This window comes from Luxibacter massiliensis, assembly GCF_900604355.1.
GTDB classification, from domain to species: Bacteria; Bacillota; Clostridia; order Lachnospirales; family Lachnospiraceae; genus Luxibacter; species Luxibacter massiliensis.
The window spans coordinates 1,841,546-1,899,216 of record NZ_UWOE01000001.1 but is presented as its reverse complement, the minus strand read 5'-3'; the positions used below and the strand labels follow the sequence as shown (position 1 = coordinate 1,899,216).

Below are 57,671 nucleotides of genomic sequence, written 5' to 3'. Positions count from 1 at the left end.
TATGATGTGGGAAAGCTTCGGCTTTCCCACATCATAAACTCTCCGCAGGATGCGCACGATGTGCCGAGGCAAGCTGCCAAAGCAGCTGTGCATCGGCGTGCAGACCGGAGCAGGTCCCTCATTTTTGAGGGACTTAGGGAGTCTGGTGGGCGGATAATTCCGCTTTACCCTATCCAGGCTGGAGAACCCTAAAATAAGTTTTTGCGGGTGGGTCTTTACAGAATAATGGGGATGGGGCGAAAGGAGCGAACATGGTAAGAAGAGAACTTCGGGAGCATATTTTTAAAATGCTTTTCCAGATTGAATTCAATGAGACCAGTGATATGCCAGAGCACTTGCTGTTATATTTAGATAACCTGCAGAGTGCATCTGAGGATGATAGAGACTACATAAAGAGAAAATTTGAGGCGGCCAGCCAAAAAATACCAGAGATTGACTGCATTTTGAATGAGAAAACGTCTGGGTGGAAGACTACTAGAATGAACAAGGTAGACCTGACCATCCTGCGCCTTGCTGTCTACGAGATGAAATGGGATGATGAAGTACCAAAAAGAGTAGCGATTAATGAGGCTGTGGAGCTGGCCAAAAGATTCAGCGGCAAGGAAGGGCCTTCCTTTGTAAATGGAGTGCTGGCAAAGCTGGCGGGTGATAAGGAGGACTGACCCTGGCCCGGCGGGAGATAAGGGATGCGCAATGTATATACAGTAAAGCAGGTAAATGCCTATATCAAGAATATGTTTACACAGGATTTTATGCTGAACCGGATTTATGTGAAAGGTGAAGTGTCTAACTGTAAATACCATACTTCAGGGCATATATATTTTTCATTAAAGGATGAGTCCGGCACCATAGCCTGCGTTATGTTCGCAGGCTCCAGGTCAGGACTTTCTTTTCGTATGCAGGAGGGCCAGCAGGTGGTTGTGTTGGGAGCTGTCAGTGTGTATGAGAGGGATGGGAAATATCAGCTCTATGCCCGTGAGATTATACTGGACGGGGCAGGGCTGCTATATGAGAGATTTGAGGCATTAAAGTCTGAGCTTGCCCAGATGGGGATGTTTGCACAGGAATATAAGCAGCCTATCCCGAAGTATGTGAAGACAGTGGGGATTGTGACAGCGCCCACGGGAGCGGCTGTGAGGGATATTATCAATATTGCTGCCAGGAGGAACCCTTATGTCAGGCTTATCCTCTATCCGGCCCAGGTACAGGGTGACGGAGCTGCTGACAGTATTGTCCGGGGAATTCAAATGCTGGAGAAAAAAAAGGTAGATGTTATAATCGTGGGCCGGGGAGGCGGATCTATAGAGGATTTATGGGCCTTTAATGAAGAAGTGGTTGCCAGGGCAATCTTTGACTGCCTGGTGCCGGTCATCTCAGCCGTGGGGCATGAGACAGACACCACCATAGCAGATTATGTGGCGGATATGCGCGCCCCTACGCCCTCGGCGGCGGCGGAGCTTGCCGTGTATGAATACCTGGGGACAGCCAGCGCAGTCAGGGAATATGAACTGGCTCTCAGGAAACTGATGGGGCAGCGGATTTCAAGAGAAAGAGAGCGGGCCAAACAGGCGGCGCTAAAGTTAAAGCTAAAGCATCCCAGGCAGAAACTTTTGGAGAAGCAGCAGCGGCTTGCCGATTTACGCCAGAGGACGGCGTTTCTGATGGAGGCGGCCCTGCAGGACAGGAGGCGCAGGCTGGAATTATATATAGAACAGATGAAAGGGTGTTCTCCCCTTGCTAAATTAAATCAGGGGTATTCCTATGTGGAAAATGCCGGGGGTAAGAATGTTAAAACAGTTTCGCAGGTGCAGGCGGGAGATGTACTGAAAATATATATGACAGATGGATATGTGCGGGCAGCTGTCAGGGAGATAACGGAGGTGAAGCCAGATGGCGGTAAATACAAATAAACAGGGCCAGCAGGAGGAAGAAAGGCCTTCCCTGGAAGAACTGTTTTCTGGGCTGGACAAGGTCATTGCCAGGATGGAGGGGGAGGATATCACCCTTGAGGAGTCATTTTCTCTGTACCAGAATGGGATGGATATGCTCAGGCAGTGCAGTGAGACTATAGATGCAGTGGAAAAGAAGGTGCAGATTCTGGATGAGGATGGTGAGGAGCATGACTTTTAAAGAGGAGTATCAAAAAAGGACGGAGAATATAGAGCGTATTCTTTCCCAGTACCTGCCTCCATCAGAGGGATACCAGTCTGTAATTATGGAGGCAATGGAATATAGCCTAATGGCCGGAGGGAAGAGGCTACGCCCCATGCTCATGCAGGAGGCTTTCTCTCTGTTTGGCGGCCAGGGTGAGGTGATAGAGCCGTTTATGGCTGCCATTGAAATGATCCATACTTACTCCCTGGTACATGATGACCTGCCGGCCATGGATAATGACGATTACCGGAGAGGAAGAAAGACTACCCATGTAGTGTATGGCGAGGATTTGGGGATCCTGGCCGGGGACGCTCTGTTAAATTATGCCTTTGAGACAGCAGCCAGGGCCTTTGATATGGATCCTGGCCGCAGCTTATGTATTGGGCGGGCCCTCCAAATCCTGGCGGGGAAAGCCGGTATTTATGGCATGATAGGGGGCCAGGTGGTGGACGTAAAGTCAAGCGGGACAGTGATTTCAGGGGAAAAGCTGGACTTCATCTATAGACTGAAAACAGGGGCTCTTATCGAGGCCTCCATGATGGTGGGGGCTGTATTGGCAGATGCCGGATCAAAACAGGTGGGGCAGATGGAAGCAATCGCCAGGAAAGTAGGACTGGCATTCCAGATTCAGGACGATATTCTGGATGTCACCAGCACAGAAGCGGTCCTTGGCAAACCCGTACACAGTGATGAGAGGAATGCAAAGACGACTTATGTGACATTAAAAGGCATTGAGGAGGCAGGCAGGCTTGTGGGACAGATATCCAGGGAGGCCATGGCTTCCCTCCATGAATTACAGCCCCAGGACAGTTATTTGGGGCAATTACTGGAGTCATTGATCTACCGTGACAAATAGAGAGGGAGATTCCTTATGGTATTAGAACGGATGCAGGAAGAGAATGATATCAAGCAGCTAAATCAGGAGGAGCTGGATATACTGGCAGAAGAAATCAGGGAGTTCCTGGTTGCAAAAATCAGCCGGACAGGGGGGCACCTGGCCTCAAACCTGGGGGTCGTGGAACTTACGATGGCTCTTCATATGGCTTTTTACCTCCCTGAGGACAAGCTGATCTGGGATGTGGGCCATCAGGCTTATACCCATAAGCTGCTCACAGGCCGCAGGGCAGGCTTTGACGATTTGAGGAAATATGGGGGGATGAGCGGATTCCCCAAAAGGAAAGAGAGCGACTGTGACGCCTTTGATACCGGACACAGCTCCACCTCCATCTCGGCAGGGTTAGGATATGTGGCTGCACGGGACATCCAGGGGCAGGGCCATCATGTTGTCTCAATTATAGGGGATGGCGCTATGACCGGGGGAATGGCCTATGAGGCGTTGAATAATGCCTCCAGGTTAAAGAGTAATTTTATTATTGTGCTTAATGATAACAATATGTCCATCTCTGAGAACGTAGGCGGCATTTCAAAGTACCTGAACGGACTGCGCACGGCTGAGGCTTATACTGGCCTTAAGAAAGGGGTGGAGGATACACTTTTGAAGATCCCCGTGCAGGGTGAGAAGATTGTTCACCAGATGAGAAAGACAAAGAGCGGCATCAAACAGCTGATTGTCCCGGGTATGTTTTTTGAAGATATGGGCATCACCTATTTGGGCCCCGTAGACGGGCATGATATTAAAAAGCTGTATAAGATATTAAATGAGGCGAAGCGGGTGGACCATGCGGTTCTTGTACATGTACTGACACAGAAGGGGAAGGGGTACGGACCGGCAGAAGATAATCCTGCACGATTCCACGGGACAGGGCCTTTTGATGTGTCAACGGGGGAGGCTGTCCCCGCAGAGGGCAAAGACAGCTATACAGATGTCTTTTCAAAGGTGCTGTGTGATATTGCCAGGAATGACGACAAGGTAGCTGCAATCACGGCAGCCATGGCCGACGGCACTGGCCTTGGGCGTTTCCGCAGGTACTTCCCGGAACGTTTTTTTGATGTGGGGATTGCAGAAGAACATGCGCTGACATTTGCAGCAGGACTGGCGGCAGGGGGGATGAAGCCAGTCGTGGCAATCTATTCTTCCTTCTTACAGCGGGCATATGACCAGGCTATACACGATATATGCCTGCAGAACCTGCCTGTGGTGCTGGCAGTGGACAGGGCAGGCTTAGTAGGCAGTGATGGGGAGACACATCAGGGCCTCTTTGACCTGTCCTTCCTCACCACAATTCCCAATATGACGGTGATGTCCCCGAAAAACAGGTGGGAGATGGCGGACATGGTCAGGTTTGCCGTGGATTTTGGCTTTCCCTGTGCACTGCGCTACCCCCGGGGGGAGGCCTATGAAGGGATGAGAGATTTCCGCAGTCCGGTTGCGTATGGGAAAAGTGAGGTTTTGTTTGAAGAGGAAGATATTGCTCTTATCTTTGTAGGGCACATGGCAGGATTGGCCGGAAAAGTGCGCGCCAGGATCAAGGATATAGGCTACAGCTGTACCCTCATCAATGCCCGCTTTATGAAACCATTGGACACAGAAATGCTTGAACTCATATCAAAAGAACACAGCCTGATTGTGACAGTAGAAGAAAATATATTGACAGGCGGGTATGGGGAGCAGGTGCTCTCCTACATAGCAAAGGCCCGCCTGGATGTCCATGTCCTAAATATTGGGATACCGGACGAGTACGTGGAGCACGGCAATGTGGATGTCCTCAGGCGGGAAGTCGGATTGGATGAGGATACAGTGGTGAAGCGGATTATTACAGAGTATGTGACGATAAGGGATGGGCGGCCATGAAAGAACGATTAGATATATTGCTGGTAAAAAGAAACCTGGCAGAGTCAAGGGAGAAGGCGAAGGCTGTTATCATGTCAGGCAGTGTATTTGTAAACGGGGAGAGGGAAGATAAGGCCGGTTCGGCTTTCCCGGAGGATGTGCAGATTGAGGTCAGGGGGCATACCCTTCCCTATGTCAGCAGAGGGGGCCTGAAGCTGGAAAAGGCCCTGCAGGTTTTTGACGTTACTGTGAAAGGGAAAGTATGTACAGATGTGGGTTCTTCCACTGGCGGGTTTACAGACTGTATGCTCCAAAACGGGGCGGTGAAGGTCTTTGCCATTGATGTGGGGAGAGGGCAGCTGGATTGGAAGTTAAGGCAGGATGCCAGGGTCGTATGCATGGAGAAAACCAATATCCGCTATGTGACTTTGGAGGATATCGGGGAGATGGTTGGCTTTTCTTCAATTGACGTATCCTTTATATCTCTGACAAAAGTGCTGGAGCCAGTGAAAAAGTATTTAACTGAAGACGGGGAGATCGTGGCGCTTATCAAACCACAGTTTGAGGCGGGCAGGGAAAAAGTCGGAAAAAAGGGAGTTGTTCGGGAACAGAGCACGCACTGTGAGGTCGTGGGAAGAATAATCTCATATGCAGCCTCCATCGGACTGGAGGTAAAAAATCTCGATTTTTCTCCTATAAAAGGGCCGGAGGGGAATATTGAGTACCTGATCCATCTTAAAAAGTGCCGGGGGGAAGTTTTGCTTCCAGAGATAGAACCGGCGGACGTGGTTGCAAAGGCATTTAGTACACTCAATAAATGAGAGGGAAACAATGGATAATTTTTATGTGATAACGAACCAACTGAAGGATACCGATTATTCCATTACTGGTGAGATACTGAGGTATATAGAGGAAAACGGCAGAAAAGGTATTTTGGCAGAAAAGGATGTTGAAGGCCATATCATAGAGGGGACGGTGCCAAAAGGCGTGCAGTGTGGGATTGTGCTGGGCGGCGACGGCACTTTGATCCGGGCAGCCAGAGAGCTGGAAGGGTATAATATCCCCCTGCTGGGCATTAATCTGGGCACTTTGGGATATTTAGCCGAGGTAGAGCTTCGGGATTATAAAAGGGCCCTGGACAGACTGTTTGCGGGACGCCTGGATATTGAAGAGCGGATGATGGCCCACGGCGCAGTGGAGGGCGTTGTCTCAGATGTGGCGCTCAATGACATTGTCGTCACCCGGGAGGGAAGCCTGAGAGTTGTTCATTTTAATATTTATGTAAATGGTGTGCTTTTAAATAGTTATCTGGCAGACGGGGTGATTATATCCACACCTACTGGGACCACAGGGTATAATCTTTCAGCGGGGGGGCCTGTTGTGGAACCTACGGCCAGCATGTTTGTCATTACCCCCATCTGCTCCCATGCATTAAACACAAGCAGTGTGGTACTCTCTGCGGAAGATGTGGTGGAAGTAGAGATTGCAGAGGGGCGCTATGGCAAGACAGAGCACGCCTCGGTTACATTTGACGGCGCGAATACGATCCCTCTTGTAACCGGGAATAAAATTAAAATCAAAAAAGCTGAGGTGACAACCAGGCTTGTAAAACTCAGCAAGGAGAGCTTTATGAAGACCATGCGCAAGAAAATGAAAGGAAACTAGAAAGATGAAGGTCAGCCGTCATGCAAAAATAATTGAACTAATCAGCCAGTATACCATTGAGACTCAGGAGGAACTGGCAGAGCGCCTGAACAATGCAGGCTTTAAAGTCACCCAGGCGACGGTATCAAGGGACATCCGGGACATGAAGCTTACGAAGGTATCTGTGGATGGCGGTAAGCAGAAGTATGTGGTCCTTAAGCCGGAAGAGGATGGGATGGGTGAGAAATATATCCGTGTCTTGAAAGATGGGTATGTTTCTATGGATATGGCACAGAATATCCTTGTGATAAAAACGGTATCAGGAATGGCGATGGCGGTGGCCGCGGCCATAGACGCCATGAAGTGGAAGGAAGTGGTGGGCTGCATAGCGGGGGATGACACCATTATGTGCGCAGTCCGCAGCGTGGAGGAAACGGTAACTGTGATGGATAAAATCCGGAAGATTGTGTCAAAAGGGAATTAGGAAAAGCGTATGTTACAATACTTGCATGTAAAAAATTTAGCATTGATTGATGAAATTGAAGTGGAATTCCGGCCGGGACTTAATATTCTGACCGGTGAAACCGGGGCAGGGAAGTCTATCATCCTGGGTTCTGTCAATCTTGCACTGGGGGGGAAATACAGTGCGGACATGCTCAGGAAGGGTGCCCAGTTTGGCCTGGTGGAACTAGCCTTTACTGTGGAGGAAGATCATATAGTAAAGCAGCTTGAAGGGTTGGATATTTTCCCGGAAGACGGGGTGATATTACTTTCCCGGAAACTGATGGAGGGCCGCAGCACAAGCAAGATTAACGGTGAGACCGTGAATATGGGGACGCTGCGTGATGTGGCTGGCATTCTGATCGATATCCATGGCCAGCATGAGCATCAGACGTTGCTGCACAAGAAGAACCATCTGTCACTTCTTGACTTATATGCGAAGGATGAGACGCTGCCTTTAAAGCACCAGGCTGCGACTGCTTTCAGGGAATATCAGAAATGCAGAAGGTCCCTGGAGGAGTCCGGCCTGGATGAGGAGGGCAGGAAAAAGGAAATCGCTCTCGCAGAATTTGAAATTCAAGAAATCGAGGAGGCCGCCCTTTTGGACAATGAGGATGAAGACCTGGAGAGGCTGTACCGGAAGATGGCAGACAGCCGTAAATTTGCCCAGAGCACTGGGGAAGCATACCAGTATACCAGCGGGGGGGCACAGGGCAATGCCAGTGATTATTTAAGCCGGGCCATCCGTGCCCTTCAGGATGTAGAAGAATGTGACGAGCAAGGGAGCGCCCTGTATGGACAGCTTAACCAGATTGACAGCCTGTTAAATGATTTTAACAGAGAATTGTCTGAGTATGCCAAAAGTTTTGAGTTTTCTGAAGAAGAGTATTATGAGACCGAGAACAGGCTGAACCTAATGAACCATTTAAAGGCAAAATATGGAAATAGTGTCAGCGAAATCCGGGAATATTGCGCCTCAAAACAGCAAAGGCTAAATGAACTGGAAGATTACGAAAATTATATAAAAGGCCTGGAAAAGGCGCTCAGTAAAAAAGAAGCAGAATTAAAGAAATACTCTCTGGCGCTTAGCAAAGTAAGAGCCAAAGCCGCAGTATCCTTTGTGGAAGAAATCAGACAGGGTTTAAAAGATTTAAACTTTCTGGATGTCCGTTTTGAGATGCATCTGGAGAAATTAAAATCCTACTCAGCCGGGGGAATAGACGACGGAGAATTTTATATCTCCACGAACCCGGGGGAGGCATTGAAGCCTCTTGGGAGTGTGGCGTCAGGCGGTGAACTTTCCAGGATCATGCTGGCCGTCAAGGCTGTCCTTGCAGATAAAGAAGATACGCCTACGTTGATCTTTGATGAGATTGATACTGGCATCAGTGGAATCACTGCCGGGAAAGTGGCTGAGAAGATGCAGGTAATCGGCCATGTAAGGCAAGTGATCTGTATCACCCACTTGCCCCAGATTGCGGCAATGGCAGATGCCCATTACCGGATTGCCAAAGAGGCGGATTCTAAATCTACAAAAACAGAAATTTACTGCCTGGATAAGAAGCAGTCCATAGAGGAGTTAGCCAGGCTGTTAGGCGGAGCCAAGGTGACAGATAAGATAATGGAAAGCGCCGCCGAGATGAAAGAAATGGCAAAGCGAGAAAGATAATACCAGTGTGAAAAAGCCCATGATGGTACATACTAAAACAGATACCTGACAGGTATCTGTTTTTGGGTTTGTGGAAAGTTTTTTCCTCAAAGCAAAAGATGTTCTGACTAAAAAGAGGAAAGGATGTGGGCATATGGGTAAACACTGGCTGCGCAGATTGACACTGTTTGTCTGTGCCGTTTTTCTGTCCGGCACGGCAGGGTATTTTGGGTGGATTGCCGCTGATGCAGTGGAACAGACAGAAGTAAGTACAGAGACAATCAATGAAGATACAGTACTGGTTGGAGGAATGCCGGTAGGGATTTATATGGAGACTGACGGGGTGATGATCCTGGATACAGAGCATATCAAGGGATTGGATGGGGTGGAATATGAGCCTGCCAGCCATCTGGTTAAAGGCGGCGATTATATAACAGGGCTGAACGGACAGACAATAGAAAACAAATCAGAGCTCATGGAGGCCTTGAAACATTTAACAGGGGACGAGGTGGTGCTAAAGCTGAGGAGGGACGAAGAAACGCTGGATGTAAAGCTCAAACCGGTAGAGTGCAGTCCGGGGGATTATAAACTGGGACTATGGGTCAGGGACAATGTGCAGGGCCTGGGAACCATTACATTTTTGACAGGCGACAGTAAATTCGGCGCCCTGGGCCACGGCATACATGACACAGACACAAATGCGCTGCTCTCGATTGCCGACGGGACATTATACAAGACAAGCGTCCATTCCATTAAAAAAGGAGAGAATGGAATTCCAGGGAGCATGGAGGGGATTATTGTCTATAACGGCTATAATAAATTAGGCACTATAGAGAAAAATACAGATGCAGGGATATATGGAAGCGTGGATAAAATTGACGAACTTTTTGCAGAACAAATACCAGTGGAGATTGCCCCAAAGGAAGAAATAGAAATCGGGGATGCTACTATACGTTGCTTTGTCGAAAATGAGGTGCAAGAATATGATATAAAAGTGACAGATATCGACTATTCTGGACATGAAATTAACAAGGGACTTGTGATACAAGTGACAGATCCTGAGCTCCTTGACAAAACAGGGGGAATTATACAGGGGATGAGCGGAAGTCCGATTCTCCAAAACGGCAGGCTCATAGGCGCAGTAACACACGTTTTTGTACAGGATTCTACAAAGGGTTATGGTATCTTTATAGAGAATATGTTGGAAAATACGGAAGGTCACAGTTTGTCGAATTAGAGCAACAAAATAGCCTTGATTCTGCTATCACGGCCAGATATAATAAGCGAGTGGCGTTTCTCAATAAGGGGCTTTAGAGGAGAGAGGGATTATGGAACATTTAAACGTGGCCATCGCTGATGATAATGAGCGAATTTTAGATTTGCTTGAAGAAATCATCAATATGGACAAAGAGCTGAATGTGGTGGGGAAGGCTAAAAATGGTGAGGAGATGTGTCAAATTATTAAAAACCAACAGCCGGATGTGGTTCTTCTTGATCTGATTATGCCGAAAATGGACGGTTTAACCGTTATGGAGCAGATTAACGGAGATAAAACCATGACAAAACGCCCCGATTTTATTGTCGTAACAGCGGTCGGCCAGGAGAAAATTACAGAAGATGCTTTCAACAAAGGCGCGAATTACTATATCATGAAACCTTTCAATAATGAGATGCTGTTGAATCGTATAAAAACTGTAAGAAAAGTGTTCCGTAGCCACGAAAAGAAAAATGAAGAAATAACTGGAAATACAAATATAAGGGAAGAAGACTTGGAAAACCGTGTCACAAATATGCTTCATGAAATAGGGATACCTGCACATATTAAAGGGTACCATTATCTCAGAGACGCGATCATTATGGCAGTTGAGGATATGGATGTGCTCAATGCAATCACGAAGGTACTCTACCCCACAGTGGCAAAAAAGTATCAGACAACATCCAGCCGTGTTGAGCGGGCGATCCGCCATGCAATAGAAGTGGCATGGAACAGGGGGAAGCTGGATACGCTGGATGAATTGTTTGGCTATACTGTAAGCACAGGGAAGGGAAAACCTACAAATTCTGAGTTTATTGCACTGATAGCTGACACAATACAATTGGAGTATAAGCATAGATAATCCTTTTCATTACTGGCAATATGCGGTATAATAATCAGTAATATGAGGTTTGGAAGAGAATCTGAGGAAAGTGGAGGGTTATTTATGAAAAATATTTTATTTGCATCTTCAGAGTGTGTACCGTTTATAAAAACAGGCGGACTGGCTGATGTTGTAGGATCCCTGCCGAAGTATTTTGACAAAAAGAAATACGATGTCAGAGTCGTGCTGCCAAAATATTGCTGTATGCATCAAAAATGGAAAGATATGATGGAATATGTAGGCCATTTTTATATGGATATTGCCGGACAAGAAAAGTATGTCGGAATTATGAAATGTGTCTATGACAAAATAACATTTTATTTTATCGACAATGAATTTTACTTTGGCGGCGCTGCGCCTTATGACGGCGACCCGAAATGGAATATAGAAAAGTTTGCGTTTTTCTCAAAGGCAGTGCTGAGTATCCTCCCTGTGATTGGATTTAGGCCTGAGCTGATCCACTGCCATGACTGGCAGACCGGATTAATCCCCGTGTATCTGGATAATTTCCGCTACCTTGGGGAGTATTACCGGGGAATTAGGACAGTGATGACTATACATAACCTGAAATTCCAGGGAGTATGGGATACAAAGACGGTGCGCCAGATAACAGGGCTGCCAGAGTACTATTTTGTCCCTGACAAGATGGAGGCATATAAAGATGCAAATCTGCTCAAGGGCGGAATTGTATATGCAGACAAGGTGACCACTGTCAGCCAGACATATGCCAGTGAGATCCAAACTCCATTTTACGGGGAGGCATTGGACGGACTTATGAGGGCCAGGAGCAATGACTTGTGCGGGATTGTGAACGGGTTGGATTATGAGGAGTATTGTCCCTTCTCAGACGCGAAGATTGCAAAGAAGTTTACAGTGGAAACTTTCAGGAAGAACAAGCCGGCCAATAAAACAGCCCTTCAGGAGGAACTGGGACTCAATGTGGACCCTAAGGTCATGATGATCGGCATGGTGTCCAGGCTGACTGACCAGAAAGGGTTCGACTTGGTAGAATGCGTGATGGATGAGCTGTGCCAGGATGCTGTGCAGATTGTAGTCTTAGGCACGGGGGATGTAAAGTATGAAAATATGTTCCGCCATTTTGCCTGGAAATATGGCGGGAAGGTGTCAGCCAATATTTTTTATTCTGACGAGCTTTCCCATAAAATATATGCATCCTGTGATGCGTTCCTCATGCCGTCCCTGTTTGAGCCTTGCGGACTCAGCCAGCTGATGAGCCTCAGGTATGGGACGCTGCCGATTGTGCGGGAGACAGGGGGCCTGAAAGATACAGTGGAGCCATACAATGAATTTGAGAAAACTGGTACTGGCTTTAGTTTTGCCAATTATAACGCACATGAGATGCTTGCCTCAGTCCGATATGCCGAGAGTATTTACTACGATAAAAAGCGGGATTGGAACAAGATTGTGGAAAGAGCCATGAACGCTGATTTTTCATGGAAAAATTCTGCAAGACATTATGAGGAAATGTACAGAGGGCTGATAGGCGGTTGATTTTGGTAAAAATACACAGGAGAAGGACATGAAGATAATAGACAGACTGAGAGAAGATAAGATACATATATCATTTGAGATATTTCCTCCAAAGACAGAGGCAGGAATTGAGAAAGTGATGACTGCGGCTGATGAGATTGCCGGACTGGGGCCGGATTTTATTAGTGTCACCTATGGCGCCGGAGGCGGAACAAGCAGGAACACTGCCAGGATAGCGGAGCATATTAAGAAAGAACTGGGGGTAGAGAGCCTGGCCCATCTGACCTGTGCCTCTTCTACAAAGGCGGAAGTCAGGGAAGTCATCCGGAACCTAAAAGAGCTGGGAATTGAAAATATTCTTGCGCTTAGGGGGGATATCCCCCAGGATATACAGTTTCCTTCAGAGGACCGGTTCCGGTATGCATATGAGCTTGTGGAGGAGATACGAAACAGCGGGGATTTCTGTATAGGCGCCGCGTGCTACCCGGAGGGGCATGTGGAGAATGAGCACAAGGAGGACGATATTAAATATCTCAGGCAGAAGGTAGAGAGCGGCGTAGATTTTCTGACCACCCAGATGTTTTTTGACAATGATATCCACTATAATTTTCTGTACCGTATAAGGGAGGCCGGGATCACAGTGCCAGTGCTGCCCGGGATTATGCCCATCACCAGCGCCCGTCAGATGAAGAGGAGCTGTGAGCTTTCAGGAACTGTATTCCCAAGGCGCTTTCAGGCAATATTGGACCGGTTTGGGGATTATCCAGATGCCATGCTGCAGGCAGGGATTGCCTATGCCACAGATCAGATTATCGACCTGCTGGCAAACGGCGTCAAGAATATCCACATTTATTCCATGAATAACCCTGGGGTTGCAGGGGCCATTATGGGCAATATTGCTGAAATTATTAAGTGTTAGGAGATATGACAGATGGACAGGATGACAAAAGAGGCTGTCCGCTATCTGGGATATGGAAAACATGCGGTAGATGAACATACTCTTGCGCTGATCTCAGATTCCTTTCGGGATCTGGAAGCTGCTGCAGGAAGGAAATCCATCTATCGCATATTTGATTTCACCCAGACGGGGGACGATAGGTTTTATCTCGGGACACTGGAAGTACAAAGTAAGAGTCTCGGGCGGAATTTAAAGGGCTGCTCTAAAATTGTCCTATTTGGAGCTACACTGGGGACGGAGGTGGACAGGCTGTTAAAACGGGTATCCCTTACAGACATGGCCCGGGCAGTGGTTCTGCAGGCATGCGGGGCGGCTATGCTGGAAGAGTACTGCGATGAATGCCAGCTGGCCATAGAGAATGAACTGGCCAAAGAGGGATTGAGCCTAAGGCCGCGTTTCAGTCCCGGGTACGGGGACTTTTCCATTAGCTGCCAGGCGCAGATTATGCAGATGCTGGATTGTGCAAAGCGCATAGGCCTGACAATGACCGACGGATATATGATGACTCCGGTTAAGTCGGTGACAGCGGTGATGGGAGTGAGTGCAACTAAAGAAAAATGCCACATAAAAGGCTGTGAAGCCTGCGGCAAAAAGGACTGCATATATAGAAGGGATGTATTATGATTTTAGACAGACTGGGCAAGGAATTGTTATTTTTTGACGGTGGGATGGGGACACTTCTGCAGGAGGGCGGCTTAAAGCCAGGGGAGCTCCCAGAGACGTGGAATCTGTCACATCCAGAAATAATCAGGGAGATCCACAAAAGGTATATGGAGGCAGGCAGTGATATTATACTTACAAATACTTTTGGGGCAAATGCACTGAAGTTTCATGACACTTCCTGTACTCTCGAGGAGATTGTCCAAGCGGCTGTGGGCCATGTAAGAGAAGCAAGGAAGCAGGCCGGCATTGCAGGGCGGACTATCTATACGGCTCTGGACATAGGCCCCACGGGGAAGCTGTTAAAACCTATGGGAGATCTGGAATTTGAGAAAGCCTACGAAGCATTTGCAGAAGTCATGCGTTATGGGGAGGAGGCTGGGGCTGACCTGATCCATATAGAGACAATGAGTGATACTTATGAGCTGAAAGCAGCCGTGCTGGCTGCCAGGGAAAATACAGGGCTTCCGGTTTTTGTGACAACCATTTTTGATGAGAGGGGAAAGCTGCTCACAGGTGCGGATGTCCCTGCTGTGACGGCACTTCTTGAAGGACTGGGCGTAGATGCCCTGGGAATTAACTGCGGCCTGGGGCCCCGCCAAATGGAGCCTATTTTAGAAGAGCTGCTTTTGTATACCTCCCTGCCGGTGATTGTGAAACCTAATGCGGGTTTGCCCAAGCAGGTGGAAGGCAGGACATGCTATGAAGTATATCCTGAAGAGTTTGCCTCCATGATGTATGAGATTGTACAGAAAGGGGCCTCGGTTATTGGAGGGTGCTGCGGTACTACGCCGGAGCATATAAAAGCTATGGTTGGCCTGTGCCAGGGGATAGAACCAAAGCCGGTGGAAGCCAAAGAGATTACAATCGTATCTTCCTACGGTCAGTCGGTCTGCCTGGGGCAAGGTTCTAAAATCATCGGGGAGAGGATCAACCCTACAGGTAAAAAACGTTTTAAGCAGGCCCTGAAAGACCATGACATCGATTACATTCTGAAGGAGGGAATTATCCAGCAGGAAAAAGGGGCGCATATTCTGGATGTAAATGTGGGGCTGCCAGACATAGATGAGGCCCAGGTCATGCAGGAAGTGGTGACTGAGCTGCAGAGTGTCACCAGCCTGCCTCTCCAGATTGACACAGTAGATATAAAAGCCATGGAGAGGGCGCTGCGTGTTTATAATGGCAAACCGATGGTGAATTCTGTCAGCGGCAAGCAGGAGTCTATGGATGCCGTTTTTCCCCTGATACAAAAATACGGGGGGGTTGTCATCGGCCTGACTCTGGATGAGCGGGGAATACCAGGGACAGCCGACGGCAGGGTTGAGATTGCCAGGCGAATCATAACAGAGGCGGCAAAATATGGGATACAGAAGAAGGATATAGTCATAGACGTGCTGGCTATGACTATAAGTTCAGAGCCAGAGGGAGCAGCGGTGACGCTAAAGGCCCTGCAGAAAGTACGCTATGGCCTTGGCGTCCATACAGTCCTTGGGGTATCCAATATTTCATTCGGACTTCCGTCCCGCCCGGTTATCAATGCAAATTTTTATACCATGGCCATGCAAAGCGGCTTAAGTGCAGGTATTATTAACCCGTCTTCAGAGGACATGATGAAATCCTATTATGCCTACCATGCGCTGATGAACCTGGATGACAATTGTAGTGCATATATAGCCAAATATTCCAACAGTGGCGGTGAAACAAAAGAAGTTTCTGCCCCAGGAGGAGATATGTCCCTGCAAATGGCCATTGAAAAAGGCCTTAGGGAGGAGGCCCAGCAGATTACCGGCAGCCTTGTCAGGGAGCAGGCGCCTCTTAAGATCATTAATACACATTTAATCCCGGCCCTCGACCAGGTAGGGAAAGGCTTTGAAAAAGGAAGCGTATTCCTGCCCCAGCTTTTGATGAGCGCTGAGGCGGCCAAGGCTGCATTTGCAGTCTTAAAAGAAAAGCTTGCCCAATCTGGGGGAGAAGGGGATAAAAAAGACAAGGTCATACTGGCGACAGTAAAAGGAGATATTCATGATATAGGGAAAAATATCGTAAAAGTATTGCTGGAAAATTATAGTTTTGAAGTCATTGACCTGGGTAAAGATGTGCCCCCTGAGAAAATTGTGGATACAGCCGTTGAGCAGGATGTGCGTCTGGTAGGTTTAAGCGCCCTTATGACGACAACAGTGGTCAGTATGGAGGAGACCATCCGGCTTCTCAGGGAGCAGGCCCCTGGATGCAGTGTGATGGTAGGGGGGGCTGTCCTGAACCAGGAGTATGCGGACATGATAGGGGCGGACTTTTATGGCAAGGATGCAATGCAGTCTGTCTATTATGCACAGAGGCTGTTTAAGGAACAGAAATGATGTACCCTTTTTTATACAAGAATCTGTATTGACTATTTTTTAACAAAAAGGTATAGTGAAAGTGCAAATAATTGATATGGCATAGAACTGCCGTTTTTCAGAAAATTTGGGAGGATAAAAACCTATGATGAGAGGACTGCAGACACCGGTCCGGGCAATCCGGAGAAAAGTATTTACGGAAGTGGCGAAGCTGGGATTCAAGGCAAATGCAGATACACTGTTAGACGATATGGAGGCAATTCCCTATGAAATTGTGAATGATGATACGGTAAAATACCGGGAGAGTACTTACCGTTCCCGCGCCATTGTAAGGGAACGCCTCAGGCTTGCCATGGGACTGTCTCTGAGGCCGGAAAATAAGCCAGTCCATCTGACTGCAGGCGTAGAGGCCAGCAATATATCAGAAAAATATTATGAACCCCCTCTTATGCAGGTGGTACCCTCGGCATGTGAGAGCTGTGAGGAGAATAAATATGAGGTGAGCAATATGTGTAAGGGATGCCTTGCACATCCATGCCAGGAAGTCTGTCCAAAGGGCGCCATATCTATGGTAAATGACCGTTCTTATATTGACCAGGATAAATGTATCAAATGTGGAAAGTGTAAATCAGCCTGTCCCTACGATGCCATCGCCAAAAAGGAAAGGCCCTGTAAGAATGCCTGCGGGGTGGGGGCCATTGTATCGGACAAATACGGCAGGGCCTACATTGACACGGAAAAATGCGTATCCTGCGGCATGTGCATGGTGAGCTGCCCATTTGGCGCCATATCAGATAAATCACAGATATTCCAGCTTACCCGGGCCCTTCAGGAGGGCGGCGAGATTGTGGCGGAGATCGCCCCTGCCTTTGTAGGACAGTTTGGCGATAATATTACTCCCCGCAATATCAAGGCGGCCCTGCAGGAATTAGGGTTTTCGGAAGTATATGAAGTGGCCCTGGGCGCAGATATTGGAGCAATTGCAGAGGCGCACCACTATGTGGAGAAGGTTGTCTCAGGGGAACTTCCCTTTCTTCTCACATCCTGCTGTCCCTCATGGGCCATGATGGCAAAGAAATTCTTCCCGGACCTGATTGACCAGATTTCCCAGGAACTGACCCCAATGGTGGCAACTGCCAGGACAATTAAAAAAGAGCATCCCAATGCAAAGGTGGTATTTATTGGGCCCTGTGCGGCGAAGAAGCTGGAGGCTTCCAGAAGGACAGTGCGCAGTGACGTGGATTTTGTTGTTACATATGAGGAACTTCAGGCAATGTTTGATGCCAAGAACATTGATTTGACTAAATATGAAGCTGAATCTTCCTTCCATGACGCAACAGGGGCAGGGAGAGGCTATGCATGTGCCGGAGGCGTGGCCGAGGCCATTGAGAAGTGTATCAATACGTATTACCCGGATGTGGAAGTCAATATAGAACATGCAGAGGGACTTGCTGAATGTAAGAAGATCCTGACCTTGGCGAAGGCGGGGAAGATGAACGGATGCCTGATTGAAGGCATGGGGTGCCCGGGAGGCTGTATAGCGGGGGCCGGCACAAATATACCTGTGGCTAAGGCCAAGAAGGCGCTGGCCAACTATGTCAAGAATTCTACGACGCCTGTTCCGGCAAAGGAACTGGAGGAGATTGAATTAAAATAATATTTGAAAATCCTTTTCAGCTATGATATGATAGGTAGGCACAGAGTGGATCAATATCCACTCTGTTTCTGATGAATTTGTATACAATGCCCCCAGGCGTTTAAATCTAAGGCAAAGATAAGAATGCTGGGCATGTCTGTAATATAAGTTCTGTTGTGTAGAGTGACAGATTAGTCTACAGCAACATTTTGGATACAACTCGCCGGGATATTCAGTTCAGGTATCCGGGGTGTATATAGACAGAGATTTCTGTCTCAGATAAAGAAACCGGGAGGGTAAGGTTATGCAGCCATATGGAGTAAACCAGTTGAGGAAGATGTTTTTGGAGTTCTTTGAGAGCAAAGGGCATCTGGCTATGAAGAGTTTTTCGCTTGTGCCCCACAATGATAAGAGCCTTTTGCTTATCAATTCAGGGATGGCTCCTCTTAAGCCATATTTTACAGGACAGGAGATCCCGCCGAATAAAAGAGTGACAACCTGCCAGAAATGTATCCGCACAGGGGATATTGAGAATGTGGGGAAGACGGCGCGCCACGGTACATTCTTTGAGATGCTGGGGAATTTCTCTTTTGGAGATTATTTTAAGAAGGAAGCCATTGAGTGGTCATGGGAGTTTTTGACAGAGGTGGTGGGATTGGATCCAGACCGGCTGTATCCTTCTGTCTATGTGGACGATGATGAGGCGTTTGAGATATGGAATAAAGATATGGGGATTCCAGCAGAACGGATTTTTAAATTTGGCAAGGAGGACAACTTCTGGGAGCATGGGTCCGGCCCCTGCGGCCCTTGTTCTGAAATCTATTACGACCGGGGAGAGAAGTACGGCTGCGGCAGGGAAGACTGTACAGTAGGCTGCGAATGTGACCGGTATATGGAAATCTGGAATAATGTCTTTACCCAGTTTGACAATGACGGCAAAGGCCACTATGCAGAGCTGGAGCAGAAGAATATTGACACGGGCATGGGCCTGGAAAGGCTGGCGTCTGCTGTACAGGATGTGGATTCTATTTTTGACGTGGATACGATGAAAACCCTGCGCGACCATGTATGCCGCCTTGCAGGCACTGAATACGGCAAAGATGACAAGGAGGATGTGTCCATCCGTGTAATCACAGACCATATCCGCTCTGTGACCTTCATGATATCAGACGGAATTATGCCTTCTAACGAAGGGCGGGGGTATGTGCTGCGCCGTCTTTTAAGAAGGGCGTCCCGCCACGGAAGGCTCTTGGGCATAGAAGGGAGCTTTTTGCCTGCCCTGGCCCAGACAGTGATTGAGGGATCCAGTGACGGCTATCCTGAACTGGAAGAAAAAAGAGATTTCATCCTGAATGTGATCGATAAGGAAGAAGAGCAGTTCAACAAAACAATTGACCAGGGACTTGTGATTCTATCAGAAATGATTGCCGGGATGGAGAAGGAAAGAAGTAAAGTGCTTTCCGGCGAACACGTGTTCAAACTCTATGACACATATGGATTCCCCCTTGATTTGACTAAGGAAATTCTGGAAGAAAAAGGCTTTACGGCAGACGAAAAAGGCTTTGAACAGGCCATGGAGGTGCAGCGGACAACAGCCCGCAATGCACGCGGGGTGACCAACTATATGGGGGCTGACGCTACAGTCTATGAGTCCATAGACCCGTCTGTAACCAGTCAGTTTGTCGGCTATGACAGGCTCAGCCATGAGTCAGAAATCACAGTCCTCACTACGGAAAACGAGGTGGCAGACGCCCTGTCGGATGGGGAGAGGGGCACAGTGTTTGTAAAAGAGACCCCCTTCTACGCCACAAGCGGCGGGCAGGAAGCTGATACAGGCATTATCAGCACTGCTGAAGGTGAATTTAAGGTGGAAGATACAATTAAGCTTCTTGGAGGCAAGATTGGGCATGTGGGGCAGGTTGTCAGCGGCATGTTAAAGACAGGCGACAAGGCTACGCTGCGCGTGGACGGTGAGAAGCGCGCTTTATCCGCCCGGAACCACAGCGCCACTCATTTGCTGCAGAAGGCCCTGCGCACAGTGCTTGGCACCCACGTGGAGCAGGCAGGGTCCAGCGTAAATGAGGACAGGCTGCGTTTTGACTTCACACATTTTTCAGCTGTGACTCCAGAAGAACTTAAAAAAGCAGAAGATATTGTAAATGAAAGTATTATGAAGGCCCTTCCTGTAAAGGCTGAGAATATGCCTATCGAGGAGGCAAGGAAAACAGGGGCCCAGGCACTTTTTGGCGAGAAGTACGGAGATATTGTACGTGTCGTGAACATGGGAGATTTCTCCATTGAATTTTGCGGCGGCACGCATGTGAATAATACAGGTGAAATCATGGCATTTAAAATTATTTCAGAATCTGGCGTTGCCGCTGGCGTCCGCCGGATAGAGGCTTTGACTTCGAAAGGCCTTCTGAAATATTATGATTCACTGGAAAAGAAACTGCATGAGACTGCCAAAGTGCTGAAGGCCACCCCAGATAATCTCATAGAAAAAGCCGCACACCTGGTTGCTGAAAATAAAAACCTCCGGGGAGAAGCAGAGAGCCTGAAAAGCAGGCTGGCCCAGGATGCCATGGGGGATGTGGCAGACCAGGTACAGGAGATCAAAGGAACCCGGCTCCTTGCAGCACAGATTGACGGCGTGGACATGAATGGACTGCGGGAGCTGGGGGACCAGCTTAAAGAGAAGCTGGGAGAGGGCGTGGTTGTGCTTGCCTCGGAAAGCAGCGGCAGGGTGAACCTTATGGCTACTGCCACAGAAGAGGTTATTTCTAAGGGGGCCCACGCTGGTAATCTTATCAAAGCCATTGCCGGCATGGTGGGCGGCGGCGGCGGCGGACGCCCCAACATGGCACAGGCGGGAGGCAAGAACCCGGCAGGTATCAAAGAAGCCCTTAAAAAGGCCGCTGAGGTACTGGAGGGACAACTTTCTTAGTTTTTTTTCCAGAAACAGTTGACGTTTAGTGAAAATATGATATAATCTTTTGTAGTGCAATAAATATACCCGAACAGTCGTATGATGCACAATACAAGGCTGGAGGGGAGGTTAGGTGTGAGACTATGTCAAATGTAATCGTTAAAGAAAACGAGACGTTAGATAGCGCTTTACGCAGATTCAAAAGAAACTGTGCAAAGGCTGGCATTCAGCAGGAGATTCGCAAAAGAGAACACTACGAGAAGCCAAGCGTAAGACGTAAGAAAAAATCTGAAGCCGCTAGAAAACGTAAATATAATTAATATGTGCAGATAAATAGAGTGTTGTAAAGCACTCTATTTTTATGTTAAAGAAAGGCCTGTTTACTGAAATTAGTTAAGAATTATTTAAGACTTTCTAAAGTGAATAGAAATGCCTGAAAAGTTGTGCTATGATAGTGCATGTAAATTTAAAGTGCATAGAAGTCAAAGACCCCGATGCAAGTATACGGGGCATCAAACTAGCAGCGATGCAAGCATCGGGATATTAGACCCTCGCGGCAGCCGCCAAATGGACATGTAAACATGTCTCCTTGGCTCGTTGCTCGGGGGAATAAAATGGAGAGTTGAGAATGTGGGATAAGATGATATTTGGGAATGATCTGTATCATGTGATATTGTGGTTCCTTACATATAGTATACTAGGGTGGCTTGTTGAGTCTATATACATGTCTATCTGTAACAGAAGGTGGACAAACCGGGGGTTTTCCAGGGGTCCTATCTGTCCTATCTATGGGATTGGAGCACTGACAGTGTATTTTCTGCTCAGTCCATACAGCCACAACAGGGTTCTTTTGTTCTTTCTGGGCGCCATTCTGGCCACTACAATTGAATGGGTTACGGCCCGGATCATGGAGAAGATGTTTGGTGAAATCTGGTGGGATTATACGGACAAGCCTTTTAATTATAAAGGGATCCTATGCCTGGAAAGTACACTGGCATGGGGACTGTATACTTTGATTTTATTTGGTATTCTTCATGCTTTTGTGGAACGCATTGTAAATGCCATCCCATTCCGTATTGGGAGGATTGCAGGCATATTGATATTGCTTTTGTATCTTGCAGATTTTGTGAGGACTGTATATCAGGAGAAAAAAGGTGAACTTCCGGCCTCCATCCACAGGCTCAAAGACCGGTTCAGAAATTTAATAGGGCGGTGAATGATATAAAATACGCCTATATTATGTGCAGGGTATTAGGCCTGTCCTTTTATGGCAGGCAGCGCCCTGCATTTTATGTTATAAGAAATTTCTCTGGACTTTCCTATAATATAAAACACACATAGTGTGATGATGCATACTGGCTCTGGTTTCGGGAATGTGCCAAAATTCTTCCTTCTTTCTTTTGGAACTGAAAAAGTGAATTATTATATTCGCATTCCTGCAAAATATTTATTTTCTGAAATAGACAAGAAAAATAAACTGCGGCAGAAATTAGAGCATGGAAATGTTAAAACCAGAATAAATGCGGGGGAAATCATACAGGTAATTGTTATAAAATTTTAATGTCAAAAAGGATTTAATGAGATAAAGTGATAAAGTTGTAAAAAATATGAAATTTTTAATTGACAATACTTCATTAAGCTCTTAAAATAAATGAGGAAAGAGAAGAATTAGTATTCCATGTTCCCGCAGCCTGTCTGCGGCCGCCCCGGGCCTGATATTGCGGCTGCCTTTTGGGCAGGCACCTATTATCCTGGGAGATTTATACTTTAGGAGGTAAGAAGGATGTCATATGTTGATGAAGTAATCGAATTAGTCGTAAAGAAAAACCCTGCTGAACCTGAATTCCATCAGGCAGTCAAAGAGGTGCTCGAGTCTCTGCGCGTGGTCGTGGAGGCCAACGAGGAGAAGTTCCGCAAGGATGCACTTCTGGAAAGACTGGTTGAGCCTGAGAGACAGCTGAAATTCCGTGTGCCATGGGTGGATGACAGCGGGCAGGTACAGGTTAATACTGGTTTCCGCGTACAGTTCAACAGTGCAATTGGGCCATACAAAGGCGGACTCAGGCTGCATCCCTCTGTGAACTTAGGCATCATTAAGTTCTTAGGGTTCGAGCAGATTTTCAAAAACTCACTGACAGGCCTTCCCATTGGCGGCGGAAAAGGCGGGTCTGATTTTGACCCCAAAGGCAAGTCAGACAGGGAAGTCATGGCATTCTGCCAGAGCTTTATGACAGAGCTGTGTAAATATATTGGGGCGGACACCGATGTCCCGGCTGGAGATATCGGTACAGGAGCCAGGGAGATTGGCTACATGTATGGTCAGTATAAACGTATCCGCGGCCTGTCCGAAGGCGTACTTACAGGAAAGGGATTAAGCTACGGCGGTTCTCTGGCACGTACAGAGGCTACTGGCTATGGACTTCTCTACCTGACACAGGAGATGTTAAAACTGAATGGGATAGAGATTGCCGGAAAGACAGTTCTTGTCTCAGGTTCTGGAAATGTGGCGATCTATGCAACACAAAAGGCACATCAGCTGGGTGCTAAAGTAGTGACAGTCAGTGACTCAAATGGATGGATATACGACCCAGATGGGATAGATGTAGAGGCTTTGAAGGAAATTAAAGAAGTAAGGCGTGCAAGGCTGACAGAATATAAGATGTACCGTCCAAATGCAGAGTACCACGAGGGCAGGGGCGTATGGTCAGTAAAAGCCGATGTGGCACTTCCATGTGCGACACAAAACGAACTTCTTCTCGAGGATGCGAAAGCACTGGTTGCCAATGGATGTATTGCAGTGGCCGAGGGCGCCAATATGCCTACTACATTGGAGGCTACAGAGTATTTACAGGCGAACGGAGTACTGTTTGCGCCGGGCAAGGCGGCGAATGCAGGCGGTGTGGCTACATCGGCCCTGGAAATGTCACAGAACAGCGAGAGGCTGAGCTGGACATTTGAGGAAGTGGACGAGAAGCTCAAAAGAATCATGGAGGATATCTGCCACAACATGGCAGAGGCTGCGGAGCGCTATGATGCCAAAGGCAATTATGTGATTGGCGCCAATATCGCCGGTTTTGAGAAGGTAGTGGATGCTATGACAGCACAGGGGATCGTATAGTAGTAAAGTATAAAGGAAATATAAACGGACAGTCTGAAGCTGGGAGTACAGCCAGGGCAGTCCGTTTTTATGTTCTAGGAAGTTCTCTGCCCTCTATAACATATGCACAGGCTTCGTGTGATGATGCCTACTCGCGCGAAGATGAAGAGTGCCGCAAGGAGCCGCGCTGGCTGCGAGAATGTGTCTTGGCACAGTCTTTTTATGAGTTAGAGAATCTGTCACATTTTATCAGGAAAGACCCCTCAAAATAATTCGGAATCCATAGATATTTGTAGAGATATCTGCTATACTGTGTATCAGAAATAAGATACCCTTTGGCGGCCCATGGGCCGGTCAGCGGGGGATGTCCCTGGCAGAGGCATCTGGATGGAACGTATATTTTTGTCCGGTGTTCTTCGGGGAAAGGATAAACAGAGGATGGCAGAGAGGTGAATTATGAACATTTTTGATATTTTGGGGCCTGTCATGGTAGGGCCTTCCAGCTCCCATACAGCAGGCGCCGCCAGAATTGGCTATATTACCAGGACATTGCTGGGCAGCCGGCCAGTACGTGCAAGTATCGGCCTTCACGGTTCTTTTGCAGCGACTGGCAGAGGACATGGCACTGACAAGGCCATTGTGGCAGGACTTTTGGGGATGAAACCAGATGATGTGCGGATCCCCCACAGTTTTGAGATTGCGGGCAGCCAGGGACTGGATTTTCAGATACAAAACATACAGATAGCCGGTGCGCATCCAAACACAGCCTTTTTAGAAGTGTACAGTGGGGAGGGGAAAAAGATCGAGGTGCAGGCATCTTCACTGGGCGGCGGACGGATTATGGTGAATAAGCTGGACGGGATTGTGGTAAACTGTACAGGGGACTGCCCCACCCTGATTGTCCATAATGAGGACAGGCCGGGGCATGTTGCGGCCGTGACTTCCATGTTGTCAAAAGATAAAATCAATATAGCTACCCTGCATTTATACCGCGGCAAGAAGGGGGGCCGGGCGGTCATGGTGATAGAAATCGACCAGCCTGTGCCTGAGCAGTCACTCCTGTGGCTTAAGTCACAGGAAGGCATCAGCCAGGTAACATATTTGGATGGGGAGGGTATGTGATGTCTTATCAGTCTTTAGAAGAAATAACACAGTTATGTGAGGAAAAGAAGATTCCATTTTGGAGAGCCGTGCTTTTGGATGATATGAATGAAAGGTCTGTCAGTGAAGAGGATTCCTTTTCTGTGATGTCTGGAATGTGGGACGCCATGTTAAGGGCCAGCGGGGAGTATGAAGATAGCCTGACCTCAAACAGCGGCCTTGTAGGAGGCATGGGAGGGCAGATGGAACAATACAGGCAGAAGGGGGATACCCTGTGCGGTGATTTTGTATCTGAAGTGATTGCCCAGGCTCTGCAGATGGGGGAGTCCAACGCCTGCATGAAACGGATTGTAGCGGCTCCTACGGCAGGAGCCTGCGGCGTCATCCCGGCTGTTTTTGTGCCCTTATACCGAGGCGGGAAGGCAGACAGGGAGGACATCATCAGAGGGTTATATGTGACAGCAGGAATCGGGCAGGTGATAGCTGCCAGGGCGTTTATTGCCGGGGCGGCGGGCGGCTGCCAGGCAGAGATTGGCGCAGCTTCCGCCATGGCGGCAGGGGCGCTTGTATTCCTGAAAGGCGGTGGGAACAGCCAGGTTATACATGCGGCAGCTATGGCCCTTAAAAACCTCCTGGGGCTTGTCTGTGACCCGGTTGCCGGACTTGTCGAGGTGCCCTGTGTGAAGCGCAATGTCATAGGCGCCGTGAATGCACTGGCGGCAGCGGATATGGCCCTTGCGGGAATTACAAGCAGAATCCCTCCGGATCAGGTGATTGATGCCATGAAAGAGGTAGGAGAGGCCATGCATGTATCACTGCGGGAGACAGGGGAAGGCGGAGTGGCGAATACCCCTCAGGCAAAACAAATTGTAGAGAGATTGGGAATGTAAGCAAAAAGTGACAGCTTTAAAAATAGAGGGTTTTCCCTTGACAGAATTTGCCCGCTGTATTATAGTAATTTTTAGTAAAAGGGAGTAACTGGCGCTGAAGTTGGGCGTTTGCGATGTCGTCAGTACGATGGGATGCCATCCGTATCGTGATTAAACAGTGAGACTTTTATTGCATTACATAAAGTGCAATAAGAGTCTCCTTTTTATGCCGGCAAAGCAGAGGGGGAGATTGGCAGATGCATGGCTTAAAGGGCATCCTTTAAAACAGGCCCTCCTGGCCATAAGTATTTGCCCTGTTGTGCAAAAGAAATGGAGGATATTAGATGAAGGAATTTTATCAGATTTCTGGTGAGGAAGTTAAAAAGAGAGTCAATGGTACTTTGGAACCGCTGACAGATGAGGAAGTAAAGAAGCACCAGGAGCAGTATGGCCCCAACGAGCTGGTGGAAGGGAAGAAAAAGACTGCAGCACAGATATTTCTGGAACAGTTCAAGGATTTTCTGGTGATTATACTGATCATAGCGGCCATTGTGTCAGGATTTCTGGGAGATGCGGAAAGTGCAGTGGTTATCCTGATCGTAATTACCATTAATGCAATCTTAGGGACCGTGCAGACAGTAAAGGCGGAACAGTCTCTGTCCAGCTTAAAAAAGCTCTCTGGGCCAGGGGCAAAAGTGCTCCGTGGAGGAAATGTTGTTCCAATTCCTTCTGCGGAGGTGACAGTGGGAGATATTGTTATGCTGGATGCAGGGGATTACATACCTGCTGATGGGCGCCTGCTGGAATGTGCCAGTCTCAAGGTGGATGAGAGTGCGCTTACCGGGGAGAGTCTTGGCGTGGATAAAACAATAGATCCTGTCACCGGCGAGGTTCCTCTTGGAGACAGGGTGAATATGGTTTATTCCGGCAGTTTTGTCACATATGGGCGTGGTTCCTTTGTCGTGACGGGTATTGGCATGGAGACAGAGGTTGGAAAGATAGCAAGCCTTCTGAAAACAACCTCTGAAAAGCGCACCCCTCTTCAGATAAATTTGGATCAGTTTGGCCAGAAGCTTTCCATTATCATTCTAGTTTTCTGCGGTATTTTATTTGGGGTCAATGTCCTGCAGGGAGGCAAGATCGGCGATGCTTTCTTATTCGCCGTGGCACTGGCTGTTGCGGCCATACCCGAGGCCCTGAGCTCGATAGTCACAATCGTCCTGTCCTTCGGCACACAGAAGATGGCCAGGGAACATGCAATTATCAGGAAGCTGCAGGCTGTGGAGGGCTTAGGAAGCGTGTCCGTCATTTGTTCAGATAAGACAGGTACCCTGACACAGAACAGAATGACAGTGGAAGATTATTATGTGGATGAAAAGAGAGTCCTGGCTGAGGACGTAGACCTTTCATTGCCGGGACATAGTATGCTGCTGCTCTGCAGTATACTATGTAATGATTCTACAAATGTAGACGGCGTAGAGATAGGGGATCCCACAGAGACTGCCCTGATTAATCTGGGCAGTGAATTGGGGGTGCCTGCCCAGGATGTGCGGAAAAAATATCCGCGGCTTGGAGAAAATCCTTTTGACAGTGACAGAAAACTTATGTCCACTGTGCATACAATTGATGAGAAGCACGTGGTGATTGTGAAAGGGGCCGTGGATGTCCTTCTTAAAAGAATGTCCCTCATCCAGGTACAGGATCAGGTAAGGAAATTTACGGAAGAGGACAGAGAGAAAATAGAAATCCAGAACCAGGCGTTTTCCAGAAATGGCCTTCGGGTACTGGGATTTGCATATAAAGAAATCCCACAGGACCATGAGCTTACATTGGAGGATGAGTGCGACCTTATATTCGTGGGACTGATATCAATGATGGATCCTCCCCGGAGAGAGTCAAAGGCAGCGGTGGAAGAATGCAAGAGGGCAGGAATCCGCCCCATTATGATCACAGGAGACCACAAAGTGACTGCGGCGGCCATTGCCGCCAGGATCGGGATTCTGGAAAAGGAATCAGAAGCCTGTGAGGGCCGTGAGATCGATAAAATGTCTGACGAAGAGTTAAAGGAATTTGTGGAAGGGATATCAGTGTATGCCCGTGTGTCGCCGGAGCATAAAATCCGTATTGTACGTGCATGGCAGGAAAAGGGCAATATTGTTTCCATGACTGGGGACGGAGTCAATGATGCGCCGGCTTTAAAGCAGGCGGACATTGGCGTGGCTATGGGCATTACAGGAAGCGAGGTGTCCAAGGATGCGGCCTCTATGGTCCTTACAGATGATAACTTTGCCACAATTGTCAAAGCTGTTGAAAATGGCAGGAATGTATACCGGAATATTAAAAATTCTATACAGTTTCTCCTGTCAGGTAATTTTGGCGCAATACTGGCTGTCCTCTATGCCTCTATTGCCGGACTGCCTGTTCCCTTTGCCCCGGTACATCTTCTGTTTATCAATCTGCTTACAGACAGCCTTCCGGCCATAGCGCTGGGCCTGGAACCTCACAGTAAATCTGTGATGGAGGAAAAACCAAGGCCCATGCATGAATCTATCCTTACAAAAGACTTCCTCATGAAGATAGGGATCGAGGGGTTTTCAATAGGCGTGACGACAGTGATTGCTTTTCTGGTTGGATATAAGGGACAGAATGCACTGCTTGGCAGTACAATGGCATTTGGCACTCTATGTACTGCCCGCCTTGTCCATGGCTTTAATTGTAAGTCAGATATGCCGGTAGTGTTCAGCAAAACATTTCTTAATAATATATATTTAATTGGGGCGTTTTTGCTGGGACTTCTCCTCATAACGGCAGTTATGGTGATCCCTGGACTGCAGAGCGTCTTTAAGGTACAGACCCTGACGCCGGTGCAGCTGTTGGCCGTATATGGGCTGGCGCTCTTGAATCTGCCTGTCATACAGGGACTGAAGTGGTTAAAACACTTTATCCAGAATAATAAAAATTAATTGACGGGCAGATAATAGAAAGTCCTCCGGATACGATATATTATATCCGGAGGACTTTTTATTCCCGCGGGCAATGAGCCAAGGGGACATGTTTACATGTCCATTTGGCGACTGCCGCGAGGGTCTAATATTCCGACGCTTGCATCGCTGCTAGTTTGATGCCCCGTATGCTTGCATCGGGGTTTTGACTGTAGGTGTAAATATTACTGGTTATTGATTTCCTGGAGGTCAATATCCAGTATACGGCCAAACTCAGGGAACCTGCGTTTTGCATAAGCATAAAATACCACGCCCAATAAGGTCCACAGGCCAATAATCATCCATTCAGGGTAGGACAGGCCGGAGGGCATCCCGGGCATATAAAGAATAAGCATGAAACTGCTCAGTAAAATTGCCATGCCGCCGATAAATCTATGGTTTTTAACTTTATAAGGCCGGGCAAGCCCAGGTTCTTTTTTGCGAAGTACAAGAAAAGAAATAGATACCATCAGATAAGCTGTCACAGCGCCGATCCCCCCGGCATTAGTCAGCCATTCCATCATGGCCCTCCCAAAAAACGGGGCGATACAGGAGATTGCACCGATAAGAAGTATGGCATTGGAAGGGGTCTTGTATTTAGGGTGGATCTTAGTCAAAAAGGCAGGCAGGCATTTGGCCTCTGCTAACGCATAAATGGCCCTGCTGCCTCCCATAAAGAAGGAATTCCAGCTGGATAGAATACCAGCCATGCCGCCGATAATTAAGATATCTGCCATAATCGCCCGACCGCCGTAGGCTTTCTTCATAGCGTCCGCCGTAATCAGGACAGAGGTCTGCATATCCGACTTGGTCATCATCAGAGAAACAGCAAATATAATAAGCGCATACCATGCAATGGCTGACCCAATGGATATCAGGATAATCTTACCAATCTGCTTAAAGGGGACAGCGATTTCTTCTGCGGCCTGTGGTATGACATCAAATCCCACAAACATAAAAGGCGTCATAACTGCCACGGATAACAGTCCCCCAAACCCATTATCAAACAGAGGCTTCGTGTGGGAAACATCTCCACTGACAGCAGAGCCGCCTATGAGGACGACCCCTATGCTGACAATAATAAATGTAAAGACTCCCTGCATATATGCGGCAGGCTTGACCCCTACATAGTTGACAATCGTTATGATGATGGAGCTGACCACGCCGATGGCCACCCACACGGCATAAATATCAAATCCCTCAACAGTATACATATAACCTTTCATAATTCCTGGGGCAATATATTCCAACACAGTGGGAAGGGCACAGGCTTCGAAGGCCACGACCCCCACATATCCTAAAATAATTGCCCAGGTACACAAGAAGGACCAGTTTGGCCCCAGGGCACGGAGGCTGAATATTTGTTCCCCTCCGCACTGCGGCAAGGCGGAAGTCAGTTCTGCATAAGTAAGGCCCACGAACATAATCATAATTCCGCCCAGGACAAACGCAAGCATGGCTCCGGCAGTTCCGGCCTTCAAAATCCATTGGCCTGCCATAACTACCCAACTCCAGCCGATCATGGCGCCAAAGGCGATAGAAAAGACATCCTTCTTTCCGAGGACGCGGTCAAATTTGCTCTTTTGTTTTTTGATGCTGCTCATCATATCACTCCAATCAATATTTTTGTATTCCCCAGACTGTATTGTCTGAAATGCCGACTATGTATACCTGAACCCCCTCGCAATGTACGCCCATACAGGCAGGCGGATGCAAATGTGCCCCATGAGGCGTGCCCCAAAGGACTGCCTTGGCCTATATAGGCAGCAGGACAGGAATGTGCCCAGCTCGTACAGCGAATATAAATTCATTGCTATATCAACTTGCCTGATTGCCCTATTGCTGTGTTGTATTCAATGGCCGCAGCTGCCGCTGCGCTTCATGCAGACATCTTACACTCGGGCAGTCACCCTGTGCCGATATAGTGGAAATTTATGATCCGCTGTACTTGGTATATCTAAAGACATCCCCCAACCTATGCCCCTAGATATACTGAATATTAATTTCAGTATAAGATAACATAATCAAGCCATAATATTTTTTTATTATACACAAAAATTTGATTAGACTCTAGTACTAATTTAAGCCAGGGAAGGAATGCATCTGAAGTCAAAGACCCCGATGCAGGTATACGGGGCATTAAACTGGCAGTGATGCAGGCATCGGAGGGTTAGACCCTCGCGGCAGTCGCCAAATGGACTGTAAACATGTCCGCTTGGCTCGCTGCCCGCGGAAATCAAAGTATGTGTTATAATTTATACCCGAGGGTATCCCCTGCCGGACGTAGACCGCCCATGCCAATGGCCGGTACCTTTCAATGTTAAATGGCCGGCAGGCTTTATGAGATAAATAAAAAAACGCACAGAACTGCGGAGATAGTTCTGTGCGGGCATATGGCACGAGTTTAAGTATATCTTTTAATGGTTTCTTTTAATACATATTTTTTGTCACTGTAACGGCCGGAAATATAACTGTTTGCAAGTTTTTCAAGCTCATCAGGAAGCGGATTTAGGCGGATGTCAGGTCCATATTTGCGGATCAGGGCCTTTTTAAGGAGATAATCGCAGACATGGGGGTTTTTAGGAAGGAGGGGGCCGTGCAGGTAGGTGGCAATGACATTTTTATAGACTACCCCTTCATAGCCTGATTTGCCTGTATTCCCCAGGCCAAAAAAAACTTTTCCGAAGGGGGTGTGGCTGCCAATATATGTCCTGCCACCGTGGTTTTCAAAGCCTACAACAGGTGTGTCAAATAAAGGGCTGTTCAGGACAATATTGCGGATCAGGCGTTTGGGTTCCCATTCTGTTGTGATATCTAAAATAGAGAGTCCCTCAATGGTTTTGCTGTCTGTCCTGTAATATTTGCCGAGAAGCTGATAACCTCCACATACGGCCAGGACAACACCGCCGTCCTCCACATAATCTTTGAAATCCCGGCGGATATTCTGAAGATGCCCGCAGACCAATTCCTGCTCTCTGTCAGAGCCGCCTCCCAAGAGTACAATATCTAATTTATGGAAATCTATGGCATCTCCGGAAAGGAAAGGGATGACCTGGGCCTCTATTCCCCGCCACTCCAGGCGTTTCCTGAAACACTGTATATTTCCCCGGTCCCCATAAAGGTTTAATAAATCCGGGTATAAATGGCCTATTGTCAGTTTTCTGTCCATAGTTATGCATCTCCTTTCTGTGATTCCTGAAGATTTGTCAGCATACGGTTTGTACTGTAAAGGCCGGAATAGTTGACGATTACATACAGATTGCCTGTCCCGCCTGCAAGCAGGCCCGTGACAGAAGCCTGCAAATCTGTAGTGGATTCACAGGGAATATCCTCATATTTAAGGCGGAGCCCCATATCATGGCGGCGGGTGCCAGCCGTAATAATAGATTTACACTGCGCGTCAGCCAGATACTGAAAATCCACATCCCAGAGCCAGGAGACATCTTCCCCATCCTGGTAGGTGTCGTTAATCTGGATGATAATATCTTTTGGCTTTGTATCTTTTAGTACAAGAGAAATCTTCTGCTGGAAACCAATCGGATTCTTAGCAAGGTGGAGCTGGATACAGGCGTTGCCCACAGTAAAAATACTTTCCCGGTTATTGCCATAGTCAAATGCCTCCGCCATAGACTTAAAATGTCCTGTATTCGCCCCCAGCGCGCGAAGGGCCGTATAGGCGGACAATGTATTGTATATATTGTAGGGCGTGCGGGCAGTAGAATGTATGTCCATGCCATCCATGAAAAAAGAATACACTCCATCCTGAAGCTGGATATTCTCGGCCGTATAGTCAGGGTCAGGGCGCCCTAAGCCGCAGGAAGGGCAGTGATAAATGCCGAGCTGGCCGTAGTGGAAGAAATCATACTCCAGTTTTTTGCCGCAGGAACGGCAGAATATACTTTCCCTGATTTCTGAACGGGAAATATCGTCGAAAATCTGTTCGCTGATCCCATAGGTGACAAAAGGATTTCCACTCTCCAGAGCCAGTGTATAGGAAAGTACATCGTCACAGTTTATGGCCAGTACTGTATCAGGGACACTGGATATGGCGGTTTTTAGCTTATTGAAGGTAATATCTACTTCACCGAAGCGGTCCAGCTGATCTCTGGAAATATTTGTGAGAAGTGCGCAGTCCGGCTTAAGTCTGGGCAGCACGCCCACAGATGCAATCTCGTCCACCTCAATGCAGGCATAATCAGCGTCCAGGCGGCAGCGGCTGTCTGTGGCCAGCACAAAGGCAGAAATAATTCCGTTAAGCATATTGGCGCCTGTGCGGTTGATGATTACTTTTTCCCCCTCTGCTTTCAGGGCATGATATATAATACTGTTTGTTGTAGTTTTCCCATTGGTGCCCATAGTGACGACAGTCTTTTTACGTACCATGCCGGACATGGTAGAAAGAATCCTGGGATCTATCAGGCGGGCCACATATCCCGGGAAAGTAACCCCGCTCCCTCTGTTTAGTTTTTTGATCAGTGTGCTTGTGAGTTTGGCACACTTTATGGCAAGTATACTTCTAAGTCTCATAATTTTACTTCAACTCTTATCCTTTTCTATATAATTTATGTAGGACTGTAATGGGCGGCCTGATCTGCTCTAAGGCTGCGCCGCATAATTTAGGAGCTTCTTAAGGCTGTTGTGGAACTGCCTATTCTGTGCGTGGAGCTTTAACCGTTCGGTTCCTGTTTTATTCTGCTCAATGTAAGCATCGTATTTAGAGAATAATACGTGATAGTCCATGTTCTGCTTCTGCCCCCAGCGGACTAGTACCCAGTTCATGGCATCTGGCTGCCAGTAATCCATAGGGATATCGGCTATTTTAAGTGTGGTGATACACTGCACGGCGTTCATGGCAAGGGCGGCCAGCTGTTCAGTAATTTCTGCTTCATAACGGCTGCGCCTTCCCAGTTTTTTTAAAAGCCTGGCGGGAAGTCCTTCTTTTTTGGTATTCAGATCCATCAGGCTGGCGCCCTCTGCCACAAGTTCATACAGCCGGTAGGCAGCATTCCAGTAAGTTGCAAAGGAAATCTTAGGTTCCTCCCCAGGCTGAGGGTTTTCCACAGTATAAGTGCGGAATATCCGTTCAGTGCCGCCGGACAGCTGGAGGTCATACTGCTTTCTTTTGTCAGGGACGGAAAGAATGCGGTAAGCTTCTAAAATTTCCTGCATATATGATGTAGTATCTATATTACTGCCCATATTGGCATCAGGATGGTATACTTTTGCCAGGGCATTCTTTGCAGCTGTTATTTCTTCAAGAGTTGCTTCTCTGGACACACCGAGAATTTCATAATATGTACGGGTTTCCATTGCCTCCTCCTTATCTTAATTATTCATAATTCCCACGTTTATATTACGATATATAGTTGGAAAAATCAAGAAAAGATACTGCCGGACATATACAGGTGCAATGAATATCTCCGGCAGGCCGTTTGATATTGTTTTATGGCTGTGTATGGAAAGTCAGCATATCAGCCCTGGAACAGGCTTTCTACATAATTTCTCATTTCTTCCCGGCTGTGTTTTTGGCTGGCCTTCTCAATAATCTCCTGTTGTTCAGGGCGGGAGAGCTTTGAGAAATAATTCAGTGCATCGGAATGCTGGGCAAGGGCCATTGTAAAGCCTATGGGAAGTTCTTCATTATATATCATAATTGTATTCTCCTTTCAGGAAATCTTGCGGCCGCAGCCGGCCTGTCAGCAAACTGCGGCCCTCATAAGGTTAGTATGTACGGGTTTCTCAAGTTCATACTGATTATTATAAAGTGGCTGGAGTTTGTCCAGCCATGATGAAATTTAGGTTATTAGCCAGAGACCCGATGCAGGCAACAGGGTATTAGTTCCTGGAGGCAGCCGCCAACTAACTGGACATGTAAGCATGTCCGCTTGGCCCGCTGCCTGCGGGAATAAAAAATAATAAAATTTTATCCCAAAATAGAAAAAGAATGACTGAAAATCAGGGAAATGCTATAATGTTTTTAAAGGGGGGGACCTAGATGATTCTAAGTGTGAGCAGAAGGACAGATATACCATGCTGTTATACAGAATGGTTTTTTAACCGGCTGGAAGAGAAAAGGGTATATGTGCGCAACCCTTTTAATATAAGGCAGATTCATGAAATTGAGATTACTCCAAAAACAGTAGATGCAATTGTATTCTGGACTAAGAATCCAGAACCTATGTTGGGAAGGCTGGGACTTTTGCGTGAATTTATGTATTATTTTCAATTCACATTGACAGGTTACAAGGAAGATGTAGAGCCAGCCCTGGCAGATAAAAAATACCTTGCCACAGTATTTTCCAAACTGGCTGAAAGGATTGGGAGCGAGAGGGTAATCTGGAGATATGACCCTATCTTTTTTAATTCCAGATACACACAGGCATACCATATCCAGGCATTTACAAGACTGGCAGAGATGCTGGAGGGCAGCACCCGCAGGGCCATGATCAGTTTTATGGATCCATACAGGCGGACAAAGGCAAACGCAGGCCTGCTGAATGCAGAGAGGCTTACAAATCCCAGTCTTATAGAATTTGCCGGGCAGTTGGCGGATATTGGGGCCGCACATGACATAGAGATATGTACCTGTGCAGAGGAAATAGATTTGGCGTCAGCAGGAATCCAACATGGCTGCTGCATTGACAAAAAGTTAATCGAAGAGCTGACTGGCAGCCAGCTCAATGTGAAAAAGGATACATCCCAGCGGGCGTACTGCGGCTGCGCAGAAAGTATAGATATTGGCGCCTATAATACATGCAGGAACGGGTGTCTGTATTGCTATGCCAATTATAGTGACAGTCTGCTGGCAAGGTCCCGGGTCGCCTTTGATGTGGGCGCGCCGATTTTGTGCAGCCAGTTAAGTAGTGGAGATAAGGTTGTGAAAAAGAAAATGAAATCTCTCAAAGACCCTCAAATGCGTCTTTGTCTGTAAAGGGAATGGCGCTGCAACTTTAGAAAATGAAAGAGAAAATATAAAAGCCGGCATAGAGGAGAAATATATATGCAATATACAGTACCACAATATTACAGCAAATTTCAGTGCCTGGCAGGAAGCTGCCCGGATACATGCTGTGCAGGGTGGCAGATTGGGATTGATAAACACTCATTAAGGCGTTATAGGAAAGTAGGGGGAACCCTCAGGAACAGGCTTTATAACGAAATAGATAAGGGGAATCAGGTATTTCGTCAGTATGAAGGACGCTGTGCTTTTTTAAATGAAGAGAACTTGTGCGATCTTTACCTCGAAGGGGGGAAAAGTTTATTTTGCCGCACCTGCAGGATGTACCCCAGGCATATTGAAGCATTCGAGGGACTGCGGGAGGTGACGCTTTCCTTATCCTGCCCTGGGGCAGCGGAATTGATTTTAAGGGAAAAGGAATGTGTTAAGTTTGTGACAAAGAATATCCCCAGGGAGGAGAAAGGGGAATATGAGAATTTTGATTTCTTGCTTTTCACGAAACTGATGGATACAAGGGATGTTATGTACCAGATTTTGCAGGAAAGGGATACTCCTTTTAAGGTCAGGATGGCCATGGTACTGGCCCTGGGCCATGACTTACAGCAGAGAATGAATAGAAATGCCCTGTTTGGGGCAGACAGTCTTCTAAAGCGGTATCAGGGGAGAAAAGCAAGGAAATGGTTCGCCGGGCAAATGGCAGGTTATGAAGGGCAGAACCCGCAAGTTTATAAGAAGATTATGGAAAATGCCTTTTCTATACTGGACTGCCTGGAAGTGCTGAGAAAGGACTGGCGCAGATATTTGAGGCAGAAAAGGGATGTCCTCTCCAGGCATAAGTGGGGCAAAGAGGCAGCCATACAGGGAATACTGCCAAAATTCTATATACAGAGCGGCAATAGGGATAAGGCTGGGTATGAGATCCAGTTTGAAGTCATGTGGGAGCAGCTTATGGTTTACTTTTTGTCTGTTTATTTCTGCGGCGCGGTCTATGATGGAGATGCGTGGGGAAAAGTAAAATTTTCATTTTTTAATACTATATTTATAAGAGAAATGGCCGACGCTCTGTGGATTCAGAATGGAGGGGATATTTCTGCTGTGGAGATCCAAGAGGCTGCATGCAGGTATTCCAGGGAAGTAGAACATTCTGATTTTAACCGGAGAAAGATGGAAGAATTGCTGGGAAATGAAAAATTATTTGGGATAGAGGCATTGCTGAAAATGATCTGAGGATAGAGCCGCAGTACAGCATTTCAAAATAATCATTTCAAAAAGTCATACAGCAGGAGGTGTGGAAGATGAAGGCAGTTGTTTATGAGGGGAGAGGGAAAATAGCACTAAAGGAGCGCCCGATGCCGGAGATTTTAAAGGATACCGATGCAGTGATACGGGTGACTCTGGCTACAATATGTTCCAGTGACCTACATATAATCCACGGGGCGGTACCAAGGGCAGAGGAAAATATTATATTGGGGCATGAGTTTGTGGGTATTGTGGAACAGACGGGGCCTGAGGTAAAGAAGGTGAAACCAGGGGACCGTGTGGCGGTGAACGTGGAATCTTTCTGTGGGAACTGTTATTTCTGTAAAAAAGGTTATGTAAACAACTGTACAGATCAAGATGGGGGATGGTCCTTAGGGTGCAGGATTGACGGCGGGCAGGCCGAATTTGCCAGGATCCCCTTTGCTGATAATGGGCTGACAAGGATTCCTGACAGTGTCAGTGATGAGGCTGCGCTTTTCACAGGGGATTTATTGTCTACTGGATATTGGGCAGCCAAAATGTCGGATGTTGGGCCAGAAGATACGGTAGCCGTATTAGGAGCCGGGCCTGCAGGCATGGCAGCCATGATGTGTGTAGGGCTGTATCATCCAAAGAAGATTATAGGTATTGATATTGACGAGAGGCGGCTGGAACTGATACAAAAAAATGGACTGGCCGATCTGGCTCTGAATCCATGCAGGGATGATGTGGACAGAGCCGTCAGGGAAATGACTGGACAGAGAGGAGCGGATTTTGTGCTGGAGGCCGCCGGAACTAGCGATACTTTTGAGATGGCATGGAGGATTGCGCGCCCTAATGCTGTTGTCGGGATCGTGGCTATGTATGAGGAACCTCAGATATTGCCCCTGCCGGATATGTATGGAAAGAACCTGACCTTTAAAACTGGAGGCGTGGATGCAGCAGATTGCGGAAAGATTCTGGAGTTAATTGCACAGGGAAGGCTGGATGCAGGATGCATGATTACTCATAGGACATCCCTGGAGCACATTCTTGAGGCATACACTATTTTTGAAGGCAGGGAGGATGGTGTGGTAAAGTATGCAGTGAAGATTCCGTAAGTTTTGGGTTCTATTTATATACTCCTTCTACTATATTGTTAATAGACAATGTGGCAGAGGGAGTTTTTTATGAAAAAATTTCTGGCAGTATTTTTAAGTGCATTGCTGTGTGTGCAAAACGTGTATGCAATGCCGGCGAAAGAGTATATTGTCTATGAAGATACGGAGGAGGCCGCACAGGGTGAGAATGCTGAGACGGCCGGTGAGGAGGGGGCCCCTGCCCAAAATGCAGGCCCAGAGGTCAGCGCCCCGTCCGCTATATTGATGGAAGCATCTACCGGGGAAGTTATCTATGAAAAAGATGCGGATACACCCCGCCCACCGGCCAGTGTCACAAAGGTGATGACCATGCTGCTTATATTTGACGCATTGGCGGAAGGGAAAATAAAGGCGGAAGATGAGGTGACTACATCAGAATATGCTGCCTCCATGGGCGGTTCCCAGGTATTCTTAGAGCCGGGGGAAACCCAGAGCGTGGATACAATGCTAAAATGCATTTCCGTGGCCAGCGCCAACGACGCCTGTGTGGCCATGGCAGAATACATATCTGGAAGTGAGGAAGAATTTGTCAGGCAGATGAATGAGAGGGCAAAGGGACTGGGGATGGAGAACACAAACTTTGTCAATTGCAATGGACTGGACGTGGACGGACATGTGACCACTGCCAGAGATATTGCCCTGATGTCAAGGGAGCTGATTACGAAATACCCACAGATACACGATTATTGTATGATATGGATGGAGAATATTACGCATACAACCAAAAAAGGTACTACAGAATTTGGACTTACAAACACAAACAAGCTCGTCCGCCAATATGAATACGCAACAGGTTTGAAGACTGGGTCTACGGGTTTGGCTAAATTCTGCGTGTCTGCAACAGCGAAAAAGAACGATATTGAAATGATTTCTGTTATCATGGCCGCAGAAGATTCAAAAGCACGGTTTAGGGATGCCACGGCACTGCTCAACTATGGTTTCGGAAAATGCCAGCTTTACAAAGACGAAAACCCTGAAGCGCTGAGCAACATAAAAATAAAAGGCGGTGTGGAGGAAAGCGTGCCATGCGAATACAATAAAACCTTCAGTTACTTAAATACTACAGGAGAAGACCTTTCCGGCATCACCAAAAAACTTAAATTAAAGAAAGACATGGACGCACCTGTTAAAAAAGGCGATATTGCAGGAAGCCTGACATATGAATTAGATGGGAAAGAAATAGGGAAAATTGATGTAGTTATTACCAAAGATGTGGAGAAAGCAGGATTTTTAGACTATTTGAAGAAGGTGGTAGGTTATTTTAGGACGTAACCTTTTTTCAAAAGGTTACGTCCTAAATTGAACTCAGTGGTGTACCAAAACCAACAATAATTTGTATTTGGTACTAAAAAATGGTAGGATAGTAAAATAAACGGGTATTTTTAAATTGTATACTAGAATACAATTAAGGAGGGAGTTATGGATTTTGCGAGGATGATCGACCACACGGTTTTAAAGCCGGAGGCTACGAAGGCGGATGTGGATAAGTTATGCCGTGAGGCTGTTGAATGTGGATTTCATTCAGTCTGTGTAAATTCTAGTTTTGTATATTATTGTGCACAGAGGCTGAAGGAAAGTGATGTAAAGGTCTGTACAGTTGTGGGGTTCCCGCTGGGGGCAATGTCCACAGAGGGAAAGGTGGGAGAGACGCTTGCAGCTGTCAGGGACGGGGCAGATGAGGTGGATATGGTGGCACACATAGGTATGATTAAGAGTGGAGACTGGGAGTATGTCAAAGAGGATATTACATCTGTGGTAGATGCAGCCGGGGATCGTATATGTGTGAAAGTAATTATTGAGACATGTCTGCTTACGGATGAGGAGAAAGTACAGGTATGCAGGATTTGTAAGGAGGCCGGGGCGGATTTTGTGAAAACATCCACCGGGTTTTCCACAGGAGGGGCAACTGTGGAGGATATCGGGTTGATGCGGCAGACGGTAGGGCCTGTCATGGGGGTAAAGGCTTCAGGGGGCATCCGTTCGGCTAAGACGGCTAAGGCCATGGTACAAGCAGGCGCAGACAGGCTGGGTACAAGCTCGGGCGTTGCCATCGTGGAAGGACAGCTGGATGATTAAGGGGATCTTAGCAGTCCTACTGGGACTGGCCGCTGTATTTCTGGCAGAGTCAAAAAGAGAGCTTGGATTCTTTAAAATTACCCGGTATAGTCTTAGTGTTCCAAAATTAAAGGCGTTAGATAGTGAGAAGAAGATTCTGCTGTTGGCAGACCTGCATAATAAAACCTATGGGGACAACAATGAAAGGCTGCTACAGGCTGTCAAGGAAGAACACCCAGATTTGATTTTGATAGCAGGAGATATGCTGATAGGAAAGGAAGAACCTGCCTATGAGAATGGACTGAACTTTGTCAGTATGCTTCCGTCCATATGCCCTGTGTATTATAGTCTGGGAAACCACGAGCAGCGGATGAAAGAAATGCCCCAAAAATATGGCGGGGCAGCCTTTCGTGAATATAAGGCCAGGCTGTTGGGCGCAGGTGTCCATATGTTGGAAAATGAGAAAGCTGAGATTATGCTGGACAGGCTTCGCGTACAAATATATGGCCTGGAGCTGCCTCTTTATACCTATAAGAAGTTCAAAAGACATACAGTGGCTCCAGGGGACATTCAAAAATGTATTGGACGTGCCCATAGGGATAAGTTTCAGATTCTCCTGGCCCACAACCCTGTATATTTCCCCGCATATAGAGGCTGGGGGGCTGATCTTACAGTATCAGGCCATTTACACGGGGGAATTATACGCATCCCGGGCCTGGGAGGGATCATTACGCCCCAGGCCATCCTTTTCCCAAAATATTCCGGCGAGATGACAGTTGAGGATGGCCAGGCAATCGCTGTCAGCCGCGGCTTAGGCACGCATACAGTGAATATGCGGTTCTGCAATTATGCAGAAGTGGTCGCCATTACTCTCAGGCCGTACAAAACACTTGTACATTCATGAAAATTCCCGTATAATGAAATACAGTGCCAAAATCCAAAAGTGGAGAGAAAAGCTATGGGAATACCGGTGAAGCTGGAAGTGTTCGAAGGTCCTTTGGACCTTCTCCTTCATCTGATAGATAAAAATAAAATCGACATTTATGATATACCTATCGTGGAGATCACAAATCAATACATGGAGTATATACGCAATATGAAACAGGAGGATTTGAACGTCATGAGCGAATTCCTTGTCATGGCCGCCACACTCCTTGACATAAAATGCAGGATGCTCCTCCCAAAAGAAATCAATGAGGATGGCGAGGAGGAGGATCCACGGCAGGAACTGGTAGAACAGCTCCTTCAATATAAAATGTATAAATATATGGCCTATGAGCTAAAGGACAGGCAGGTAGAGGCGGACCAGGTGCTTTATAAGAAGCCTACGCTTCCCGAGGAGGTAAAAGAGTATGTGGAGCCGGTGGATTTGGATGCCCTTCTGGGAGATTTGACGCTTAAGAAGTTAAATGACATATTTACAGACGTGATGAGGCGCCAGGATGATAAGATTGACCCGGTCAGGAGTAAGTTCGGAAAAATAGAAAAAGAAGAAGTTCCACTTCCCGTGAAGTTATCTTATGTAGAGGACTATGCCAGGAAGCACCGGCGATTTAGCTTCAGGCAGCTGTTGGAGAAGCAGGGAAGCCGTATGCATATTGTGGTGACATTCCTGGCAGTTCTGGAATTGATGAAGCTGGGGACTATCCGTGTAGAACAGGAGGGAACCTGTGGGGATATGATGATTGACTCACAGATTTGAAAGGGATGGATAAAGATATGGAAATAGAAAAGCTGCAGGGAGCTATCGAAGCAATCCTCTTTACGGTGGGGGAATCCGTGGAGCTGGGGAAGATTGCGTCTGTGATAGGCCATGATGAAAGTACAACCAAAAAAATAATCCATAATATGATGGACAAGTACGAATCAGAAGATAGAGGAATCCGTATTATAGAGCTGGAAAATTCTTTTCAGATGTGCACAAAGAAGGAAATGTATGAATACTTAATACGGATTGCAAAACAGCCCAGAAAGTTTATACTCACAGACGTGCTTTTGGAGACACTCTCCATTATCGCATACAGGCAGCCTGTGACAAAGCTGGAAATCGAGAAGATCAGGGGGGTAAAATCAGACCATGCAGTCAGCAAGCTGGTGGAGTACGGCCTTGCGGAAGAAGCCGGAAGGATGGAGGCTCCTGGCAGGCCTCTTCTGTTTAAAACCACAGAAGAGTTTCTGCGCAGGTTTGGCGTCCAGTCTCTGGATGAGCTTCCCACAGTGAATCCAGAACAGATGCAGCATTTTAAGGAGGAGGCAGAAGACGAGGCACAGCTAAAGCTGGATATATGACAGAGCTTTGCAGGGGAGGTTCTACCCTGCTCTTTTTTTGCATACATACTAATAATAGTATATAGTTGGAGCGAAAACGAGCGTGAGGGAGAGAGAAGGAAAAACAGTAAGAAAATTGCCTGTACATAAAAGAAGATGGACGTCGGTTCTCTGTATAATTAGTCTATGCTTTTTAAGCCTTTTTCCTGGGAAGGGCCGTATGCCTGAGATACAGGCAGCAGAAGGAGAGCCGGACAATTTATACGCCCAGTCGGCAGTGTTAATGGATGCGGACAGTGGGCGTGTTTTATTTTCAAAAAACGGGCAGCAGGAGAAGGCCATGGCCAGTACCACGAAAATTATGACTTGCATTTTGGCGCTGGAGTATGGAAAGCTGGATGAACAGATGGAAGTCAGTGATTATGCGGCCTCCCAGCCTAAAGTGCATCTGGGGGTGACGGCCGGGCAGCAGTTCTATTTAAGGGATCTCCTTTATTCCCTGATGCTGGAATCACATAATGATTCTGCCGTTATTATTGCCGAGAATATCGGGAAAAGCGTGGAAGGCTTTGCGGATATGATGAATGCAAAGGCAGAACAGCTAGGCTGTGGCAATACATATTTTATTACCCCTAATGGCCTGGATGCGGTGGATGAAAAGGGAACCCACCACACCACAGCAGAGGATCTGGCGAGGATTATGAAGTACTGTATTATGGACTCCCCCCAGAAAAGTATGTTTCTCGAAATAACAAGGGCGGGAAGCTACCAGTTTACAGACTGTTCGGGCCAAAGGTCATATTCCTGCACAAACCACAACGCATTTCTGCAGATGATGGAAGGCGCCCTTTCAGGTAAAACAGGCTTTACAGGAGATGCAGGGTATTGTTATGTGGGTTCCTTAAGGCAGGGAGAACGAACTTTTATTGTGGCTTTGCTGGCCTGTGGCTGGCCCAACAATAAAAGCTACAAATGGGCGGACACCAAAAAACTCATGAATTATGGGTTGGAAAATTATGAGTACCGGGAAATCTGGCAGGAAACAGATCCTGGGAATATCCTGGTCAAAAATGGGGCTGACAATGAAGAGCCTTTTAAAACAGAAATAGCTGTTCCGCTTGAGACAGTGGGGGAGGAAAAAGAGCTGAGGATGCTGCTAAGGAAAGATGAGCAGATAGATATTGCCCTGCATAAGGAGGAAATTCTCACGGCCCCTGTGTCAAAAGGGCAGAAAGTAGGGGAAGTCACATATATGCTGAATGGGGAAAAGATCAGGGCCTATGATGTGGTTACAACATCAGGGGTGTCTGAAAAGACTTTCTCCTGGTATTTTAAAACGATATTTGATCTATATTTTATGGAGCCTCCTAAACCCTTATCTCCGGGAAAAACAGCAGCATAAAGAATTCCTAAAATCATCAAATATTATATTTTTACATGGAGGCCTTTGGTAAAGCCATAAAATTAGAAGTGAATAATAAAAAAAATCAATATAAATGATTAAATTTACCACTGGATAAGGGCGTGTTCTTATGTTAGTATAGATGAAGATAAAAAAAGACAATTAATTTGATATAATATAAGGAGATGTCATTATGAACAACTATGAAAAGTATGAAAAGATGTATTTTATGCCGCCAGAACCATGTTATGACTGGGTGAAAAAGGACCATATTGATACCTCCCCAGCCTGGTGCAGTGTGGATTTAAGGGATGGGAACCAGGCGTTGATTGAACCTATGGGATTGGATGAGAAGATAGAATTTTTCCAGCTTTTGCTGGAGGTAGGCTTTAAAGAGATAGAGGTAGGTTTTCCCGCTGCTTCGGAGACAGAATATCAATTTTTAAGAACAATTATCGAACAGAATATGATTCCCAATGATGTCACCATACAGGTTCTGACCCAGGCCAGGGAACATATTATAAAGCGTACTTTTGAGGCAGTAAAGGGCGCTCCCCATGCTGTAATCCATGTATATAATTCGACTTCCGTGGCTCAGAGAGAGCAGGTTTTCCGGAAAGATAAAGAAGAGGTAAAGCAGATTGCGGTTGACGGGGCAAAGCTACTGAAACAGCTTGCACAGGAGACGGAGGGTAACTTTACATTTGAATATAGTCCTGAAAGTTTTCCGGGGACAGAAGTAGAGTATGCCTTAGATGTCTGCAATGCTGTCCTGGAAATATGGAAGCCTTCCGGGGAGAACAAAGCGATCATCAATCTCCCTACTACCGTGGAAAATGCGATGCCCCATGTATTTGCAAGCCAGGTAGAGTATTTTGATAAGAACCTTTTATACCGCGACAATGTAATTTTATCTCTCCATCCACATAACGACCGCGGTTCAGGAGTCAGTGATGCAGAACTTGGCATCCTTGCAGGTGCTGACCGCATAGAGGGGACTCTTTTCGGGAATGGTGAGAGGACCGGGAATGTGGATATCATCACCCTTGCCATGAACATGTTTTCACACGGCGTGGATCCGGGATTGGATTTTTCAAATATGAGCGAAATCTGTGAGGTGTACGAGCGCCTTACTAGAATGAAAGTATCCCCCCGCCAACCTTATGCAGGGGAACTTGTATTTACTGCATTCTCAGGCTCACATCAGGACGCGATTGCCAAAGGCATGTCCTGGAGAGAGGAAAAGAAACTGCAGAAGTGGAACGTGCCATATCTCCCCATCGATCCAAAGGATGTGGGCAGAAGATATGATTCAGACGTAATACGCATCAACAGCCAGTCAGGCAAGGGCGGTGTAAATTATATTCTGAAACAGAGTTTTGGAATCAGCCTTCCAGAGAAGATGAAAGAGGAAGTGGGATATCTGGTTAAGGATGTATCCGACAAGGCACACAAGGAACTGGATCCTGACTGGGTTTACCATATTTTCGAGGATCATTATATTAATGCAAAATCCAACTTTACTTTAGATGAATGCCATTTTAAGCAGGAGGATGGGATAGTGGCGGATGCGGTTATACACCATGCAGGCAGTGAGCGGGTGATAACCGGAGTGGGGAACGGCCGTTTAGATGCGGTGAGCAATGCTATAAAGCACTACTTTGACATCAGCTATGAGCTGGCCTTTTATGAAGAACATTCCCTCACCAAGGGCTCTTCATCCAAGGCTGTCGCATATGTGGGCGTGGTATGCAATAAGAAAAAGTACTGGGGCGTAGGCATTGATGCTGATATTATAAAAGCTTCTGTAGAAGCGCTGGTAGTTGCCGTAAATAAGCTGGACGACATTAAAAATTCAGAATCCTGCAAGGATGAGCGGCTTTTGGAGATAACCAATTACATTTATGCAAATTATAAGGACGTGACGCTGGATGATTTATCTGAGAAATTTTATCTTTCCAAGCCTTATTTATCTAAGTATATCAAAGAAAAATCAGGTATGACCTTTGGCGATATTTTAAAAAAGGTCAGAATGAAGAAAGCCAGGGCAATGCTCAAGGGCAGCAGCGCTACAGTGGAAAGCATTGCTGAATCAGTCGGCTATCAGAATGTAGAGCATTTTAACCGGATATTTAAGAAAATGTATAATACGACTCCAGTACAGTTCAGGAATAGGAAATAAAAGGTCAAAGACCCCGATGCGTTGCATTCGGGGCCTTTATCAGTTTTGGAATATGATCAGAGGATATAGACAGATGAAATTATGTGGGCTGTATGGCAATGGGCCGGGGCATAATGCCCCGGCCCATTTTGTATCCTGCAGCGACGCAGGTCTGCCCACGGTATAAAGATACATACTGTTTAGTGGGCGGAATTTAGTAATTAATCTTCCGCAGCAAGTTTATCAAGCTTACCGCTGAATGCCCATAGGATAATTCCAATCACAATTACCACAATTGCGAGCACCCCATATCCAGCCTGGAATGAAACTGTCTTCAAGTATGAATACAGTGCAGGATAGATACTGTTTGCAAAGAATACGGCGATTGGCCAGAAGCCAAGCAGCAGTCCGAGAACCTTTGCGGGAGCCAGCATAGTGATGAAGGAGTTTCCAAGAGGAGAGAAGATCATCTCACCGATGGACATCAAAAGTGCTACGAGCACGATCCAGATAAGAGATGCCTGGCCGTCGCCCCTGATGAAATCAGCAGCTACCATTGCCACGAAAGCGCAGCCTACAAGGATAATGCCTAAAGCTGTTTTCTTGAACATACTCATATCGCCCTGCGGCCTTTTTGCCATTTTGGCCCATACCATAGCCAGTGTTGGACCAAGAACGATACATGTAAGGGCGTTTACAGAGTCAAACCATGCAGTCGGAACCTGGAAGCTTCCGATATACCAGTTGGCATGGTTTAAAAAGTCAGCGCCGTCGCCCCATCCGAAGTGATAGTATGCAGGCATGTAAGCCAGATACCAAACCATCCAGAATACAACAGAACAAAGTGTTACGAGGATGATAGCGGCAATACGTTTTTTGTCCCCTGCTGTAAGAGGTTTGTTCGCTTCATCTTTCTTTTTGTTGCTGTCAACAAACTGTCTCTGGTCATTTTTGAAAGGTTTCTTTCCTGCTTCTCCCAGAGATCTTGAGTTAGCTGCAAACCAGATTGCGTCTACAAAAAGGAAGATTGCGCAGAGTAAGAATACGAAGTTGTAGCTGACACCAAAAGTTGCCGGCAGGATTGCGATAAATGTAGTTCCGATGAATGAACCCACGTTGACAAAAGAATACTGGATGGAGAATGCAGTGTTCAGTTCATCTTTGTCCTCGAACAACAGGCCGTTTACACCGGAAAGGTTACCCTTGAATAAACCAGTTCCTACTGAAACAAGGATGATCATTGCCCACACAAGTCCTGTAGAGTGGGCCTGCCATGTACACAGGTAGCCAAGTCCCATAAGAATCATACCTGCGATAACACAGATTCTTGGACTTAACCAGTAGTCAGCGATGTATCCGCCAAAAATTGGTGTAATGTAAGTAAATGCCACGAATAAAGCTGACATGGAAGCTGCCTTGGCATCGGTCAACCCCAAGCCGCCGCCAGCAGCGTTTGTTGCGATCCAGATGGCCAGTAAATATTTTACTGTGTAGAATGCACAACGCTCAAATGTGAAACCCAAAGAGCAGACATAAAAGCCAAAAGGTCTCTTCTTTTTTGCTGTTTCCATAATAAAAACCCTCCAATTAGTTTTTTATAGTGCTGCACTGACATGGTGCTAGATGCTGAGGATATCTAGTATCCTCCCAGAGTTTGAAAAACCTCCTTCTTTGTCAAAAATTTCTCCATGAAGAAATTGTACCATAGTTTATAGGAAAGAACAAATAAAAATTTATAATTTATTTACAAATTTTCATAAGGTTTTTATAAATACTTCCTATTATAATACTCTGGCCATACAAATATAATTTCAGGGTATGTTTTAGCAAGTAAATTTTGGCATGCCGAAAATTTACTTGTGGTGTTTCCAAGGACTGTGAAAAAAATATCAGAATCTGTATTTATGAATTGAAATTTTGTATTAAGTATTATATACTAGAATAGGCAGAAATTTTGGTTTTATTTTAAACAAATTTTATAATATGGAGGGCTAGGATATGAGCTACAACGCTACAGAAAACCCGGCGAGCAGAAGAATTGCCATGCTGCTTGATGAGGGGAGCTTTGTTGAGATCGGCGGTGCTGTTACAGCCAGGAACACAGATTTCAACCTGCAGAAAAAAGACACTCCGGCAGATGGTGTCATCACTGGTTACGGGGTGATTGATGGCAATCTTGTGTATGTGTACAGCCAGGATGCTACTGTATTGAAGGGGGCAGTGGGCGAGATGCACGCAAAGAAGATTGCAAATATTTATGATATGGCAATGAAAATGGGGGCTCCAGTCATCGGTATGGTAGACTGTGCCGGTTTAAGGCTACAGGAGGCTACGGATGCGCTGGAGGCTTTTGGAAGCCTGTATTTTAAGCAGTCTATGGCTTCCGGCGTGATTCCGCAGATCACTGCTGTATTCGGAATGTGCGGCGGCGGCCTTGCTGTTGTTCCCGGATTGACAGATTTTACTTTTATGGAAAGCAGCCAGGGCAGATTATTTGTAAATTCTCCTAATGCACTGGAGGGAAATGAGATGTCCAAATGTGACACAGCCACCCCAGAATACCAGAGCAAGACAGCAGGCTTAGTGGATGGCATCGGTGAGGAGGCAGAGATTCTCGGGCAGATCCGTACTTTGGCCTGCATGATTCCTGCAAATAATGAGGACGACCTTTCCTACACAGAATGTACAGATGACCTGAACCGCGCCTGTGCAGATATTGCCAATGCATCAGAAGATACAGGCATTGCCCTTGCAGCAATTTCTGACAACCATGTTTTCTTTGAGACAAAGAAGGAATATGCAAAAGACATGGTGACAGGGTTCATCCGTTTAAACGGCATGACTGTGGGCGCCGTTGCCAACCGCTCTAAAGTATACGGCGAGGATGGCAGCGCCGCAGAGGAGTTTGACAACGCCCTGACAGTGGACGGATGTAAGAAAGCGATTGATTTTGTGAATTTCTGCGATGCGTTCTCAATCCCAGTCCTGACGCTTACAAATATTTCAGGATTTGCCGCTACCGTGGAGTCTGAAAAGAACATGGCGAGAGCCGTTGCGAGACTCACATATACATTTGCCAATGCCACGGTTCCCAAGGTAAATGTGATTGTAGGAAAGGCATTTGGAAGCGCTTATGTAGCCATGAACAGCAAATCTATCGGCGCGGATATGGTCTATGCATGGCCTTCAGCTGAGATCGGCATGATGGATTCTGGCCTGGCCGCGAAGATTATGTATGAAGATGCGGATGCTGAGACGCTGAAAGAAAAGGCGTCTGAATATAAAGAGCTGCAGTCCAGTCCACTTTCTGCTGCAAGAAGGGGATATGTAGATGCAATCATTGAACCGGCAGATACGAGGAAATATGTAATTGGAGCATTTGAGATGCTGTTCACAAAGAGAGAGGATCGTCCGGACAAAAAACACGGTACGGTTTAGTGAGGTGAGGCGAAGTGAAGAAAAAAATCAGTTTAACAGGGCTTGTTTTACTCCTCATCCTCAGCTTTACAGGATGTGGGAGCAAAGCAGCCGACACAGCACAATATGATCAGGACATGATGCAGCAGTATGCAGACACAGTCATCCAGAGTTTTAATAACATGGCTGAAAGTGATTTTGAAGGGTTTTCTGAGATGTCTGACCTTGAGCTGAACCTGACATTGCTGCAGTCAGGGCTGCCCATTGAGTCAGACGACTTCCTGGCAATGATAGAAGCATGGAAGGCCGGAATCAAAGAATGCGGCGGACTTATAGATATGGGAGAATACCGGCTGGAGACTTCAAACAGCGGGGCAACGCTTAGTGCAGAGGCAGACTTTGAGAATAGGGATGGAGAACTTTCTTTTGCTTTTGACGAGAAGATGAACCTGGAAAGCCTGACGGTGAATGCCAATTATACAACCGGCGAGATTCTGGAGAAGGCGGGACTTAATACAATACTGGGAATGGGAACTGTATTTGTTGTATTGATTTTCATCTCATTCATTATTTCTTTATTTAAGTTTATCCCTGCAATTGAAAAGAAATTCAGTAAAAAGGCAGAGGCCGTAAATACAGAGCCGGCTCCTGCTAAGGCGGCAGAGCCTGCAGCGGAGGCTGTACAGGCATCAGACGACGGCGGAGAGCTTGCAGCAGTAATTGCAGCGGCAATTGCTGCATCCGAAGGTACTTCCACAGATGGGTTTGTGGTCCGTTCCATAAAGAGAAGAAAATCAAATAAATGGAGTTAATCAGGAGGAGATTAAGAGATGAAAAATTATACAATTACAGTAAACGGAAATGTGTATGATGTAACAGTGGAAGAAAATGGGGTAGGAGCGGCTCCCGCACCAGTGGCTGCACCCAGGCCGATGCCGGCTGCAGCGCCGAAGGCAGCACCAGCGGCACCAGCAGCTGCTAAGTCTGGTTCAGCAGGAAGTATTCAGGTAAAAGCAGGGGCAGCCGGAAAAGTATTTAAAATTGAAGCAAATGTAGGACAGAGTGTACAGCCTGGTGATGCAGTTGTCATCATTGAGGCAATGAAGATGGAAATACCTGTAGTAGCCCCGGAGGCAGGAACAGTTGCCAGCATTGATGTAGCAGTAGGAGATGCGGTGGAAGCAGGAGCAGTGTTAGCTACATTAAACTAGTTCACCAGGAGGTTTGACAAATGGAATATATTTCAAATACGCTGGGAAACCTCGTGCAGCAGACCGCATTTATGAATCTGACCATAGGAAACCTGGTCATGATTGCGGTTGCATGTGTGTTCCTCTATTTAGCAATTAGGCACGGCTTTGAGCCGCTGCTGCTTGTTCCTATAGCCTTCGGTATGTTGCTGGTCAATATCTATCCAGATATTATGCTTCATGCAGAAGATGCTGCCAATGGAACAGGAGGACTTCTCTATTACTTTTATATGCTTGACGAATGGTCAATTCTGCCATCTTTGATTTTCCTTGGTGTAGGGGCGATGACAGACTTTGGGCCATTGATTGCCAACCCGAAGAGTTTTCTTCTCGGTGCGGCAGCACAGTTCGGTATTTTTGCAGCCTACCTCGGCGCTATGGCTATGGGATTTTCAGACAAGGCTGCGGCAGCTATTTCTATCATTGGCGGTGCAGACGGCCCTACATCTATTTTCCTTGCCGGGAAGCTGCAGCAGACTGCCATACTGGGACCCATTGCGGTGGCGGCATATTCATATATGTCCCTGGTTCCGATCATACAGCCGCCGATTATGAAGCTCCTTACAACGAAAAAAGAGCGCCAAGTCAAGATGGATCAGTTGAGGCCAGTTTCAAAGCTGGAGAGAATTCTTTTCCCGATTATTGTTACCATCGTGGTTTGTGTGATTCTTCCTACAACAGCTCCATTGGTAGGTATGCTGATGCTTGGCAACTTGTTCAAGGAATCTGGTGTGGTCAGACAGCTTACAGACACTGCAGCAAATGCCCTGATGTACATCGTTGTAATCCTGCTCGGCACATCAGTAGGGGCTACCACAAGTGCAGAGGCATTCCTGAATATGGATACCATCAAAATCGTAATTCTCGGTTTGATTGCATTTGCATTTGGTACTGCTGCAGGTGTGCTTTTCGGTAAAATCATGTGTAAATTATCCGGCGGAAAGGTAAATCCGCTGATTGGTTCCGCAGGTGTTTCCGCGGTCCCCATGGCGGCCAGAGTTTCACAGAAGGTCGGGGCAGAGGCAGATCCAACAAACTTCCTGCTGATGCATGCGATGGGGCCAAATGTGGCGGGTGTTATCGGTACTGCCGTGGCAGCCGGGACATTTATGGCTATTTTTGGGGTTAAATAATAATGGAGGACAAATAAATGGCAGAGATAGAAAAGAAACCAGTTAAAATAACAGAGACAATACTGCGTGACGCGCATCAGTCCCTGATTGCCACGAGAATGACAACAGAGCAGATGCTGCCTATCGTAGATAAAATGGACAAAGTAGGGTACCATGCTGTAGAGTGCTGGGGCGGCGCTACATTCGATGCCTCCCTGAGGTTCCTCCATGAGGATCCATGGGACAGACTCCGTAAATTCCGGGATGGTTTTAAGAATACTAAGCTGCAGATGCTGTTCAGAGGGCAGAATATTCTTGGGTACCGTCCTTATGCAGATGATGTGGTAGAATATTTTGTGCAGAAATCAGCCGCTAATGGCATAGACATTATCCGTATCTTTGACTGTATGAATGATATCCGAAATCTGCAGACAGCAGTTACGGCGGCAAACAAGGAGAAGGCGCACGCACAGGTGGCTATGTCCTATACCCTGGGGGATGCCTATACAATGGAATACTGGGTGGATCTGGCAAAGAGAATCGAGGACATGGGTGCAAACTCTATCTGTGTAAAAGATATGGCAGGACTGCTCTGCCCATACCAGGCCACAGATCTTGTGACAGCGCTGAAAGAAGCTGTCAGCATCCCCATCGAGATGCATACCCACTATACTTCCGGCGTAGGTTCTATGACATATCTGAAGTCAGTGGAGGCTGGCGCAGATATCATTGATACTGCTATGTCACCTTTTGCCCTCGGCACTTCACAGCCAGCCACAGAAGTTATGGTTGAGACGTTCAAGGGGACGCCCTATGATACAGGGTTGGATCAGAACCTGCTGGCTGAGATTGCAGACTATTTCAGGCCAATCAGAGACGAGGCCCTTGAGAGCGGACTGCTCAACCCGAAGAATATGGGCGTAAATATCAAGACTCTTCTCTATCAGGTTCCGGGAGGTATGCTTTCCAACTTGACTTCACAGCTCAAAGAGCAGGGGGCAGAGGATAAGTTTTATGATGTACTTGAGGAAGTACCGCGGGTGCGTAAGGATTTAGGCGAGCCGCCGCTTGTTACTCCATCTTCTCAGATCGTGGGGACACAGGCTGTATTTAATGTCCTGATGGGAGAACGCTACAAAATGGCTACCAAGGAGACAAAGGATGTGTTAGCTGGAAAATACGGGGCAACAGCAAAGCCGTTTAACCCAGAGGTGCAGAAGAAGGTTATTGGGGACACAGAGGTCATTACATGCCGCCCGGCAGATTTAATCCCCAACGAGCTGGATACTCTGCGCAAAGAATGTGAGCAGTGGATACAGCAGGATGAGGATGTGCTGACATATGCGCTGTTCCCCCAGGTTGCGACAGATTACTTTAAGTACAGGGAAGCACAGCAGACAAAAGTGGATGCAAAAGTAGCGGACACTGAAAACGGGTCATATCCGGTATAAACTGCAAGTAGTTTAAAAGAAATATATAAATATAAAAGCAAAGGGCATCGCAAAGCCATCAGATAAGATGACGGAGCGGCGCTCCTATTCCCGCGGGCAACGAGCCAAGCGGACATGTTTACATGTCCATTTGGCGACTGCCGCGAAAGTCAAAGACCCCGATGCATGCATCGGGGTCTTTGACTTTGTCTGAGAATTTCCCTACCTAATATGAGGAAATAGTGATATAATAAGTCAGAAGAATGTAAAGGAGGTTTTTTCATGAAAGTATCAGAAAGAGTTGACAGACTCCGCCAGCTGATGGAAGAAAAGGGCATAGATGTGTATGTTGTGCCTACTGCTGATTTCCATCAGAGTGAATATGTTGGGGAACATTTCAAGGCCAGGGCGTTTATGACAGGATTTACAGGGTCAGCAGGGACGGCTGTATTTACGAAGGATGAAGCGGGCATGTGGACAGATGGCCGGTATTTTATCCAGGCGGCACAGCAGATGGATGGTTCCGGCGTGATGCTGCGCAGGATGGGAGAGCCTGGGGTTCCCAGTGTGGAGGAATATGTAAATATGGTCCTGCCTAATGAAGGAATCATTGGTTTCGATGGGCGCACCGTGGGTGTGGATGAAGGACAGGCATATGCAGATATTGCGGCGGATAAAGGGGGAACGGTGGTTTATGACTGCGACTTGGTAGATTCTATATGGCAGGACAGGCCGCCCCTGTCAGAAAAACCAGCCTTTTTGCTGGACATTCAATATGCCGGTGAGACTACTGAGTCTAAATTGGGCCGGGTAAGGGAAGTCATGAAGCAGGCGGGGGCATCCAGGCATATAATAACCAGCCTGGATGACACAGGATGGCTGTTAAATATCAGAGGAGATGATGTAGAGTACTTCCCGCTTCTTTTGTCCTACACGGTTGTCAATATGAATACTGTGGACCTGTATGCAGATGAGAGAAAGTTTAACACTGAAATTCTGGAGGAATTTAAGAAGAACCATGTTTGCATACACCCATACAATGATGTCTACGAGGCTGTAAAAGGATTTTCAGCAGATGATGTTGTTTTAATAGATCCAAGAAGGATGAATTATGCCCTTTATAATAATATTCCTGAGAACGTAAAGACAGTAAAGCAGGAGAACCCTACAGTCCTCATGAAAGCTGTAAAAAATGACGTGGAGATTGAGAATATCAGGAAGGCGCACATCAAAGATGGTGTTGCACATACGAAATTTATGTATTGGCTGAAGAATACAGTGGGGAAAGAAGTCATAACAGAACTCAGCGCCTCGGACAAGCTGGAAGCGCTGAGGGCAGAGCAGGAGAATTTCCTGTGGCCTAGTTTCGAACCCATTTGCGCATACAAAGAGCATGGGGCAATCGTGCATTATACCTCCACGCCTGAGACAAATGTGGAGTTAAAGGAAGGGGCGCTTTTCCTGACAGACACAGGGGGCCATTATTATGAAGGCTCAACAGATATTACAAGGACTGTGGCCCTTGGGGAGATCAGCCAGGAGGAGAAGGACCATTTTACAGCGGTAGCTGTCAGTATGCTGAATCTGGCAGATGTAAGATTCCTGTATGGCTGTACTGGCATGAATCTGGACTATGTGGCCAGGGAGCCATTCTGGAGGCAGAACCTGAACTTTAACCATGGTACCGGACATGGGGTGGGGTATCTCGGCAATATCCACGAACCACCTACAGGTTTCCGCTGGCAGTTCAGGCCCAACGAGATACATCCTTTTGAGGCGAATATGATTATCACAGATGAACCGGGTATTTATATTGAAGGGTCACATGGTATCCGTACAGAAAATGAGCTTCTTGTATGCAAGGGAGAAAAGAATGAGTACGGCCAGTTTATGTATTTTGAGCCAATTACATTTGTGCCCATTGATTTGGATGCCATAAACCCTGACCTGATGACAGAGAAGGAGAAGAAACTGCTCAACGATTACCATAAAAAAGTATATGAGCTGATTGCCCCTCATCTGGCAGAAGAGGAGAAAGAATGGCTTAAGAAGTATACGCAGGCTATATAGCCTAACAAAAAAGGATGGTGCGCTTTAGGCACTATCCTTTTTTATGTGGGAATTTCTAAAGGACAAAAACAGGGCAATATACTCCAATAATCCCCAAGATATGAAATATATCTCTTTTATAAAATAAGCTGGTATATAATCCTTTCACAAGGAGGTGCTAAAAATGTATATACAAGTTTCTAAGGAAAGTTCATCCAGAAAAAGAACAAAACCTAAAACAAATATCCAGCATCAGGATCCAGGACTACAGGAGGGGCTGAGGGAGGCCCCCATAAATCAGGGGATTATCCAATATTTTATAGGGGAATCTTTATGCAAAGGCATCCCTATGCCCTCAGCAAATCCAGATGATCCCTATTTAAGATTGGCAGCATGTATAAATATTCTTATGGAGATAATATCTGAAAAAACCCATGGAATGGCAAAGAGAATAAAAAACCAATTTATTGAAGGGGATGAATTAGTGGAATTAGAAAAAATGATTGCTAAAGAGCTTGGAGAAAAAATAGTATCTTCAACGCTAGTATTATCAGAGGAAGAATACGAAGGTATAATAGGGCCGATGACGTCCATGCTTATGGCTAAAATTACAGAAGTTCCGAAAGTCCTATTGGCACAAGAGGACGGCGCCCATGAAGGGAGTAAGCCTAAAATCTCTGAAATCCTTGCTTTGCAGAATTATTCAGAACAATATGAGCCGGGCCTGCTTGCACAAGCAGGACTCAAAAGGGGCGGAGAAGTAGATTTTGAAAGTGCAGGCAATTGTTTTGACCCATTTGACACTCCAATTATAACAAGGCCAGAGGATATAAGTAATGCCTATGAAGATTGGTTTGGATTGACGAAAGATGGTGGAGAAGTTAAAAAGACTCCTTTCGATAGGAGGCAGAAACGTATTTCTTATGATGAAGCAGCATTTCCTAAGCATGCCTCGGGGAAAAGCAAAAGAGCTAAGGCAATTTTGGATATCTCCAGGACTCCTAAAGCACATATTGAGCTATTGACTAAAATATTTCGAGAGGATTTAGTTAGATTAGAACGTATAGTGTCTGCAGCAGATACGTTAAAATTGCCAGAAGAAGAAAAGAGTGATATTTTCCAGATGACCAATACCTATGTAGTATTTTATGCAAATATGACGCGGCCAGACGTGGTAGATTGTTATTTGGCATTAAAAGAAGTGTTCGATACCGCAAGAGCTACATTTTCAGGGATAGAAATGTTTGCGGATGAAGATGGCCAGGAGGATACAGAAGGATCTTCCGCCCTTGGGTTTGATATGTTGTTGGGTCTGTCGGACTATTAAGCGGTGTCTCTCCACAACTGTTTCAGCCTGAAGTCAAAATCAATACCTTAATGGACAAAGCCCACCCGTCCTAAGGACATGAATTATGGGGTGCCCTTTGGGGCAAGTTAGAACATCCTTGCAAAGAAAATGCCCGTATTGTATAATCAGAATGTTAAATCAGCAAACGGGCAGATCTTATCATAAATGATACTCTAAGAAGAGGAGCTACTGTGGGTGAAAATAAATTGAACGTAAGTGAGAACGGCACCAATGAGCTGCTGTTGAGAATTGAAGAAAAATATAAAAAACTCAGCAAGGGACAGAAAAGGCTTGCTGACTATGTATGTGCGAACTACGACAAGGCTGTATTCCTGACAGCAGCCAGGCTGGGGGAAACAGTGGGGGTCAGTGAATCTACCGTCGTCCGGTTTGCCACTCAGCTCGGGTATACAGGGTATCCTGGCTTTCAGAAAGCACTGGAGGAGCTGGTCAGAAACAGGCTGAATTCTATCCAGAGGATGGAGGTGACCTATGGGAGGATCAGCCAGTCTGAAATACTGGCCACTGTGCTGCAGTCCGATATTGAGAAGATTAAACTGACCTTGGGAAGCATTGACCAAAAGGCCTTTGAGCTCGCTATAGATACAATTTTGAATGCCCGGAAAATATATGTGATCGGAATCAGAAGCTGTGCGCCCCTTGCTTCTTTCCTCACATTTTACCTGAATCTAATATGTGAGAATGTGACAGCTGTAAATACAAATAGCTCCAGTGAGATATTTGAACAATTGATCCGCATTAATGCAGAAGATGTGATCATCGGGATCAGCTTTCCCAGATATTCCATGCGTACTTTGAAAGCTCTGGAGTTTGCCAGCAACAGAAAGGCAAAAGTAATTACTCTGACAGACAGCGTGCATTCCCCTATGAATCTGTATTCCTCCTGTAACCTGATTGCCAGAAGCGATATGGCCTCGATTGTAGATTCTCTTGTGGCCCCGCTTAGCGTGG

Annotated in this window: 47 protein-coding genes (1 of these 47 cut by a window edge); 41 read left to right on the top strand and 6 right to left on the bottom strand. The window is 46.7% G+C overall.

The features are described from left to right. Window positions 1-251: 251 nt before the first annotated feature. From nusB to EFA47_RS08630, 23 genes are all read left to right on the top strand, one after another. Window positions 252-662 (top strand): transcription antitermination factor NusB, encoded by a 411-nt coding sequence (nusB, locus tag EFA47_RS08745; RefSeq protein ID WP_122642929.1) that lies wholly within the window; start codon window positions 252-254, stop codon window positions 660-662. Between the two features lie 24 nt (window positions 663-686). Next, entirely contained in the window at window positions 687-1,910 is a 1,224-nt protein-coding gene (gene xseA, locus EFA47_RS08740; protein WP_122642928.1) for an exodeoxyribonuclease VII large subunit, read from the top strand. Further along, entirely contained in the window at window positions 1,891-2,130 is a 240-nt protein-coding gene (xseB, locus tag EFA47_RS08735) for an exodeoxyribonuclease VII small subunit (protein ID WP_122642927.1), read from the top strand. Before xseA ends, xseB begins: the two co-directional genes overlap by 20 nt. After that, a complete protein-coding gene (locus EFA47_RS08730; RefSeq protein WP_122642926.1) occupies window positions 2,120-3,010 on the top strand; it encodes a polyprenyl synthetase family protein in 891 nt (296 codons plus the stop codon). The genes xseB and EFA47_RS08730 overlap by 11 nt, the downstream gene beginning before the upstream one ends. 15 nt (window positions 3,011-3,025) lie before the next feature. Next, on the top strand, window positions 3,026-4,906 hold the full coding sequence (gene dxs / locus EFA47_RS08725) for a 1-deoxy-D-xylulose-5-phosphate synthase (RefSeq protein WP_122642925.1): 1,881 nt from the start codon (window positions 3,026-3,028) through the stop codon (window positions 4,904-4,906). Next, complete coding sequence (locus tag EFA47_RS08720; RefSeq protein ID WP_122642924.1) at window positions 4,903-5,706, top strand: TlyA family RNA methyltransferase; 804 nt, start codon at window positions 4,903-4,905, stop codon at window positions 5,704-5,706. The genes dxs and EFA47_RS08720 overlap by 4 nt, the downstream gene beginning before the upstream one ends. Window positions 5,707-5,716: 10 nt before the next feature. Continuing rightward, on the top strand, window positions 5,717-6,550 hold the full coding sequence (locus EFA47_RS08715) for an NAD(+)/NADH kinase (protein ID WP_122642923.1): 834 nt from the start codon (window positions 5,717-5,719) through the stop codon (window positions 6,548-6,550). Window positions 6,551-6,554: 4 nt separating this feature from the next. Further along, on the top strand, window positions 6,555-7,013 hold the full coding sequence (gene argR / locus EFA47_RS08710) for an arginine repressor (protein ID WP_122642922.1): 459 nt from the start codon (window positions 6,555-6,557) through the stop codon (window positions 7,011-7,013). Window positions 7,014-7,022: 9 nt separating this feature from the next. Continuing rightward, window positions 7,023-8,699 carry a DNA repair protein RecN gene (recN, locus tag EFA47_RS08705; RefSeq protein WP_122642921.1) on the top strand — a complete coding sequence of 559 codons (1,677 nt, stop codon included), beginning with the start codon at window positions 7,023-7,025 and terminating at the stop codon, window positions 8,697-8,699. A 133-nt stretch (window positions 8,700-8,832) separates the two neighbouring features. Further along, on the top strand, window positions 8,833-9,915 hold the full coding sequence (spoIVB, locus tag EFA47_RS08700) for a SpoIVB peptidase (RefSeq protein WP_122642920.1): 1,083 nt from the start codon (window positions 8,833-8,835) through the stop codon (window positions 9,913-9,915). 91 nt (window positions 9,916-10,006) lie between these two features. Continuing rightward, window positions 10,007-10,795 (top strand): sporulation transcription factor Spo0A, encoded by a 789-nt coding sequence (gene spo0A / locus EFA47_RS08695; RefSeq protein WP_122642919.1) that lies wholly within the window; start codon window positions 10,007-10,009, stop codon window positions 10,793-10,795. 84 nt (window positions 10,796-10,879) lie between these two features. Beyond that, window positions 10,880-12,328: a glycogen synthase GlgA gene (gene glgA, locus EFA47_RS08690; protein WP_122642918.1), complete on the top strand. Its 1,449-nt coding sequence runs from the start codon at window positions 10,880-10,882 to the stop codon at window positions 12,326-12,328. A 28-nt stretch (window positions 12,329-12,356) separates the two neighbouring features. Continuing rightward, window positions 12,357-13,226, top strand: a complete 870-nt coding sequence (gene metF, locus EFA47_RS08685) for a methylenetetrahydrofolate reductase [NAD(P)H] (RefSeq protein ID WP_122642917.1) — start codon at window positions 12,357-12,359, stop codon at window positions 13,224-13,226. Between the two features lie 12 nt (window positions 13,227-13,238). Next, window positions 13,239-13,889: a vitamin B12 dependent-methionine synthase activation domain-containing protein gene (locus EFA47_RS08680; RefSeq protein ID WP_122642916.1), complete on the top strand. Its 651-nt coding sequence runs from the start codon at window positions 13,239-13,241 to the stop codon at window positions 13,887-13,889. Beyond that, window positions 13,886-16,282 carry a homocysteine S-methyltransferase family protein gene (locus EFA47_RS08675; protein ID WP_122642915.1) on the top strand — a complete coding sequence of 799 codons (2,397 nt, stop codon included), beginning with the start codon at window positions 13,886-13,888 and terminating at the stop codon, window positions 16,280-16,282. Before EFA47_RS08680 ends, EFA47_RS08675 begins: the two co-directional genes overlap by 4 nt. A gap of 124 nt (window positions 16,283-16,406) precedes the next feature. Next, entirely contained in the window at window positions 16,407-17,918 is a 1,512-nt protein-coding gene (locus EFA47_RS08670; protein WP_122642914.1) for a 4Fe-4S dicluster domain-containing protein, read from the top strand. A 283-nt stretch (window positions 17,919-18,201) separates the two neighbouring features. Then, a complete protein-coding gene (gene alaS / locus EFA47_RS08665) occupies window positions 18,202-20,841 on the top strand; it encodes an alanine--tRNA ligase (RefSeq protein WP_122642913.1) in 2,640 nt (879 codons plus the stop codon). A 125-nt stretch (window positions 20,842-20,966) separates the two neighbouring features. Continuing rightward, complete coding sequence (gene rpsU, locus EFA47_RS08660) at window positions 20,967-21,143, top strand: 30S ribosomal protein S21 (RefSeq protein WP_004054229.1); 177 nt, start codon at window positions 20,967-20,969, stop codon at window positions 21,141-21,143. 308 nt (window positions 21,144-21,451) lie between these two features. Beyond that, window positions 21,452-22,039: a putative ABC transporter permease gene (locus tag EFA47_RS08655; RefSeq protein WP_122642912.1), complete on the top strand. Its 588-nt coding sequence runs from the start codon at window positions 21,452-21,454 to the stop codon at window positions 22,037-22,039. A 567-nt stretch (window positions 22,040-22,606) separates the two neighbouring features. Next, window positions 22,607-23,941, top strand: coding sequence for an NADP-specific glutamate dehydrogenase (gdhA, locus tag EFA47_RS08645; protein ID WP_122642910.1), 1,335 nt, complete (start codon window positions 22,607-22,609; stop codon window positions 23,939-23,941). A 435-nt stretch (window positions 23,942-24,376) separates the two neighbouring features. Continuing rightward, window positions 24,377-25,042, top strand: coding sequence for an L-serine ammonia-lyase, iron-sulfur-dependent subunit beta (gene sdaAB / locus EFA47_RS08640; RefSeq protein ID WP_122642909.1), 666 nt, complete (start codon window positions 24,377-24,379; stop codon window positions 25,040-25,042). Then, complete coding sequence (sdaAA, locus tag EFA47_RS08635; RefSeq protein WP_122642908.1) at window positions 25,042-25,911, top strand: L-serine ammonia-lyase, iron-sulfur-dependent, subunit alpha; 870 nt, start codon at window positions 25,042-25,044, stop codon at window positions 25,909-25,911. Before sdaAB ends, sdaAA begins: the two co-directional genes overlap by 1 nt. Before the next feature lie 323 nt (window positions 25,912-26,234). Continuing rightward, on the top strand, window positions 26,235-28,853 hold the full coding sequence (locus tag EFA47_RS08630) for a cation-translocating P-type ATPase (RefSeq protein WP_122642907.1): 2,619 nt from the start codon (window positions 26,235-26,237) through the stop codon (window positions 28,851-28,853). Window positions 28,854-29,056: 203 nt separating this feature from the next. Here the strand turns inward: EFA47_RS08630 and EFA47_RS08625 are convergent, their stop codons facing one another. The 5 genes from EFA47_RS08625 to EFA47_RS08605 all read right to left on the bottom strand — a co-directional run bounded on the left by EFA47_RS08625 (window position 29,057) and on the right by EFA47_RS08605 (window position 34,522). After that, window positions 29,057-30,475, bottom strand: a complete 1,419-nt coding sequence (locus EFA47_RS08625; protein WP_235853239.1) for an APC family permease — start codon at window positions 30,473-30,475, stop codon at window positions 29,057-29,059. A gap of 800 nt (window positions 30,476-31,275) precedes the next feature. After that, window positions 31,276-32,040: a type 1 glutamine amidotransferase gene (locus EFA47_RS08620; protein ID WP_122642905.1), complete on the bottom strand. Its 765-nt coding sequence runs from the start codon at window positions 32,038-32,040 to the stop codon at window positions 31,276-31,278. Window positions 32,041-32,042: 2 nt separating this feature from the next. After that, the gene (locus tag EFA47_RS08615) at window positions 32,043-33,398 is read right to left on the bottom strand and encodes a Mur ligase family protein (protein ID WP_122642904.1); all 1,356 of its coding nucleotides are present in this window, start codon (window positions 33,396-33,398) and stop codon (window positions 32,043-32,045) included. 69 nt (window positions 33,399-33,467) lie between these two features. Beyond that, window positions 33,468-34,181, bottom strand: a complete 714-nt coding sequence (locus tag EFA47_RS08610) for a J domain-containing protein (protein WP_122642903.1) — start codon at window positions 34,179-34,181, stop codon at window positions 33,468-33,470. 161 nt (window positions 34,182-34,342) lie between these two features. Then, complete coding sequence (locus tag EFA47_RS08605; protein ID WP_122642902.1) at window positions 34,343-34,522, bottom strand: hypothetical protein; 180 nt, start codon at window positions 34,520-34,522, stop codon at window positions 34,343-34,345. A gap of 344 nt (window positions 34,523-34,866) precedes the next feature. Here EFA47_RS08605 and EFA47_RS08600 point away from each other — a divergent pair, with 344 nt between their 5' ends. From EFA47_RS08600 to EFA47_RS08555, 10 genes are all read left to right on the top strand, one after another. Beyond that, entirely contained in the window at window positions 34,867-35,802 is a 936-nt protein-coding gene (locus EFA47_RS08600) for a DUF1848 domain-containing protein (protein ID WP_122642901.1), read from the top strand. 69 nt (window positions 35,803-35,871) lie between these two features. Further along, window positions 35,872-37,056: a flagellin lysine-N-methylase gene (fliB, locus tag EFA47_RS08595; protein ID WP_122642900.1), complete on the top strand. Its 1,185-nt coding sequence runs from the start codon at window positions 35,872-35,874 to the stop codon at window positions 37,054-37,056. Window positions 37,057-37,124: 68 nt separating this feature from the next. After that, window positions 37,125-38,168 (top strand): alcohol dehydrogenase, encoded by a 1,044-nt coding sequence (locus EFA47_RS08590; protein ID WP_122642899.1) that lies wholly within the window; start codon window positions 37,125-37,127, stop codon window positions 38,166-38,168. Between the two features lie 69 nt (window positions 38,169-38,237). Beyond that, window positions 38,238-39,479, top strand: a complete 1,242-nt coding sequence (locus tag EFA47_RS08585) for a D-alanyl-D-alanine carboxypeptidase family protein (protein ID WP_122642898.1) — start codon at window positions 38,238-38,240, stop codon at window positions 39,477-39,479. A 147-nt stretch (window positions 39,480-39,626) separates the two neighbouring features. Further along, a complete protein-coding gene (gene deoC / locus EFA47_RS08580) occupies window positions 39,627-40,283 on the top strand; it encodes a deoxyribose-phosphate aldolase (protein WP_122642897.1) in 657 nt (218 codons plus the stop codon). After that, window positions 40,276-41,166 carry a metallophosphoesterase gene (locus EFA47_RS08575; protein ID WP_122642896.1) on the top strand — a complete coding sequence of 297 codons (891 nt, stop codon included), beginning with the start codon at window positions 40,276-40,278 and terminating at the stop codon, window positions 41,164-41,166. Before deoC ends, EFA47_RS08575 begins: the two co-directional genes overlap by 8 nt. 54 nt (window positions 41,167-41,220) lie before the next feature. After that, window positions 41,221-41,964 carry a segregation and condensation protein A gene (locus tag EFA47_RS08570; RefSeq protein WP_122642895.1) on the top strand — a complete coding sequence of 248 codons (744 nt, stop codon included), beginning with the start codon at window positions 41,221-41,223 and terminating at the stop codon, window positions 41,962-41,964. A 17-nt stretch (window positions 41,965-41,981) separates the two neighbouring features. Continuing rightward, window positions 41,982-42,551 carry an SMC-Scp complex subunit ScpB gene (scpB, locus tag EFA47_RS08565; RefSeq protein ID WP_122644472.1) on the top strand — a complete coding sequence of 190 codons (570 nt, stop codon included), beginning with the start codon at window positions 41,982-41,984 and terminating at the stop codon, window positions 42,549-42,551. A gap of 199 nt (window positions 42,552-42,750) precedes the next feature. Beyond that, window positions 42,751-43,932 carry a D-alanyl-D-alanine carboxypeptidase family protein gene (locus EFA47_RS08560; protein ID WP_122642894.1) on the top strand — a complete coding sequence of 394 codons (1,182 nt, stop codon included), beginning with the start codon at window positions 42,751-42,753 and terminating at the stop codon, window positions 43,930-43,932. A gap of 193 nt (window positions 43,933-44,125) precedes the next feature. Then, window positions 44,126-46,114: a 2-isopropylmalate synthase gene (locus tag EFA47_RS08555; RefSeq protein ID WP_122642893.1), complete on the top strand. Its 1,989-nt coding sequence runs from the start codon at window positions 44,126-44,128 to the stop codon at window positions 46,112-46,114. Between the two features lie 200 nt (window positions 46,115-46,314). Here EFA47_RS08555 and EFA47_RS08550 read toward each other — a convergent pair whose 3' ends face one another. Beyond that, window positions 46,315-47,664 (bottom strand): peptide MFS transporter, encoded by a 1,350-nt coding sequence (locus EFA47_RS08550; protein WP_122642892.1) that lies wholly within the window; start codon window positions 47,662-47,664, stop codon window positions 46,315-46,317. A gap of 427 nt (window positions 47,665-48,091) precedes the next feature. Here EFA47_RS08550 and EFA47_RS08545 point away from each other — a divergent pair, with 427 nt between their 5' ends. From EFA47_RS08545 to EFA47_RS08510, 8 genes are all read left to right on the top strand, one after another. Then, window positions 48,092-49,531, top strand: a complete 1,440-nt coding sequence (locus EFA47_RS08545; protein ID WP_122642891.1) for an acyl-CoA carboxylase subunit beta — start codon at window positions 48,092-48,094, stop codon at window positions 49,529-49,531. Between the two features lie 14 nt (window positions 49,532-49,545). Beyond that, window positions 49,546-50,322, top strand: a complete 777-nt coding sequence (locus EFA47_RS08540) for an OadG family transporter subunit (protein WP_122642890.1) — start codon at window positions 49,546-49,548, stop codon at window positions 50,320-50,322. 18 nt (window positions 50,323-50,340) lie between these two features. Next, the gene (locus EFA47_RS08535; RefSeq protein ID WP_122642889.1) at window positions 50,341-50,721 is read left to right on the top strand and encodes a biotin/lipoyl-containing protein; all 381 of its coding nucleotides are present in this window, start codon (window positions 50,341-50,343) and stop codon (window positions 50,719-50,721) included. 20 nt (window positions 50,722-50,741) lie between these two features. Then, window positions 50,742-51,893 carry a sodium ion-translocating decarboxylase subunit beta gene (locus EFA47_RS08530; protein WP_122642888.1) on the top strand — a complete coding sequence of 384 codons (1,152 nt, stop codon included), beginning with the start codon at window positions 50,742-50,744 and terminating at the stop codon, window positions 51,891-51,893. A gap of 17 nt (window positions 51,894-51,910) precedes the next feature. Then, complete coding sequence (locus EFA47_RS08525; RefSeq protein ID WP_122642887.1) at window positions 51,911-53,323, top strand: oxaloacetate decarboxylase subunit alpha; 1,413 nt, start codon at window positions 51,911-51,913, stop codon at window positions 53,321-53,323. A 261-nt stretch (window positions 53,324-53,584) separates the two neighbouring features. Continuing rightward, window positions 53,585-55,372, top strand: coding sequence for an aminopeptidase P family N-terminal domain-containing protein (locus tag EFA47_RS08520; RefSeq protein WP_122642886.1), 1,788 nt, complete (start codon window positions 53,585-53,587; stop codon window positions 55,370-55,372). Between the two features lie 328 nt (window positions 55,373-55,700). Next, the gene (locus EFA47_RS08515; protein WP_164689957.1) at window positions 55,701-56,678 is read left to right on the top strand and encodes a hypothetical protein; all 978 of its coding nucleotides are present in this window, start codon (window positions 55,701-55,703) and stop codon (window positions 56,676-56,678) included. 212 nt (window positions 56,679-56,890) lie between these two features. After that, a protein-coding gene (locus EFA47_RS08510; RefSeq protein WP_206215522.1) for a MurR/RpiR family transcriptional regulator crosses the window boundary here: on the top strand, window positions 56,891-57,671 show its 5' portion. 176 nt of this gene lie beyond the right edge of the window; 781 of the gene's 957 nt are visible here — the first part of the coding sequence; it begins with the start codon at window positions 56,891-56,893; its stop codon lies beyond the right edge, outside the window.

Bases quoted from the DNA above. Each gene is read 5' to 3' on its own strand.
- EFA47_RS08615 (WP_122642904.1), bottom strand. From the start codon at position 33,398: ATGAGACTTAGAAGTATACTTGCCATAAAGTGTGCCAAACTCACAAGC.
- EFA47_RS08625 (WP_235853239.1), bottom strand. From the start codon at position 30,475: ATGAGCAGCATCAAAAAACAAAAGAGCAAATTTGACCGCGTCCTCGGA.
- xseA (WP_122642928.1), top strand. From the start codon at position 687: ATGCGCAATGTATATACAGTAAAGCAGGTAAATGCCTATATCAAGAAT.
- EFA47_RS08600 (WP_122642901.1), top strand. From the start codon at position 34,867: ATGATTCTAAGTGTGAGCAGAAGGACAGATATACCATGCTGTTATACA.
- dxs (WP_122642925.1), top strand. From the start codon at position 3,026: ATGGTATTAGAACGGATGCAGGAAGAGAATGATATCAAGCAGCTAAAT.
- EFA47_RS08720 (WP_122642924.1), top strand. From the start codon at position 4,903: ATGAAAGAACGATTAGATATATTGCTGGTAAAAAGAAACCTGGCAGAG.
- glgA (WP_122642918.1), top strand. From the start codon at position 10,880: ATGAAAAATATTTTATTTGCATCTTCAGAGTGTGTACCGTTTATAAAA.
- EFA47_RS08550 (WP_122642892.1), bottom strand. From the start codon at position 47,664: ATGGAAACAGCAAAAAAGAAGAGACCTTTTGGCTTTTATGTCTGCTCT.
- argR (WP_122642922.1), top strand. From the start codon at position 6,555: ATGAAGGTCAGCCGTCATGCAAAAATAATTGAACTAATCAGCCAGTAT.
- spoIVB (WP_122642920.1), top strand. From the start codon at position 8,833: ATGGGTAAACACTGGCTGCGCAGATTGACACTGTTTGTCTGTGCCGTT.
- metF (WP_122642917.1), top strand. From the start codon at position 12,357: ATGAAGATAATAGACAGACTGAGAGAAGATAAGATACATATATCATTT.
- recN (WP_122642921.1), top strand. From the start codon at position 7,023: ATGTTACAATACTTGCATGTAAAAAATTTAGCATTGATTGATGAAATT.
- alaS (WP_122642913.1), top strand. From the start codon at position 18,202: ATGCAGCCATATGGAGTAAACCAGTTGAGGAAGATGTTTTTGGAGTTC.
- deoC (WP_122642897.1), top strand. From the start codon at position 39,627: ATGGATTTTGCGAGGATGATCGACCACACGGTTTTAAAGCCGGAGGCT.
- EFA47_RS08555 (WP_122642893.1), top strand. From the start codon at position 44,126: ATGAACAACTATGAAAAGTATGAAAAGATGTATTTTATGCCGCCAGAA.
- nusB (WP_122642929.1), top strand. From the start codon at position 252: ATGGTAAGAAGAGAACTTCGGGAGCATATTTTTAAAATGCTTTTCCAG.
- EFA47_RS08585 (WP_122642898.1), top strand. From the start codon at position 38,238: ATGAAAAAATTTCTGGCAGTATTTTTAAGTGCATTGCTGTGTGTGCAA.
- EFA47_RS08560 (WP_122642894.1), top strand. From the start codon at position 42,751: ATGCCTGAGATACAGGCAGCAGAAGGAGAGCCGGACAATTTATACGCC.
- EFA47_RS08545 (WP_122642891.1), top strand. From the start codon at position 48,092: ATGAGCTACAACGCTACAGAAAACCCGGCGAGCAGAAGAATTGCCATG.
- EFA47_RS08535 (WP_122642889.1), top strand. From the start codon at position 50,341: ATGAAAAATTATACAATTACAGTAAACGGAAATGTGTATGATGTAACA.
- EFA47_RS08620 (WP_122642905.1), bottom strand. From the start codon at position 32,040: ATGGACAGAAAACTGACAATAGGCCATTTATACCCGGATTTATTAAAC.
- fliB (WP_122642900.1), top strand. From the start codon at position 35,872: ATGCAATATACAGTACCACAATATTACAGCAAATTTCAGTGCCTGGCA.
- EFA47_RS08715 (WP_122642923.1), top strand. From the start codon at position 5,717: ATGGATAATTTTTATGTGATAACGAACCAACTGAAGGATACCGATTAT.
- EFA47_RS08590 (WP_122642899.1), top strand. From the start codon at position 37,125: ATGAAGGCAGTTGTTTATGAGGGGAGAGGGAAAATAGCACTAAAGGAG.
- EFA47_RS08520 (WP_122642886.1), top strand. From the start codon at position 53,585: ATGAAAGTATCAGAAAGAGTTGACAGACTCCGCCAGCTGATGGAAGAA.
- EFA47_RS08530 (WP_122642888.1), top strand. From the start codon at position 50,742: ATGGAATATATTTCAAATACGCTGGGAAACCTCGTGCAGCAGACCGCA.
- EFA47_RS08630 (WP_122642907.1), top strand. From the start codon at position 26,235: ATGAAGGAATTTTATCAGATTTCTGGTGAGGAAGTTAAAAAGAGAGTC.
- EFA47_RS08655 (WP_122642912.1), top strand. From the start codon at position 21,452: ATGTGGGATAAGATGATATTTGGGAATGATCTGTATCATGTGATATTG.
- spo0A (WP_122642919.1), top strand. From the start codon at position 10,007: ATGGAACATTTAAACGTGGCCATCGCTGATGATAATGAGCGAATTTTA.
- xseB (WP_122642927.1), top strand. From the start codon at position 1,891: ATGGCGGTAAATACAAATAAACAGGGCCAGCAGGAGGAAGAAAGGCCT.
- EFA47_RS08575 (WP_122642896.1), top strand. From the start codon at position 40,276: ATGATTAAGGGGATCTTAGCAGTCCTACTGGGACTGGCCGCTGTATTT.
- gdhA (WP_122642910.1), top strand. From the start codon at position 22,607: ATGTCATATGTTGATGAAGTAATCGAATTAGTCGTAAAGAAAAACCCT.
- scpB (WP_122644472.1), top strand. From the start codon at position 41,982: ATGGAAATAGAAAAGCTGCAGGGAGCTATCGAAGCAATCCTCTTTACG.
- EFA47_RS08675 (WP_122642915.1), top strand. From the start codon at position 13,886: ATGATTTTAGACAGACTGGGCAAGGAATTGTTATTTTTTGACGGTGGG.
- sdaAA (WP_122642908.1), top strand. From the start codon at position 25,042: ATGTCTTATCAGTCTTTAGAAGAAATAACACAGTTATGTGAGGAAAAG.
- EFA47_RS08680 (WP_122642916.1), top strand. From the start codon at position 13,239: ATGGACAGGATGACAAAAGAGGCTGTCCGCTATCTGGGATATGGAAAA.
- EFA47_RS08730 (WP_122642926.1), top strand. From the start codon at position 2,120: ATGACTTTTAAAGAGGAGTATCAAAAAAGGACGGAGAATATAGAGCGT.
- EFA47_RS08610 (WP_122642903.1), bottom strand. From the start codon at position 34,181: ATGGAAACCCGTACATATTATGAAATTCTCGGTGTGTCCAGAGAAGCA.
- EFA47_RS08525 (WP_122642887.1), top strand. From the start codon at position 51,911: ATGGCAGAGATAGAAAAGAAACCAGTTAAAATAACAGAGACAATACTG.
- EFA47_RS08605 (WP_122642902.1), bottom strand. From the start codon at position 34,522: ATGATATATAATGAAGAACTTCCCATAGGCTTTACAATGGCCCTTGCC.
- sdaAB (WP_122642909.1), top strand. From the start codon at position 24,377: ATGAACATTTTTGATATTTTGGGGCCTGTCATGGTAGGGCCTTCCAGC.
- EFA47_RS08515 (WP_164689957.1), top strand. From the start codon at position 55,701: ATGCCCTCAGCAAATCCAGATGATCCCTATTTAAGATTGGCAGCATGT.
- EFA47_RS08570 (WP_122642895.1), top strand. From the start codon at position 41,221: ATGGGAATACCGGTGAAGCTGGAAGTGTTCGAAGGTCCTTTGGACCTT.
- EFA47_RS08670 (WP_122642914.1), top strand. From the start codon at position 16,407: ATGATGAGAGGACTGCAGACACCGGTCCGGGCAATCCGGAGAAAAGTA.
- rpsU (WP_004054229.1), top strand. From the start codon at position 20,967: ATGTCAAATGTAATCGTTAAAGAAAACGAGACGTTAGATAGCGCTTTA.